Source organism: Pseudomonas sp. RC10 (assembly GCF_038397775.1).
GTDB lineage: Bacteria > Pseudomonadota > Gammaproteobacteria > Pseudomonadales > Pseudomonadaceae > Aquipseudomonas > Aquipseudomonas bambusae.
The window spans coordinates 5957618-6015288 of sequence record NZ_CP151650.1; the positions used below are offsets into that span (position 1 = coordinate 5957618).

Below are 57671 nucleotides of genomic sequence, written 5' to 3' on the forward strand. Positions count from 1 at the left end.
GCTTGCTGGCTTGGGAGTAAATTTACGGACTGGCTGACTTCGGAACAATCCCATAGAATCGAGACTCATTGTTTCCATATCAGGGACACTCATGGATCGCATCGAATGCATGCGCGCGTTTGTCGCCACCGTCGGCGCCAACGGTTTTGCGGCAGCGGCCCGGGCGCTGGATGTACCGCGCTCAAAAGTCAGCAAACAGATTCAGGCCTTGGAGGAAGCGATTGGTGTGCAACTGCTGCAACGCACCACCCGCAGCCTGCACCTGACAGAAGCCGGGGCCGAGTACTACGACGCCTGTCGCGATGTCATCGCCTCGCTGGACGAAGCGGAGCAGCGTGCACGCACGGGAATGGGTGAAATACGCGGGGTGTTGCGGGTCAACGCGCCGATGTCGTTCGGCTTGAGTCGGCTCGGGCCACTGATCCCTCTGTTCAATCAACTGCACCCGAATGTCGAGCTGCAAGTCGTGCTCAGCGACCAGCAGGTCGATCCGGTGAAAGGCGGCTTTGACGTGACCATCCGGATTGCCAGCCTGCCGGACTCTTCGATGGTGGCTCGCTCATTGGCTCCGGCGCCGCGGCTCATGGTGGCCTCGCCTGACTACCTCGCGAAACACGGCGTGCCGCAATCGCCGAAGGATCTGGCGAATCATCAATTCCTCAGTTACGGCTATCTGCAAAGCGGGATCAGCCTGCAACTGTGCAACGGCAAGGAAACGCAGCGCGTCACGGTCAGCGGGCCGTTGCACGCGAACAACGGCGACATTCTTGCGCAGGCGGCGGTGGGGGGAATGGGCATCGCGTTGCTGCCGAATTTCATCGTCGAAAGGGCCGTGGCGGATGGGCGATTGAAGGCGGTGTTGTGCGAGTGGGAAGCCCCGGCGATTTCGGTGAACGCGGTGTACCCGTCAGCGCGCCGCGTGCCGATGAAGACACGGGCGTTCATTGATTTTCTGGTGGCGGAATTGGCGTTGGGCACGGCGGGGTTTTGATTTCAGGCGGGTTCTGTAGCAGTCCGGCTTGCCGGATTGCTACAGGGGGGGACGCAAACTCAGGCGACCGCGCCCACGGGCTCACGGCCTTCCAGCACCGCCGCCAGACTGGCCAACACCATCTCGCCCATCTTCGTGCGGGTCTGCACGGTCGCGCTGGCGCGGTGGGGTTGCAGAATCACGGTTTCCAGGCCGAACAGCACATCGGGCACGTTCGGTTCATCGACGAACACGTCCAGCCCGGCGCCCGCGATTGACCCCGATTGCAATGCGGCGATCAGGTCCGGCTCGTTCACCAGACTGCCCCGCGCGACGTTGATCAAATACCCCTGCGCGCCCAGCGCCTCCAGCACTTGAGCATTGATGATGCCCTTGGCCTTGTCCGCTGCGGCAGCAACAATCAGCGCATCGCTTTGGCGAGCCAGTTCCACCAGATCACTGACGAAGGCGTAAGGCACGTCGCTCATCGGGTTGAGGTCGGTGTAACTGATAGGGCATCCGAACGCCGCAGCCCGGGTGGCGACGGCACGCCCTACCCGGCCCAGGCCGACGATGCCCACGCGCATGCCGCTGAACTGACGGGCCAGAGGCAGCGGCACCAGCGGCGTGGCGGTTCTGGCCCATTCGCCGGAGCGCACGTAGCGGTCGCCAGTGCCCAATCCGCGACAGGCCGAAATCAACAGGCCAATGGCGAGGTCCGCGACGTCCTCGGTCAGCGCACCAATGGTGGCCGTGACCCGAATCCCGCGATCACGGGCATAGGCCAGGTCTACCGCGTCCGTGCCGACGCCATTGACCGCAATCACTTCCACCTTCGGCAACTGCTCCATCACCGCACGGGTGATGCCGGTGTGGCCGCCCGTGACGACGCCGCGAATGTTAGCGCCGTGCTCGGCGAGATAGGCCGCTTTGTCAGTCTGCTGAAAATACGGGCGCACGGTGTACAGCGCGTTGAGCCGCGCATTGATGTCGGGAATCAGGATCGGGCTGAGTTGCAGGATTTCAGGTTTCATCGAAGTCTCGCTCGCAACGGGAGGCAAAAGGATCAACCACGGCCCACGAAAGGCATGTTGGTGGCCATGACGGTCATGTTCAGCACGTTGGCCGACAGCGGCAGCGCGGAGATGTAACGCACGGCATCGGCGATGTGTTTGACGTCGATCATCGGCTCCACCGCGATCGACCCGTTGGCCTGACGCACGCCTTTGGTCATGCGCACTGACAGCTCGGTCAGCGCATTGCCGATGTCGATCTGGCTGCACGCGATGTTGAACTCGCGGCCGTCCAATGCGAGGCTTTTGGTCAGACCCAGAACGGCGTGTTTGCTAGCGGTGTACGGCGCGGTGAACGGGCGCGGAACGTGGGCGGAAATCGAGCCGTTGTTGATAATCCGGCCCCCCTGCGGCGACTGTTTGCGCATCAGGCCGAACGCCCCGCGACTGCACAAGAAAACCCCGGTCACGTTGGTGTCGATCACACTCAGCCACGTCTCGACCGGCAACTCGTCCATCGGCACAGCCGGTGCGTTGACGCCCGCGTTGTTGAATACAACATCGAGTCGGCCATAAACCTCTTCGATGGTCGCGAACAGCGCGTCGACGCTGGCCGGATCGCGCACATCAGTGGACACCGCCAACGCTTCGCCGCCCTGCTCGCGGGCCTGCGCCACAAAGGCTTCCAGGGGTTCGAGGCGGCGTCCGGTCACCACGACCTTGTAGCCATCTTCCAGCAGGCCCAACGCCACAGCGCGACCGATGCCGCTGCCTGCGCCGGTCACCAAGGCAATTTTCGAGGGGGATTGTGCAGTCATTGTTGTTCTCCTGTTGCTCGTCTGGATGCTCGTAGAGCGGGTCAGTCAGCGCGACGGCTGCCGACGCGCATTTCCAACTCGCCGATGCCACTGATGCCCGCGTTGATCACATCACCCGCCTGGAGTGCTGCGACGCCGGGCGGGGTGCCGGTCATGATCAGGTCCCCGGCGCGCAGGCCGACGGAGTGGGAAAGCTGGCTGATGATTTCGCTTACCGACCAGATCTGGCTGTCTAGGTCCGAGCGCTGACGCTCCACGCCATTGACGCTGAGCCAGATCGCGCCCTGCTTCGGGTGGCTGTCAGGGCTCGCCGGGCGAATCGGGGTGATCGGCGCAGATCCGTCGAATGCCTTGGCGGGTTCCCACGGATTGCCCACTGCCTTCGCGGCCATTTGCAGGTCGCGGCGGGTCAGGTCCAGGCCAGCGGCGTAACCCCATACGTGGTCGAGGGCCTGTGCTTCGCCGATCTCGAAACCGTCCTTGCCGATGGCAACCACTAGTTCGATCTCGTGGCAGAACTGCTCGGTCTGGGTCGGAAAATCCAGCTCGCCGGTCGCATCGATGACCGAGGTCGCAGGCTTCATGAAAAACGCCGGAACTTCGCGCACGGCATTGAGCGCGTCGCCCCAGTAATAATTGCGTCCCAGGCAAAACACCCGCGCGACAGGGAAGCGCGCGTCGCTGCCACTGACAGGCAAGCTAGGGGTGCGGGCGGGTTCGAAGACAAAATTGCTCATGGAGATTCCCTTGGGCCCGGAGGGGCGTGATCGTCGGTTTTTATGAGCCCTGTAGGAGTGAGCTTGCTCGCGATGCCCTCTGACGGTGTCATCCGCATCGGCTGATACGCCGCTATCGCGAGCAAGCTCACTCCTACAGGGATAACCGTTTGAACCAGAGACTACGGGATCAGAACGTCCGGAAGTTGGACAAAACCGTGTTGGCGCTGGACTAAAAAACTCAATGTCGCGGGCATAAAAAAGGCGTACTCGCGCACGCCCTTGCCTAGTTCGGCAGAAGGTCACACACACATTCGTAGCGGTTAGCTGGCCTTGAGTTGGATGCGGTAAATCCGGCCCAGCAACAGCGAGTAAGACAGCGTGCCCATGCAGGCGAGCCCGCCGATGAACCAGAATGCCCAGGCGAAACCGCCCGTGACATGCAGAATTTGACCGATGACGATGGGGGTCACGATGCCGCCAATATTCGCCGCCAGGCTAGTGACGCCGCCGGTCAGGCCGATCAGTTCTTTCGGTGCGATTTCCGAGACGGCAGCCCAGGACGCCGATGCGATGCCTTGTGCGAAGAAGGCGATGGTCAGCAACGCGATGCAGACCTCATTGGAGTCAGTGAAGTTGACGAGCATGATCGACATGCCCAGCGCCGAGCCCACCACCAGCGGCAGTTTGCGGGCAAAGGACAACGAAATTCCGCGACGGATGAGCCAGTCGGAAACGAACCCTGCCAGTAACACGCCGACCGTAGCGCCAATGAATGGCAGTACCGCGAAGATCCCGACTTTGACCATGGTCAAATGACGTTCTTCGATCAGGTATGTCGGGAACCAGGTCAGGAAGAAATACAGCACCGACGTGTTGGCGAATTTGCCGATGCAGATCGCCCAGACCTGACGATACTGAAACAGCTCCGCGATCTGCCCCCACTTGAATTTATTTTTGTCCTGACTGCTTTTGACCAGGCCACCACCCGCCTCAATGTAGTCGAGCTCTTGCTGACTGACCTTCTTGCAGCTCAGCGGATCGCGGTACAGGTAGAGCCAGGCAACGCCGAACAGGATGCCGACGATGCCGGTGCTGTAGAACACGTGGCGCCAGTCGTAGGTGGTTGCGAGCCACAGCAGCAAACCGGTGAACAACGCGGTGCCGAGATACTGGCCACACACGTAGATGCTGCTCGCCAGGCCCCGCTCCCGCGCCGGAAACCAGACCGTGACGGCACGACTGTTGGCCGGGAACGCCGGTGCTTCCATGGCGCCGATGGCCAGACGCAATCCGAACAGTGACGCAAATCCGCCCGCCATCCCTTGGCACACTGTGACGGCAGACCAAGAGATGAGCGACGCGCCGTACGTCAAACGCGAACCGAAACGGTCGGCGATGAAACCGGCGGGTACCAGAGCGAAGGCGTAGGTCCAGGCAAACGCGGAGAAGATCAAGCCCATCTGGACTTTATCGAGTCCGAGGTCTTTGGCCATGAACGGGGCGGCGATGGAAATGTTGACCCGGTCCACGTAGTTGATGATCGTCGCGATCAGCAGCAGCGAGAGCATGAACCAGCGGCGGTGGGAGGCGGGACGTGCTGGAGCGGCAGCCATGGGCGCGGCCACGGCAGCATCGATCGCCTGAATATCAGGGTTGCTCGACATGAGAATTCCTCGTTGTTTTTATTGGAATCGAGTGATGAAGCGTGCCTTTAACTTATCGTACGACTGGTTTTAAACAAGACGCTGCTTAGAACGTTTTTGGATTTCAGAGGGTGCCCCTAATTATTTGTCCAAAAAACTTTGAGGAGTCAGACAAGGTAAATTCTGGAAGGTAAGCGTCTGAAACTGCCGATATAGAGCCTTTTTAGTTTTCTGACGGAGTGCGGTCTTTTTGGACAAAAAAACTGGCCAGCGAAAACAGAAAGGTTTTGAATCGTGTCGTAGGACAACTGACAATGCAAACAGATGACTGAGGAACACCCCGATGGACTCTGCCAATCGCGTCCCCACTTTCGGCATGCAGCAACGCAGCGAGCGGCCGGATTTCTATATCCGTGGCAAGACCGAGGGCAAACCGGAAACCGCGCCTCACCGGCATGAGTATTTCCAGATTCAGATCAATCTGGGGGGCGATACGGTGCAGCATATCGGCGGTGTCGTCCGGCCCTTTCCGCGCCACACGCTGGCGTTCATCCTGCCGCACAAATTGCACCTGATCCCACACCCGCCCGAGGGCAATTTCCTGCTGATCAACTTCGCCCAGACCTTTCTGCTGCCGCAATTGCAATGCGACCCGCTGGACCTGGAGGACGTGGCCATTGCGCTGGCGCCTGAACTGTCGCCCTTTCGGTTTCAGGAGCATCTGGATTTCACCCTCGACGCAGAGGACTTCGCAGAGATCCAGCGTCTGCTCGACCGCATGCGCGAGCTGGACCAGAACCGTCAGTTCGGCACGCGGGAGATGCTCAAGGGCTGTTTGCTGCAACTGATCGGGACCGTCTGCGCGCTGTACGCCGAACCGATCAAGCTGCTGGCAGACGACAACGCCGCCGAACGCAGCCGTCGCGATGCGCTGGCGCGGATGTCCGAATACGTGCGCAAAAACCTGAGCGACCCGGACCTGAGCCTGAAAAAAGCGGCCTCAGCGGCGTTCCTGTCACCCAACTACCTGACCCACTGGCTGCGCAAGGAAGTCGGCAAGACCTTCAGCGAACTGGTGCTGGAACGCCGCATGCACCTGGCCCGCACCCTGTTGCTGAACGGCAGCAAGCCTGTGGGCGAAGTGGCCCGGCTGTGCGGGTTTTCAGACGAGGCCTACTTTTCACGGCGGTTTCGTCACGCCCACGGGATGCCGCCGGGGCAGTTCAGGAAGCAGCGGGATTTGTAGGCCAGCGGACTGATGGTCTGAGCGGAATTTATATCCAGTAACAGTCCGGCAGTGGCCATGGACGCCAACTGTGGGGATAAGGGCGCTCCGTTTCCAAAGAATGGACGCCTTGCATCCGGATGACTGAATTTGTAACGCCTACAGGTGCGAAATACTCGCTCTCGCACCTTGCGCCTTCAACCCATTTTTTCGGCGTCACCCTCGACAAGCAGGCGTATGACTTGCCGGTTAGAGTCATGTACCGGGATCACTGCTACACGAGATCTTTTGTTTCAGGGTCCGACGATCCGAAGTTCCTTTTCATCCCCTGCGTGGGTGAGCAGCGCGTCTTTTGTCCCGATCGCTGGGCCTACTCCTGTGGGCTTCCGGGAATCATCGAGAACCTGCTACGGCAAAACGCGCAGTGCTATTGCGCCACTCAAGACGGGCTGTACTTCAAAATCGACAGCAGTACAGTAAATCGAAGCGTTGCGCCTCATGCCGGATGGTACCTGTTCTTCAAGTTTCGCCCTTATCGGAGCGGTCCAGGAGTCGTACTGTCTGTTGAAAGCAATCACGAAAGAACGTCATGGCCATCCAACGCCAGAGGACGAAAGCCTGCAAGGTTTCGAGTCCTGCTCACGGAATACTTGCGCAAGCGTCGGGACCTGCTCAAGGGCCTCTGCGCCAAGGCATAAAAAAACCCTGCGCTGTTTTACAGAGCAGGGTTTTCAGATTCAGGCCGGGCCGCTTGACCTCTCGATCTATCCCACCACCCTGCTGAGCAAGGCTTTTGGCGGGGCCAGGTTTCCCTGGCGGCATGGATACTCTCCCTTTCGGGTACACCGGCATGCGTATTCCACGGGGGGGATCATAAAAAACCGGGCGCGGTATTACAAGCAAAGCCTTGGCAATTGATCCGCAAGTCCACGTTTCGAAGGCCAGGCGCGTCCCCGGCAGCCCCACCGCACACCCTCAACTTTAAGTTCCACAAGACGTTTCAACTTCCCGCCAGAGCGCTAAGCTCTCCCCCATGGACGACTCCGATTACCTCCGTCTACTGACGATCCAGGCCGAGCAGGCCAATGCGTTCCTGTCCAATGCGCGTAAATGGGAGCGTGAGCGCTGGGTGTGCCAGCGTTTGCTGCAAGGTCTGAACATTCCTCACCGCACCGACGATTTCCTGCCCGCCGGGCAAGAACCGCCGGACGTACTGTTTCGCGATGCGTGTTTTGAGGTGTTTTTCGTACTCGATGAGGGGCGGCGGCTCAATGATGAGTGGCGTGAGGAATTGCAGCGGCGGCGCAGTGCGTTTTCCTTGAGCCAACTGGTGCGGCGCGAGGCGAAGCCCAAGCGTATTCCGGCGTCGGAACTGCTGCGACGCCTGGCACCGACCTTGCGCAAGAAAGCCCACAACTACAAGGAACGCGGGCTGGATTTGAGTGAGTTGGACATCATTGCGTTCGCCAGCCTCAAGCGCGAAGTGCTGGACCTCAACAGCCACTTCCCTCCCCCGACCGAATACCTGCGACAAGGGTGGCGCTCGCTCTCGCTGGTGGGTCCGACGTTCGCACGGGTGCTGTTCGCGCACCCTGACGCACCGGACTTCCTGCGCACGAACCTGGGCCGCAGCGTGGTGTTCGACGTGGGCATCAGCCTGTAATAGCGCAATTCCCACGCGAATGTTACAAAGAGCCATTGCTCGTTGATGTCGGCTAGGTGAAGCGCCGTCGACGAAGTTACCGCATGGCAGGCCGTCGTCGCATGACGCCGGTCAACGTTCTGACGAGGCTTTATGACCAGCCGCCTGAACCCCGACGACCAGAAGCGTGTCGAAGAGTACCTTCAAGCGCCTCAGCACCAAGTCGAGCGCCGGCCTTTTCGGCCCTGGCTGCTCCTTGCGGTGGTGCTTGTCGTGGTGATCGGGTTGGGCCTGTTGAGCCGTTTACTGAGCTATCTGACGCTATGAGCTGCCTGGCGCTCGCTCGGATAGAGCCACTAGAGAATTCCTTAAGCCTTATGAGATATCCCCATGACTCATCGTATCGTGATCGTCGGCGGAGGCGCCGGTGGTCTGGAGCTGGCTACCCGTCTGGGTAAAACCCTCGGCAAGAAAGGCACGGCCAGCGTCACGCTGGTGGACGCCAATCTGACCCACATCTGGAAACCGCTGCTGCACGAAGTCGCGGCCGGTTCGCTCAATTCTTACGAGGACGAGCTGAACTACGTGGCGCAGGCCAAGTGGAACCACTTCCAGTTTCAACTGGGTCGGATGATGGGCCTGGACCGCGAGAACAAGCAGATTCATCTGGCGGCCACGCTCGACGAAAACGGCAATGAACTGGTCCCGGCGCGCAGCCTGGATTACGACTCGCTGGTGATTGCTGTCGGCAGCACGACGAATGACTTCGGCACCAAGGGTGCGGCGGAACATTGCCTTTTTCTCGACACCCGCAAGCAGGCCGAACGCTTCCACCAGCAGCTGTTGAACCGCTATCTGCGCGCCCACGCCAACGAACTGGCCGCCACCGAAGAAATCAACGTGGCGATTGTCGGCGCCGGTGCGACCGGGGTTGAACTGGCCGCAGAGCTTCACAACGCCGCTCACGAACTGGCCGCTTATGGCTTGGGTCAGATCAAGCCGGAAAATCTGCGGATCACGGTGATTGAGGCCGGCTCTCGCGTACTGCCTGCGCTGCCGGAACGTATCGGTGGTCCTGTGCACAAGACGCTGGAGAAATTGGGTGTGACCGTGCTGACCAACTCGGCCGTGAGTGAAGTGACGGCGGAAGGTCTGGTGACAGCGACGGGTCAGGTGATTCCGGCGACGTTGAAGGTCTGGGCGGCGGGCATTCGTGCGCCGGCATTTCTGGAAGGCATCGCCGGGCTTGAAACCAATCGCATCAATCAGTTGCAAGTGCGGCCGACCCTGCAAACCACGCGCGATGACAGCATCTTCGCGTTCGGTGACTGCGCGGCCTGTCCGCAGAAAGGCACGGATCGCAACGTCCCGCCACGGGCTCAAGCGGCGCATCAGCAGGCCTCGTTGCTGGTGAAGTCGCTGAAGTTGCGCATCGAAGGCGGTGAGCTTCCGGAGTATCGCTACAAGGACTACGGCTCGCTGATTTCGCTGTCGAAGTTTTCGGCGGTGGGTAATTTGATGGGCAACCTGACCGGCAGCGTGATGCTGGAAGGCTGGCTGGCACGGATGTTTTATGTGTCGCTGTACCGGATGCACCAGATGGCGCTGTACGGGATGTTCCGCACGCTGATGCTGATGCTCGGCAGCCGGATCGGGCGCGGGACCGAGCCGAGGATGAAGTTGCATTGATCTGTATGCCTGCGGGAGACGCCTTCGCTGCCGTCGTGACCTCCGGCGTCTCCCACGAGTATTGAGGTGCCACGAACACCTTCAGCGAACGCGATATTGTAGGAGCCGGCTTGCTGGCGAACGCGGTGTGTCAGAGACGATTCCAGCGACTGGCACGCCGCCTTCGCCAGCAAGCCGGCTCCTACAGCTTCGACCCGTCCGCAGGCCTTACGGCATCACCCGCCCTTTCCCCGAATGTTTGGCCTTGTACATCCAGCGGTCTGCTTCGCGCATCAACTCGTCGGGGGCTTTGCCGGAGCCGGGTTCGTACATGGAGAAACCCACGCTGGCGTTGGTGCGGATCACGCCCCCTTTCAGCAGAATCGGCTCGGCAATCGCGGCAATCAGTTTCTTCGCCACTTCCCTTGCCTCGTCAACGCCCGGCACGATCCCTTCCAGAATCACGATGAATTCGTCACCCGCCAGACGGATCAAACTGTCGGTGCGACGCACGCAGCTTTGCAGGCGTGCCGAAACGGTGCGCAGCAGGTCATCGCCCGCGTCGTGGCCGTAGGTGTCGTTGACGCCTTTGAAGCCATCGAGGTCGATGAACATCAGCGCCAGCTGCAAGCCTGAACGATCTGAGCGCGCTTGGGCGATGGGCAGAATGGCGTCCAGCGCACGGCGGTTGAACAGGCCGGTGAGCGCATCGTGGCGCGCCTCCTGTTCCAGCTCCTTGCGCGCCTGAATGCTCTGGATGATCGAGATGAAATATTCAAGGTGCCCTTTTTCGGACAGCTTTTTGGTGACGCTGAGGTTGATCCAGACGGGCTGGCCGTCCTTGTGCAGATAGCGCTTCTCCAACTGATAGCGATCGATTTTGTTGTCGATCAATTGGGTCAGCAATTCGAGGTCGGTGTTCAAGTCATCAGGGTGGGTAATGTCCTGGAACGTCAGGCGTTTCAGCTCATCCGGGGTGTAGCCGATGATGTCGCACAACGCCGAGTTGACGCTGATCCAGCCGCCGTCGGGCGCCACCAGCGCGATGCCCACCGAGGCCAGTTCGAACATCGAACGATACCCGGCTTCGCTGGCTTTCATCAGCGCGTCCGAACGGGTTTTCTGCAAGCGCGCCATCATCAGGTTTTCCCGCAACTGCACCTCACGGCTGACGATGTCGGCGAGGTCGCGCAGGGTGTCGAGCTCGTCCTGAGTCAACTGCCGGGGGCGTTCGTCGATGGCGCAGAGGGTGCCGACGGCGAACCCCTTGCTGGTGCGAATGGGCACGCCCGCGTAGAAACGGATATGGGGGGCGCCGGTGACCAACTGGTTGTCGCAGAAGCGTTCATCTTGCGCAGCGTCCGGGACCACCAATGGCGTGGATTGCAGAATGGCGTGGGCACAAAAGGCCATTTCCCTAGGGGTTTGCGTGGCGTCGAGGCCTGCGCGGGATTTGAACCACTGCCGATCGGCGTCCACCAGGGACACCAGCGCGATAGGCACATCGAGGACACGCGCCACCAGTCGCGTGATCCGGTCGAGGGAAGCCTCGGCCGGGGTGTCGAGAATTTCCAGCCCCTGCAGCGCCTCAAGGCGCTCTTTTTCATATGGAGGAATTGGCGCTTTCATCAATCGGCCGACCCTGAAAAGACTGTCTGGAGTCTATACCGGGTCGTGGCAATGCGCATCCCGCTTGCGATCTCGGGTTTCAGCAATGCCCTGTCATAAAAATGTGCGGATGACTGTGATCCCATTAAGACATCACACCCCGATGTCGCTCGATCACAGGAAGTCATCCATGTTCCAACTTTCCCGAATGATGCTGGCCGCAGGTCTTGGCATTGCACTGACCCTCTCCATGCCAGGCACCGCTGGCGCGGCCCAGGAAGTCACTGGCGCCGGTTCCACGTTCATCTACCCGGTCCTGTTCAAATGGGCGACCGATTACAACCAGAAGACCGGCGTGAAGGTGAATTATCAAAGCATCGGCTCGGGCGCGGGCATCGCGGAGATCAAGGCAGGCGCGGTGGACTTTGGTGCCACGGACATGCCGATCAACTCGGTCGAACTGGAGAAGTTGGGCCTGCAGCAATTCCCGTCAGTGATCGGCGGTGTGGTGCCGGTGATCAACGTGGCCTCGATCAAGGCTGGCGCACTCAAACTGAGCGGCCCGGTGCTGGCGGACATTTACTTGGGCAAGATCAAGAAGTGGAACGATCCGGCCCTGGCGGCGCTCAACACGGACCTGAAGTTGCCGGACAGCGCCATCAACGTCGTGTACCGCTCGGATGACTCGGGCACCACGTTCAACTGGGCCACCTATTTGTCGACGGTCAGCCCTGAATGGAAAGGCACGATCGGCGCGGGAACGTCGGTCAAATGGCCGGTCGGGATTGGCAGCAAAGGCAGTGAAGGCGTGGCGTCGTACGTGAAGAAAATGCCGAACTCGATTGGCTATGTCGAGTACGCCTACATCAAGCAGCAAGGGATGAATTTCGGCCTGTTGCAGAACGCCGCGGGGAAGTTCATCGCGCCGAGCACCGAGTCGTTCCAGGCAGCCGCTGACACTGCGGACTGGAAGAATGCGAAGGACTTCGACCTGTCGATGATCAACGCGCCGGGTGACAACGCCTACCCCATCACCGCCGCGACATTCATCGTGATGTACAAGCACCCCAAAGACGCCGATCGCCGGATGACCGTAAAAGAGTTCTTTCGCTGGACGCTGGAGAACGGCCAGGAACAGGCGCGCAAGCTGGACTTCGCCCCGATCCCCAACGATCTGAAAGCGCAGATCGAAGCGTCTTGGGGTCAAGGGCAGTAAGTGATCAACGGGTGAGTCATTGGGTACGGATGGCACTGCTCCATCGCTTTCGCGGCCGTCGCACGGCTCCGGCAGCTCCCACAGGTTCTGCGTCCCACCCCGGTTGGGCGTATCCCTGTCTGCCTCTGTAGGAGCCAGCAAGCCGGCGCCTACAGAAATCGCGTTGATCATCTTTGCTGTGCACGACGCAAATCCTGAACTGCCCCCAAGAAGTTGGACACCCATCCAACCCCTGGGGGATCTATGATCAAGTACACCGAGCAGTTCAAGCTCACGGCGGTCACCGCCTACCTGAACGGCACCAACGGCTTCCGAACAGTGGCCAGACATTTTGGCATCGACTTCAGTCTCCTTCGACGCTGGGTCGCCAGTTATCGGACTGGCAACAGCATCAAGCCAATGTCGTATGCGCGGCGGTACAGCGAGGATTTCAAGCGCCAAGTCTTGACCTACATGCATGAGCATCGACTTTCGCTACGCCAGACCGCTGCGCATTTTGACCTTGGGCGGTCCTCCCTGATAGGCATCTGGCAACGCCAGTATTACAGTGACAGTCCTGTCACCCCTACTGCCATCCAGCCAGCCGACACGCCCATGAAAATCAAACCCGCCAAACCCACCGACACCAACGATGCACAAAAGCCACGAGAGCAGTTGATGGCTGAACTTGAGTACATGCGCATGGAGAACGCTGTCCTAAAGGAGCTCAAGGCCCTGCGCGAGGAAAAGGAGCGAACACGGGGGAAAAAGTCCTGATCGTCCGCAAACTCAAGCACCGATTCCCATTGCCCGACCTCCTTGAGCTGGTCGGGCTGGCACGCAGCACCTTCTATTACCAGGTCAAGGCTGAGCAGAAACCGGACCGGCATGCGGCGCTCAAGGAACGGGTGCAGCAGGAATATCACAAGCAGAGAGGGCTGTATGGCTATCGGCGTATTGCGCTTGCGCTCAGAAAGGAAGGAACGCTGGTCAACAAGAAGGTCATCGAACGGCTGATGGCCGAACAGGGTTTGCAATCGGTCGTACGGCCCAAGAAATACCGTTCCTACCGGGGGACTGTTGGCAAAATCGCCGCGAACCTGCTGGAGCGTAATTTTCATGCACCCCGGCCAAAACAGAAGTGGGTAACCGACGTCACCGAGTTCAAAGTGGGTCAGCAGAAGCTCTACTTGTCTCCTGTGATGGATTTGTACAACGGCGAAATCATCGCGTACGAAACAGCCAGTCGGCCTTACTACGAATTGGTGGGGAACATGCTCGACAAGGCGTTGGCTTGCTTGGGAGACGCGCCCAAACTGGTCGTTCATTCGGACCAGGGATGGCACTACCAACAGCCACGCTATCGCCACGCACTCAGCGAAAAAGGTGTGAAACAGAGCATGTCCCGCAAAGGCAATTGCCTGGATAATGCGGCGATGGAGAGTTTTTTCGGCACGCTGAAGTCAGAGTTTTTCTACCTGAAGCGTTTCGAGAGTGTGGAAGAATTGAAGGTCGGCCTGGATGAGTACATTCATTACTACAACCATGACCGCATCAAGCTGAGGCTCAATGGCATGAGTCCTGTTGAATACAGGACTCAGGCTGCGGCGTAAACTGTCCAACTTTTGGGGGGCAGTTCACCCTGTGGGAGACGCCGGAGGCACGACGGCAGCGATGGCGGTGGGTCAGGCAATGTCGATGTGCCTGACTCACCACAGATTCAAAACCCCATGCTGAAGCTGATGGTCATGGCGTGGTCTTTGTTTTCTTTCGAAAGCTGCCCTGAATAGCCAATCCCCAGTTTGCTGTCTTCGCCTACCTGGAAGTCCAGCCCGGCTTCGACCACCGCTGCATCCCGTGCAATCGGCACGCCTTGGGTGCTGAAGGAGGCGCCGCCGTTGATGAAAGTCAGGTCGGCGTCGGGTTTGGTGTCGCCGTACGCATGTCGCCAGCCGATGCTGCCACGAGGGGTGATTTCCGAATCCTTGCCCAACTGAATGCGTTTGCCCGCCCGCACGCCGACGGTGGAGAAGGTCATGTTCTGATCGGAGTCAGCGCTCAGCCGCGCGATGCCGCCCTTCTCTTTCGCCCGGTCGCTGTCGTAATCGACATGGGCCAGGCCCGCGAATGGCTCGAACGACACGCCGCCTGCCTCAAGGGTGTAACCCACTTCACCGAACACCTGAGCCGTGCGCGCATCGTATTTCGCTTTCAGGCGATCGCTGTAATTGCCCACGCTGACGTCGCGTTTGCTTTCGATGTCATGCCAGCTGTAAACCGCGCCGAACCGCGCAGCCAGTGCGTCGAGCTGGTAGTTCATGTAAGCGGCGAGGTGGTAGCTGTCGACGCTCGCGGTGGAGTGGCGATCATGGGCATTCAGGTCGCTGCGGGTGTAACCGGCGGCCGCCCCGACGCGCCATTGATCATCGATCTGTTTGTCGGTGCCGAGCATGAAGCCTGACACGTTGTGATCGAGCTTGGCCGTATTGCTGTCACCCTTCGCCTCGCCCCACGATCCCAACACGCGCATCCAGCCGACCATTTCGTTTTGGCACCCCGCGCTGCTCAGACGATTTTCGCTGGTCACCAGCGCGTTACGCGGATCGTCCTCACGATAGCAGCCGGGTTGGCGCATGCGTTCAGTGAGGGCGTCGCGAACGTAGTGCGAGTCCTCGATCATGGCGCTGGTGGTGCTGGCAAAAATCTCGCCGGACAAATTGTCGAAGGCCGCCCGGGCACCGCTGCTGCTCATGTTGAGGATTTCGTTCTGCAACCCGTTACCCTGAGGCCCGCCCACGGCACCAGCGACACCTTGTTGGTTAGGGGTATCGGCCACGTCAGTGAAAGGGGTCTGATTGCGGGTGACGTCCAGATTCACGGCGTTTGGCGCGTAGCTGACGGAGGTGTCGAGGAACGCGTAGTTCGGCAGGTCCAGTGTGTTGAAGGTGCCGTTGATACCGCCTGCGGAGGTCAGCAGCGTGTAGCGGGTGTTGCCGGTGAACGGTGCCAGCGGCACAACCTGCAACGTGCCGCCCAACGTTGTAACGCCGCCGACCGCCAAGGGACTGAACGACGCAGCGTTGACCAACAGACGCAGGCGGCCGGTCGGACCATTGGTGAAGTTGCCGGTCACACCGAGATTGCCGGTCTCGCCACCCGATTGCACGAGACCGTTGTTGGTCAGGCCCGCCACGCTGCCATTGCCCACTAACGCCGCGCCATCGGCAACGGCCACCTGCCCGCCGAGTGTCGCAGGGCTGTCAGAGACGCCCACTTGCAACGTGCCTTCGTTCACGGCAACCGAGCCGCTGAATGGCTGCGCGCCGGTCAGCAATAAGGTGCCCGCGCCCTGCTTGATCAACTCGCCGGTGCCGCTGAGGGTGCCATTGAATCGGCCATTTGCCACCTGAGCAAACAGCAGCCGCGCGTTGTTGCGGATGGTGCCCTGCAAGCTGCTGGTGTTACCCGCCAGCATCCCGCCGCTGACCGTGGTCCCGCCGCTATACGTGTTGGGCCCCGTCAGCCACAACGTACCGGCGTCGAGTTTTTCGATACCGGCAGCGCCCACCAGCGACGCGGCAATCTGCGTGGTCACGCCCGAATCCACACGCACCGGTGCCGGGCTGCCATCGGTCCCATTGGTCGGCGTGAGCGTGCCGCCGCTCCCTGAGGTGAGGGTGTAGCCATCCTCCAGAAACTGCAGGCCGGTGAAGTTCTGATTGCCCTCGACGGTCACCACGCCGCCCCAACCGCCAAACACGGCGAAGCGCGCATTGGTGGGCAGACTCAGCGTGCCCGTGGCATCGGTCCAGTTGGTGTCGGCACCCCACACGCCGTCGCCGCCACCAATGGCACCGTCCGCGCTGGTTTTGCTGCCGTTCCAGAACTGAAGCTCACTGGCGTCGCTGGCCACCAGCAGGTTCACCTGGTTGGCCATTGACGTTTGCAGGCTAAGGTCCCCGGCAGCCGTGCCCGTTGGCAACGTGCCGTAATTCAGGCCGTTGTTGGTCAGGTTGCCGCCGTAGCGAAACAGCCGATAGACCCCGGTACCGAATCCGCCCGCGTTGCTGATGTTCAGGGTGCCGCCGAGGGTCAGATCGCCGCCCACATTGACTGCAGTGGTCGAGCTGCCGGGCAGACCCAAGGCAAAGTCCAACGTGCTGCCGGACGCCAATGCGAGTGAGCCGAGGGACAACGGCGTCGCGCTGCTGCCTGCCGTCAGTGTCGCGCCCGAATTGACCTGAACGGCGCCGTTGATTTGCCCGCCGCCGCCCAGGGTCGCGCCGCTGGCGACGTTGACACTGGCGCTGTTCAGGCTGCCGTCGACCCGCAGCGCACCGGCTTGCACGTCGGTTGTGCCGGTGAAGGCGCTGTTGCCGGTCAGCAGGAGCTCGCCGGTGCCGCTTTTGATCAGCGAGCCGTTGCCGGACAGGCTGCCCGCGTAGGTGCCATTGGCGTTTTGAGCGAAGGTCAGCGCGGCATTATTGAGGATCGAACCCTGCAGGCTGGTGGTGTCGCCGGTGGTGCTGCCGCCATTGAGCGTCGTACCGCCGCTGTAGGTGTTAGCGCCGGTCAGCAGCAACGCGCCCGTGCCATTTTTGATGAGACTGCCGGTGCCGCTGATCACGCCGTTCAATGCGGTGGCCTGATTGCCTGCAAGTGTCAGCGACCCGCCCAATTGAATCCCGTTGGCCAGATTCAACGCTCCGCTGCTGTCCAGTGTCCCGGCACCGGTGACATTCAGAGCGCCCGAACCCAAAGCGCCGTCGTTGCCCAATAGCAGCGTCCCGGCGTTCAGTTGCGTGCCGCCTTGCCAGCTGTTTGTGCCCGTCAGCATCAGGGTGTTTGCATCATTTTTGACGAGGCTACCCGTGCCACTGATGTTGCCCGCGAGGGTGAACGGGCTGAGCCCTCCGACCGCCAGCGCACCATTGAGCACGATACCGTTCCCCAGCGTGACTGCAGCGTTGTTGCTCAACGCAGTGCCGTCCGCCGCCGTCAGTACGCCTGAACCCAACGCAGTGTCATTGCCTACGACCAACGCGCCACCGTCGAGAGAAGTGCCACCGGTGTAGCCATTGGCGCCGTTCAACACCAACGTGCCGCTGTCGAGCTTGTTCAGCGTGCCGTTGCCATTGATCACGGTGTTGAGGGTCGCCGTGACGTTCGGATCGACACGCACCGCTGTCGTGCCAGTGCTGCCATTCACGGCGTTCAACTCGCCTCCCGCCCCTTGATCGAGGACGTAGCCGTCGGTCACGAACTGCAAACCGGTGATGGATTGGCTGCCTTCGACGGTCACGGTGCCGGGTGCGCCCATGAACACCGCAAAGCTGTTTTTCCAGGTGTTGTTATCCAGACCGTCCACGGACGTCCAGTTGCTCGACCCGGCATTCCAAACGCCGCTGCCACCATCCACCGTGCCATTGGGCGTGGTCTGGCCGCCGTCCCAGAATTGCACCGTGGTGCCGGACGTCGCTACCAGCAGATTGACTTGATTGGCCACGGCCGTTTGCACTTGCAGGTCGTTCTGGCTCACACCGCTGGGCAGCGTGCCGATCGCCAGACCGTTGTTGATCAGCGCGCCGTTGTAGCGCATCAGACGGTAGACACCGCTGCCGAACCCGCCGATGTCCGTCACGTTCAGGGTGCCGTCCAGCGTCAGGTTGCCATTGATGTTGACCAGTGCATTGCCGCCACCGGCGACCGGTGCGCCGAGGCTCACATCGAAAAGCGCGTTCGGCGCCAAGGCCAGCGAACCCAGCGTGAGCGTATCGGGGGTACTCGCTGCCAGGTGCCCGCCGTCTTCGACAGTGACGTCGCCGAGGACGGACCCGGTGCCGCTCAGCGTGCCGCCGTTCTTCACCGCGACGGTGCGGCTGGCCAGCAGATTACGAATGTTGAGGGTGCCACCTTTGATCACGGCATCGCCGCTGTGGGTGTTGGCGCCGGTCAGGCTGAGGGTGCCAGCGCCGTCCTTGACGAAGGTGCCCGGGCCACTCAGCACGCCGTCGAACACACTGCTGGCGTTGCCACCGCCGACGGTCAGCGTGTTGCCGCTGGCCACATCGACGCTGCCATCGCCGCTCAGCCCGCCGAGGTTGGCGGAGCCGCTCAAGTTCAGCGCCGCGCCGCTCGCCAGATTGATTCCCGCGTTATTGCCGAGGGCGCCAGCACCCACGGTGGTCAGGCTGCCCGACAGGATATTGATGAGGCCGGTGAAGGTGTTGTTGCCGCTGAGGGTCAGGTCGGCGAGACCGGTCTTGATCAACGAACCGGCGCCGCTGACGACACCGGCGAGGGTCAGGTTCTGGCTCCCGCCGACGGTCAGGTTGTCGGCCAGGGCGACGTCATTGGCGAGGCTCAGCGGTGTCGTGTTGTCCAGCGTGGAGGCCGCGCCCACAGTGAGCGCCCCGCTTCCCAATGCGCCTGCGTTGCCCAATACGAGCGTGCCACCGTTCAACCGGGTGCCACCGGTGTACGTGTTGAGGCGATTGAGGACAAGCCGGGAAACGCCGTTTTTGATCAGCCTGCCGTTGCCCCCCACGACACCCGACAACGTCAGGTCAGAGGTGCCCGCGACGATCAACCCGCCGCCCAGGTTCACGTCGTTGGCCAGAGTGACGGCCTTCGAGCTGTCCAGCGTCGTGCCGTCAGCGGTATTCAATGGGCCGCTGCCCAACGCGGAGTCACTGCCTACGATCAATGAACCTGCTTTTAGCGTGGTCGCGCCCTGATACAGATTGTCGCCGTTAAGGGTCAACGCGGCAGAGCCGCTTTTGATCAGGCCGCCCGTGCCGGAAATCGCGCCGTTGAGGGTCAGGTCGTTGCTGCCGCCGAGGTTCAGGCCGCCGTTGAGCGTGATCCCGTTGCCGAGCGCCGCAGCGGTGTTGTTGTCCAGCGTGGTGCCGTTGGCGGCGGTCAACACGCCACTGCCCAGTGCGCTGTCGTTGCCCACGACCAACGTGCCGCCCTGCAGCGAGGTGCCACCGCTGTAGGTGTTGACGCCGTTGAGAACGAGGGTGCCGGTGTCGAGTTTGGCGATGGGACTGGTGCCGTCGATCAGGGTGTCGATGATCGCGGTCACGCCCGGATCGACGCGAATGGACGTGTTGCCATTCAGTGCCGCAACGGCTGTCAGACTGTCGCCCTGCCCGCCGAGCAGGTGATAACCGTCCGTGGAAAACTGCATGCCGTTGAAGGTCTGATTGCCCTGCACGGTGACATCGCCCGCGGTGCCCTGGAACACGGCGAACTCACCAGCCCACGGGCCATTTTGGCTGCCATCAGCGGTCGTCCAGTTGGTGTTCCCTGCGCCCCAGATGCCCGCCCCGCCATCGACACTGTTGTTGGGAGCGGTCTGCGTGCCGTCCCAGAAATTGATGTTGGCGGTGGCGTTGCCGTACACCAGGTTCACCTGATTGCCGACCGAGGTTTGCACTTGCAGATCGGCCAGGCTCACGCCCGCGGGAATACGGGCGATGTCCAGACCGAGGTCTGTCAGGCTGCCGGTGTAATCGATCAAACGGTACACACCCACGCCGAAGCCGCCGACGTCCGTCACGTTGAGGTTGCCGTCCAGCGTCAGGTTGCCGCCGACGCTCACCAACCCGGTGGGGGATGGCGCGCCGAGCCCGACATCGAAATTCGAATTCGCGCCCATGACCAGCGAACCGACTGACAAGGTGCCGCCCTGCGCTGCTTCGAGATGCCCGCCATCGCCAATGTTGACCGCACCGGCCAACGAGCCAGTGCCCGCCAGCGCTGCGCCGTTGCTGACTTGCACGTTGCCACTGGCCAGCGAACCGCTGACGTTGAGCGTGCCACCGTTGACGAGGGTGTCGCCGGTCAGGCTGTTGATGCCGGTCAGTGTCAGGGTGTCGAGACCGGATTTGGTGAACTGACCTGCACCGTTCAGGCTGCCATCGAACACGCTGGCGAGGTTGGTGTTGCCCACCGTCAACGTCGCGCCGTTGCCAAGGGTGACATCGCCCGCACCGGCAAGCCCCCCGACGCTGGCATCGCCCCCGAGATTCAGCCCTGCGCCTGCCGCCACATTCACGCCGGACGTGTTGCCGAGTGCGCTGTTGCCCACCGTGAAAACATTGCCCGCGACGACACTCAGCGGACCAGTGAAAGTGTTGGTGCCGCTCAGGGTCAGGTCGTTGAGGCTTTCTTTGATCAACCCGCCCACGCCGGAAATCACCCCGGACAATGCCAGGTCGTTGACCCCGTCCACCGTGAGATTGGCGCCCAGGTTGAGGTTGTTGGCCAAAGCAGTGGCAGGCGCACTTGCGTTGTTAATGAGGGTCGACACGCCGCCGACAGTGAGCGCGCCCGTGCCCAGGGCCTGAGCGTTGTTCACGATCAAGCGGCCCGCGTTCAGGTCGGTGCCGCCAGTCCAGGTGTTGTTGCCTCCGAGGCTCAGATCAGAAGTGCCGTTCTTGATGAGTGTGCCAGCGCCGTCGACGGTCCCGCTCAAGGTCAGGTTGCCGGTGCCCGCGATCATCAAGTCCGCCAGCAGCGAGACGTTGTTGGCGAGGTTCACACCGCCGATGTTGCTGAGGGTCGAAGCGCCCGCCACCGTCAGCGCGCCGAGGCCCAGCGCACTGTCACTACCGGCCACCAAGGTCCCGACGTTGAGGGTGGTGCCGCCCTGATAGGCGTTATTGCCATTGAGCAAGAGCGACCCGGCGCCGTTTTTGATCAGGCTGCCCGTGCCGCTGATATCGCCGTTGAGTACAAAGGTGTTAGTCGCGTCCACGCTCAGCGCGCCGTTCGACACGACGTCGTTGCCCAGCGTTACGTTGCCGTTATTGCCCAGTGTGGTGCCGTCAGCTGCCGTGAGCGTGCCAGTGCCTAATGCCCCGTTGTTGCCCACCACCAGCGTGCCGCCGTCAAGCGACGTGCCGCCGCTGTAGGTGTTGGCGCCGTTGAGGATCAGCGTACCTGCATCCAGTTTGTTCAAGGTCGCTGCGCCGTCGATGCCGAGCCCAAGGGTCGCGGTCACGTTCGGATCGACTCGAACAGCGAATGTGCCGCTGCCCGCATTGAGCTGGCCGTTGGTGCCCGAGACCAGCTCGTAGCCGTTGGTGAGAAATTGCAGCCCGGTCACGTTCTGCGTGCCGTTCACCGTGACGGTGCCAGCGGTGCCCTGGAACACGGCGAAACCGCCACCCCAGCCAGCATTCACCCCGCCATTAGCGTCTGTCCAGTTGAGGTTCGTGGCATCCCAAGTGCCCGCGCCGCCGTCGACGGTGCCGTTAGGGAGCACTTGGCTGCCGTCCCAGAATTGCAGGTTGCCGCCAGCGCCGGAGACGACCAGATTGACCTGGCCATTCACGCCGGTCTGCACCAGCAAGTCGGACGCATTGACGTTGCCGGGGATGCTGCCAATGTTCAGGCCCGCGCCGCTGAAGACACCGCTGTAATCGATCAAGCGATAGACGCCCAGCCCGAACCCGCCGATGTCGGCAACGTTCAAGTTGCCGTTCAGGTTGACGTCGCCATTGACGTTGATCAGCCGTGTGCCACCCGTGGAAGGCGCGGCCAGGCCGACATCCAGATTCGACCCCGAGTCGAGCACCAACGAACCGACAGTCAGGGTCTGGTTGCTTTGCGCGGTCAGGTGACCGCCGCTGGCAATGTTCACCCCGCCCAACAGGGTGCCGGTGCCTGTGAGCGTCGCACCGCTGCCGACGGCCACGTTGCTGCTGTCCAGCGAGCCGGTGACGTTCAGTGTCCCGCCGGTGATTTGGGTGTCACCGGTGAGGCCGTTGGTGCCCGCGAGGGTCAGAGTGCTGCTGCCATTCTTGATCAGATTGCCGGTGGCGTTCAGGCCGTTGTTGATCGGCCCAGAGAGGGTCAGGTTATGGCTGCCGAGGACCGTCAGATCGGCGCCGAGATTGATCCCGTTGCCGACGCTTATGGCGCTGCTGTTGTCGAGGGTCGAAGCACCCGCGACGTTCAGCGCACCCGTGCCCAATGCGGCCCCATTGCCCAGGTTCAGCGCTCCGCTGTTGAGAGTGGTGCCACCCGTGTAAGTGTTGATGCCGTTCAGTGTCAGTTGCGCGGCGCCGTTTTTGGTCAGACCGCCCGCGCCACTGACGATGCCGCCGAGCGCCAGATCTGCCGTGCCGCCGATGTTGAGGTTACCGGCCAGCGTCACATCGTTGGCTGCGATGACGCTGGTGCTCGCATCCAGCGTGGTGTTTGCCGCCGCATTCAACGGGCCGCCGCTCAGGGCCGTGTTGGAGGCCAGAATCAGCCCACCGGCATTCAGCGCGGTCGGGCCGAGGTAGCTGTTGTTGCCGCCGAGGGTCAGGTTTGCCAGGCCGTTTTTGATCAGGCTTCCAGCGCCGCTGACGATGCCGTTGAGGGTCAACCCGTTGCTGCCACCAATGGCCAGGTCGCCGTTCAGGTTCACCGCATTGCCGAGCGTGACAGGCGCGTTGCTGTCCAGCGTGGTGCCAGTGACCGCCGTTAGCCCGCCGCTGCCAAGGGCGCTGTCGCTGCCAACGACCAACGTGCCGCCGTTGAGTAATGTGCCACCGCTGTGGCTGTTGTTGCCGCTGAGGACTAGGGTGCCGCTGTCGAGTTTGTTCAGCGCGACGTTGCCCGCGAGGTTCACGCCCAAAGTGGCGGTAACGTTGGGATCGACCCGCACCGCCGCGTAGCCGTTTCCGGTATCGGCGGTGGTCAGTTGCCCGTTCGTGCCGTTGATCAGGCTGTAGTTGGAGGAGAACTGCAAACCGCCGAAATTTTGATTGCCGTCTACCGTGACCGTACCCGCCGCGCCCTGGAACACCGCGAAATCATTACCCCACGCCTGATTGACCGTGCCGTTGGCCGAGGTCCAGTTGGTATTGGTCGCGCTCCAGGTGCCATTGCCGCCATCCACGGCGTTGTTCGCAACCGTGTTGCTGCCATCCCAGAACAGCAGGTTGCTGGACTGCGAGGACAGCACGAGGTTGACCTGCCCGTTCACGCCGGTCTGCACCGACAGGTCCGCCAGGTTGACGCCCGCAGGGAGGGTCGCGATGTTCAGCCCCAGATCGCTGAGACTGCCGGTGTAGTCGATCAACCGGTACACGCCGACGCCGAACCCGCCTGCATCGGTGACGTTGAGGTCACCGTCCAGCACCAGATTGCCGCCGACGCGGAACAGCTCCGGGCCGCCCGTTGCGGTCGGTGCGCCCAGTGCGACGTCCATTTGCGAACCGCTGGCGAGGGTCAATGCGCCCATCGACAAGGTGTTGCCGGTCGACCCCGCAAGATGCCCGCCGTTGGCCACCGACACCGCACCCGCCAGCGAGCCGACGCCGGTGAGCGTGGCGCCGTTATTGACCGACACGTTTGTGCTGGCCAGCGAACCACTGACATTCAGCGTGCCGCCGTTGACTTGCGCGTCGCCACTGAGGCCATTCGCGCCGGTCAGATCGAGGCTGCCGCTGCCCGCTTTGATAAGGTTGCCGCCGCCGTTGATCACGCCATCGAAGGTCGAGCTGGCATTGTTCCCGCCAAGACTGAGGGTGTCGCCGCTGCCCAGTTGCACGCCACCTGCGCCTGACAGGCTGTTGAGGCTGAGGCTGCTGCCGAGGTCCAACAACGCGCCGGACCCGACGTTGGCGCCAGAAGTGTTGCCCAGACTGGCCGCGTTGGTGGTGCTGAGTGTGCCCGACTGAATGTCCAGCGGGCCGCTGAAGGTGTTGGTGCTGCTGAGGGTCAGCGTGTTGTTGCCGGACTTGGTCAGCCCGCCCGCGCCACTGACGACACCTGCCAGATTCAGGTCATTGCTGCCGACCAGCAGGAGATCGCCGTTAAGGCCGACGGCGTTGTTCACCGTCATTGCGGCGAGGGTATCCAGCGTGGAGGTCCCGCCGACGGTCAACGCACCGGTGCCCAGGGCGGCCCCATTGCCAAGGAGCAGGCCCCCGGCATTCAGGATCGTGCCGCCGCTGTAAGTGTTGCTACGGTCGAGGATCAACTGCGCCGCGCCATTCTTCGTCAGACTGCCGGAGCCGCTGACCACACCGTTGAGCGTGAGGTCCGAGGTGCCGCCAATGCCGAGATTGCCTGCCAGCGTGATCGCATTATTCGCGGTGATCGCCGTGGTCGGGTTGGCCGTGTCCAGCGTTGCGTTGCCGGACACGTTCAGGGCACCGCTGCCCAGTGCCGTGTTCGAGGCGAGAATCAGGCCACCGGCATTCAGCGCGATGGGCCCGAGATAGCTGTTATTGCCGCCCAGCGTCAGGTTGGCCAGACCGTTTTTGATCAGGCCGCCCGCGCCGCTGATGTCGCCGTTCAAGGCCAGCGCCTGGCTGCCTGCGACGGTGAGATTGCCCGATGCCGTGATCGCATTGCCCAGCGCCACCGAGGTGTTGCTGTCCAGCGTGGTGCCGTCCGCAGCGGTCAATCGGCTGAGGCCCAGCGCGGTGTTGCTGCCGACGACAAGCGTGCCGCCATTCAGTTGTGTGCCGCCGCTGTAGCTGTTGGCGCCGTTGAGGACCAACGTGCCGCTGTCGAGTTTGTTCAGCGTGCCTGCGCCACCGATACCGACACCGAGGGTCGCCGTGACGTTGGGATCGACCCGGATCGCCGTGTTGCCGTTCGCGCCGTTGAGCGCGGTCAACTGGCCATTGGTGCCAGAGACCAGGTTGTACCCATCGGTGACGAATTGCAGGCCGGTGAAGCTCTGATTGCCCTCAACGGTGACGGTGCCCGCTGTGCCCTGAAACACACCGAAGTCGCTCGACCAGGTTTGATTGAGCAAGCCGTTGGCTGACGTCCAGTTGGTGCCCGAACCCCACACGCCACTGCCGCCGTCCACCGCCGCGTTGGCCACGGTCTGGCTGCCGTCCCAGAAGCGAATGGTGCCGGTGTCACCGTTCACTACCAGATTCACCTGGCCGTTTACACCGGTCTGCACGGCGAGGTCTGCCAGGTTCACGTTCGCCGGGATGCTGCTGATGTCGATCCCCAGGTCGGTGAGGCTGCCGCTGTAGTCGATCAGCCGATAGACGCCCACGCCGAAGCCGCCAACGTCGGTGACGTTGAGTTTGCCGTCGAGGGTCAGGTTGCCGTTGACGTTGATCAGCCGGGTGCCGCCGGTGGAAGGCGCGCCCAGGCCGACGTCCAGATTGGAATTGCCGTTCAAGAGCAACGAACCAACCGACAAAGTGTTGCCGCTGCTGGCGCTCAGATGACCGCCGTCCGCGATGTTCACCGCGCCCAGCAATGAACCGTTGCCGGTCAGGGTCGCGCCGGTCGCGACGCCGACGTTGGCGCTGGCCAGCGAGCCCGCTACGTCGAGCGTGCCTGCGTTGACTTGCGCGTTGCCGGTCAGGCCATTGGTGCCCGTCAAACGCAACAGACTGCCGCCGTTTTTGATCAGGCTGCCGGTGCCATTGAGGGTGCCGCCGAGGGTCAGGTCGTTGCTGCCAGCCACGGTCAGGTTAGCGCCGAGGTTCATGGCGTTGCCGAGGGCCAGGGCTGCGCTGTTGTCCAGTGTCGCGTTGCCGACCACCGACAGCGCACCCGTTCCCAGCGCCGTGCCGTTGCCCACCACCAGCGTGCCGCTGTTCAGGGTGGTGCCGCCGCTGAAGGTGTTCAAGCCGTTGAGGTTCAGCACGCCGGTGTCATTTTTTGTCAGGCCGCCTGCGCCGCCGATCAGGCCATTGAGCGTCAGGCTGGAGGGCGTGCCGATGCCCAGATTGCCATTCAGGTTGACGGCGTTGTTCAGGGTGACGGCGTTGGTGCTGTTGAGGTTCGTGCCCGCCTCGGCCGTCAGCGCACCGACGCCGAGTGCGCCGTCGTCGCCGACCACCAGTGTGCCGCCCGTGAGTTGCGTGCCGCCCGCGTAGGTGCTGAGACCGTTGAGCACCAAGGTGCCGCTGTCGAGTTTATTGAGCGTGGCGGCGCCGGTGATGCCGACATTGAGGGTCGCTGTCACATTGGGATCGACGCGCACAGCGGTGTAGCCGCCGCTGCCGTTTACCGCCGCCAGTTCGCCGAGGGCGCCAGCGTTCAGGACATAGCCGTCGGTTAAAAATTGCAGGCCGTTGAAGGTCTGGGGGCCTGCAACCGTGACCGTGCCCGCCGTGCCTTGAAACACCGCAAAGTCGTTGGCCCAAAGCTGGTTGAGTGCACCATTGGCGGAGGTCCAGTTATTGCCCGCACTGCTCCATGTGCCACTGCCGCCGTCCACCGAACCGTTGCCAGTGGTGTTGCTGCCGTCCCAAAACCGGATCGTGCCTGGCGTGGTGCCTGTCGAGACCACCAGATTGATCTGGCCATTGACGCCCGTCTGCACCGCCAGATCGCCCAGGTTGACACCGGCCGGCAAGCTGCCGATGTCCAGGCCGAGGTTGGTCAGGCTGCCGGTGTAATCGATCAACCGATACACGCCGACGCCAAAACCACCGATGTCCGTGACGTTGAGTTTGCCGTCCAGGGTCAGATTGCCGCCGACATTGAACAGCCGAGTGCCGCCGCCATTGACGGGTGCAGCGAGACCAACGTCGAGGTTGGCATTGTTGCTCAGCACCAGAGAGCCAAGGGACAACGTGCTGCCGGTCGAGCCTTTCAAATGCCCGCCGTCGGCAACGTTGACCGCTCCCGCCACCGAACCGGTGCCACCCAGCGTCGCGCCGTTGGCCACCGCGACGGTGCTGTTCGCCAACGAGCCGTTGACGTTCAAGGTCCCGGCGTTAACCTGCGCCGCCCCGCTCATCGTGTTGCTGCCGGAGAGTGCCAGCGTGCCGGTGCCTGCCTTGATCAACGTGCCCGCGCCCGTGAGTACGCCGCTGAAAACGCTGTCCAGATTGGTGGCGCCGAGGGTCAACGCGTTGCCCGCGCCCATTTGCACCGAACCCGCGCCGCTGATGCCGTTGAGGCTGGTGCTATTGCCCAGATTCAATTGAGCGCCGGAGGCGACGTTCGCGCCTGACACATTCGCCAGGGCGTTCGCGCTTTGGGTCGTCACGCTCCCGGCCTGCACGTCGAGCAAGCCGCTGAAGGTGTTGTTGCCTGCCAGCGTCAGGTTGGCCAGGCCGTTTTTGATCAGGCCACCGGCGCCGCTGATGACGCCGCTCAGGTTGAGATTGTTGGTGCCGCCGACTGCCAGATTACCGGCCAGATTGATCGCGTTGCCGAGGCTGGTCGCGGTGTTGCTGTCCAGCGTCGTTCCGGTGGTGGCTGTCAGTTGTCCTGTGCCGAGCGCGGTTGTGTTGCCGACCACCAGTTTGCCGCCGTTGAGCAGGGTGCCACCGCTGTAGGTATTGGCGCCATTGAGCACCAGTGTCCCGGCGTCCTGTTTGTTCAGCGTGCCCGCCCCATCGATGCCGACGCGCACTGTGGCCGTGACATTCGGATCGACCCGAATCGAGGTATTGCCAGTGCTGCCGTTGACCGCCGTGAGCCGCCCGCCCGTGCCCGCATTGAGGCTGTAGCCATCGGTGACGAATTGCAGACCGTTGAAGCTCTGATTCCCCACCACCGAGACCGCGCCCGCCGTGCCCTGAAACACACCGAAATCGCTCGCCCACACCTGATTCTGAGTACCGTTGACGCTCGTCCAGTTGGTAGTGCCCGCCGCCCATGTTCCGGCGCCGCCATCGACGATGCCGTTGGCGGTGATTTGCGCGCCGTCCCAGAATCGGACGCTACTGTTGGAACCCGCGACGACCAGGTTGACCTGTCCGTTCGCCCCGATCTGTACCGTCAGGTCTGCCAGATTGACGTTAGCCGGGATGGAATTGATGTTCAGCCCCAGATCGCTCAACGAGCCGGTGTAATCGATCAGTCGATACACCCCGGTGCCGAACCCGCCGACGTCGGTCACGTTGAGGTTGCCGTCGAGGGTCAGGCTGCCGTTGACCTTGATCAGCCCGGTGCTGGAAGGCGCGCCTAATCCGGCATCCAGATTCGCCGAACTGCCCAGCACCAGCGAACCCACGTTCAAGATGTTGCCCGAGGTCGCGGCAAGGTGCGCACCATTGGCGATGTTCACGGCCCCGGTCAACAAACCTGTACCGGCGAGGGTCGCGCCGCTGTTCACGTTGACGTTGTCGCTGGCCAGACTGCCGCCCACGTTCAGGGTGCCGCCGCTCACCAGCGTGGTGCCGGTGAGGGTGTTTGCACCGGTCAGGCCCAGGACGCCGGAGCCGGATTTGGTCAGCCCACCCGCGCCGCTGATGACACCGCCGAACGTGCTGCTCGCGCTGGTTCCGCCGAGTGTCAACGTATTGCCTGTGCCAATGTTCACGCCTCCGGTACCGGTCAGCGAACCGAGGCTGGCGTTATTGCCGAGGTTGAGCGCCGCGCCCGTCGCGATGTTCGCCCCGGAGCTATTGCCCAAGGCGCCTGCACTGGCGGTGGTGACGGTCCCGGCGAGAATACTCAGCGGCCCGGTGAAGCCCGCATTGTTGCCACTGAGGGTCAGGTTGGCCGCGCCGTTTTTGATCAGCGCACCGGTGCCGTCGATCACCCCGCCCAAGGTCAGCGCTTGAAGGCCTGCGATGCTCAGGTCTGCGCCCAGATGCACGGCGTTGTTCAAGGTGTAGGCAGCCGCGTTATCCAGGGTCGCTGCGCCGCCGACCGTCAATGCGCCCGTTCCCAAGGCTGAGGCGTTGCCTAGCTTCAGGCTTCCGCCGTTGAGCTGCGTGCCGCCCTGCCACGTATTTACACCATTGAGCGTGAGGTTCGCGGCGCCGTTCTTGGTGAGTTGGCCAGTGCCCGAGAGGATGCCGCCCAGCGCCAGCGCATTGGTGCCTGCAACGGACAAATTGGCCCCGAGACTGATGTTGTTGCCGACGGTCAGTGCCGTGCTGCTGTCGAGGCTGCTGGCGCCCGTCACCGTTAACAGTCCGGTGCCCAACGCGGCGCCATTGCCAAGCGACAACCCACCGCCGCCCAACGAAGTCCCGCCGGTGTAGGTGTTGGTGCCGTTCAGGCTCAACGTCCCGGTGCCGGATTTGATCAAAGGACCGGTCCCGCCAACCACGCCGCCCAGCGTGAGGTTGTTGGCGCCCTGCACCGTCAGACCGCCCGTTCCAAGGCTGACTTGATTGCCCAGCGTCAAACCGTTGTTTAGCGCCAGTATCGACCCGCCATTGGACGTCAGCAGCCCGGTGCCGAATGCCGCCGCGTTGTCGAACTGAGCGAGGCCGCCGTTGAGAATGGAAGTGTTGCTGACCACCGGCCCTTGCAAGGTCCATGTGCCGCTGTTGAGGGTCAATTTGTTGAAGTTGATGTAATTCGCGCTGCTGATCGTGCCGGTGCCGCTGCTGCCAGTATTCGTCGGGTTATTCAACGCCAGCGTGTTGTTGCCCCCGGCGCCGCCGTCGATGATGCCGGTCGCCGCGAACCCCAGGTTCACGCCCACCAGGCCCGCCAAATTCAGCCCGACACCGCCACCTGAGCTGACGCTGGACCCCGTCACGGCGGTGAATAGGTTGGTGCTGTTTTGCCCCATTGATACGCTGCCGACGATCTCGCCCGCGTTGTAGAACGTATTGCCGCCCGTCGTCGGTTTTTCGAAGGCGACTCGGCCGATGATTTTCCCCGTGGCAGCGTTGGTCATGTTGATTTGCGCGCCACCCCAGGCCGCCACGACCGGCGCGTCACCGCCCAGTAACGTCACGCCCAACAACCCACTTGAGCTGATGGTGCCCGCGTTGTTGATAGTGGTCGTGCCCGCGCCGTTCTGCACGTTCAGCGCCATGCCATCGAGGGAGAGCAAACTGACGCCCAGCAAACCGGTCGTGCCCCTCAATACCCCGCCAGTGGCGTTCGAGATATTGATGGTGTTGGTGCCCGAGTTGCCGATTTTCACCCCTGAACTCAGCACCGACAGCAGTCCGAGCAATGATGGGTCGACCGTGCCAGCGTTATTGAAGGTGACGTTGTTGCCGGAGAGTTGGAGCGCCGTGCCGATGCCCAGCAGCGGACTGTTGACCGAGCCGCCGGCATTGATCACGAAGGTGATGTTGTTCAGAGATGAGGAGTAGCCGCCATTGGCGCCGGTGCAGGTGATCGTTGCACCTGCCGAAGGAAAGACCGGGGTGCATGCCGCCATGACCGGGCTTGAAATAAGCCCCAGCGCCAGCCCTACCGCACTCAATCCCCCAATAACCCAAAGGCCGGACCGATTCCCTACTGCAGAAACATACCGATTATTCACGTCAACATCCTTTTATATGGGAACTGCCTTTCCCATAACAACAAAATCGAATCCTCACCGCGTCCGCAGTTAGATTTAGTTGACCAGCAAGTTCATGTCAAAGCGCGACAGTATCTAAATAGCATTAATACTTTCGTGTGCAGTGTTTCACGCGCATTACAAACATGAATAAAAAATATATAAATCCCTATATAAATCAGATAGATAAGCGAAGATGAATTTTGGCTTACGTATTTAAAAAACATTGAGCCACTTTGTATGCTACGCCCTCTCATACAGACTCAAGAGCAGCTTATTGCCACTCATCGCCCGGGGCGTAATTAATCTGAACTTATATGATGGACTGCAAGAGCGATCGACTTTATGTCGAACCTGGCCTGACATTGCGCCGGGCCTGCGGTAGACAGCGATCAGCGTCCGGACATCTTATCGAGCAGCGCGCTCTTTTCTTCCAGCACGGCAGCCCGACGAGCAATTTCTGCGCGGGCCGTGTCAATACGAGCACGTCCCGCTTCCACCGCCGCCTCGTGAGACTCAAAAAGTGTGTCTGGGGCATACCACTTGCCCTTGATCGTTCGCTCGTATTGACCGTCAGCCGTCGAACCCGCGAGCTCGACTTCAAGCACAGCAAAGCTCCGGGTTAGCACCCAGGCGGTGTAAGGGTAAATGCGCTCGTTAGGGTTCGGCCTCATGGCTCAGTCTCTCTATGAGGTGTGTGCAGGGCGCAGACGATCCACGTCGCACTTTTCAACATGAGCGAGGGCCTTGATCACCCAACGTCACACGGGTGCCCATGATACCGATCGCTGTATATATTTTCATATAGCGTAAACGTACAAGCGCTAAGATCGGCCATTTCCAGCAGTCGTCATCAGAGATGCTTCGTCGTCAAGAAGGGAAAGGGAAACAGGAATGCCAGAAACGAAAAAAGCGCCCCGAAGGACGCTTTTTTGTTGGCTCGACGTGGATGACGTCAGAGCCTGATTTTCTGCCCGGGTACTGCTGGGGCGAAAATGGTCGGGGTAAGGGGATTCGAACTCCTGACATCCTGCTCCCAAAGCAGGCGCGCTACCGGACTGCGCTATACCCCGATGAAACAGAGGAACACCCCGTAAGGTGTTCCTGAAGCGGGTGACGTAACTGACGTCACTCCCTAAGATTCAACCCGATGAAGCCAGGCCGAAAATGGTGGGTCGTGTGGGATTCGAACCTACGACCAATTGGTTAAAAGCCAACTGCTCTACCAACTGAGCTAACGACCCAAAAAATGGTCGGGGTAAGGGGATTCGAACTCCTGACATCCTGCTCCCAAAGCAGGCGCGCTACCGGACTGCGCTATACCCCGACGGTACTACCTCTGGAAATTGGCTCCGTGACCAGGACTCGAACCTGGGACCCAATGATTAACAGTCATTTGCTCTACCGACTGAGCTATCACGGAATTTCAATTTCAGATGCAGCGTTTGACGCGCTTCGACACAACAAATTCAGTACTTCTTTGCGAAACGAATCTCGCATCTACAACCCTGAATCTACTGCATTTTCAGCCTCTTCGACCTGTCTGCATCGCTGCGTTCACGTCTCTGAGGCGCGCTATTCTACATTCCCAGAAACAGGTGTCAACCCTCTAAATTGCTTTTAAGACAAGGATTTGCGACTTTTTTTCGAGAACGCCTTCGAGGGCCGAAAATCGCGGGATCGAGCCTGTTTCCGAGCGCGCATGAAAAAGGGCGCACCCCTCGGCGCGCCCTCCCATCCCCTTCTATATAGAAGCAGGCGATCAGACGAATGCGATTTCGTCGTTCTCCACCGTGCCCTTGATGCTGGTGCCTGGCATGAAACCTCCGGACAGGATCAACTGAGCCAGCGGGTTTTCGATCCAGCGCTGAATCGCACGCTTCAGTGGCCGCGCGCCATACACCGGGTCGTAACCCACCGCGATCAGTTTCTCCAGCGCTTCCGGCGTCAACTCCAGGCTCAGGTCGCGCTCTGCCAGGCGCTGACGCAGGCGACCAAGCTGAATGTCTGTGATACCGGCAATCTGGTCATGGCCCAACGGCTCGAAAATCACCACTTCGTCGACCCGGTTGATGAACTCCGGACGGAAGTGCGTGCTGATGGCGTCCATCACTGCCGCACGTTGCGCCTCGCGGTCACCCACCAACTCCTGAATGCGCGCCGACCCCAGGTTGGAGGTCATGACGATCACCGTGTTGCGGAAATCGACAGTGCGACCGTGGCTGTCGGTCAGGCGTCCATCTTCCAGCACTTGCAGCAGGATGTTGAAGACATCCGGGTGCGCCTTCTCGACTTCGTCCAGCAGGATCACCGAGTACGGCTTGCGGCGTACGGCCTCGGTCAAATAACCGCCCTCCTCGTAACCGACATAGCCCGGTGGCGCACCAATGAGGCGAGCCACGGAATGTTTCTCCATGAACTCGGACATGTCGATGCGGACCATAGCCTCTTCGGTGTCGAACAGGAATTCGGCCAACGCCTTGCACAGCTCGGTCTTACCCACGCCGGTCGGGCCGAGGAACATGAACGAGCCGCTCGGGCGATTCGGGTCAGACAACCCGGCGCGCGACCGCCGCACGGCATTGGCCACGGCCACCACCGCTTCGTTCTGCCCGATCACGCGCTGGTGCAGCAGGCTTTCCATTTTCAGCAGCTTGTCGCGCTCGCCTTCGAGCATTTTCGACACGGGAATCCCGGTCCACTTCGACACGACCTCGGCGATTTCTTCCTCGGTCACTTTGCTGCGCAGCAACTGGTTTTCCGGCTTGCCGTGCTGATCGACCATTTGCAGGCTGCGTTCCAGATCGGGAATCACGCCGTATTGCAATTCGGCCATGCGATTGAGATCGCCACGACGACGCGCGGCCTCCAGTTCCTGACGCGACTGCTCAATCTTCTGCTGAATCTGCGCAGAACCGGTGACCTCGGCTTTTTCGGAGGTCCAGATTTCTTCCAGATCAGCGTACTCGCGCTCCAGTCGGACGATCTCTTCCTGAAGCTTTTCCAGACGCTTGATCGCGGCGTCATCGTCTTCCTTCTTCAGTGCCTGAGACTCAACCTTCAGCTGAATCAGGCGGCGCTCAAGACGATCCAGCACTTCAGGCTTGGAGTCGATTTCCATGCGAATGCGGCTGGCGGCTTCGTCGATCAGGTCAATGGCTTTGTCGGGCAACTGACGATCCGTGATGTAACGGTGACTGAGCTTGGCCGCCGCGATGATCGCGCCGTCGGTGATCGCCACTTTATGGTGAACCTCGTAGCGCTCTTTCAGGCCACGCAGGATCGCGATGGTGTCTTCTTCGCTCGGCTCATCCACCAACACTTTCTGGAAGCGCCGTTCGAGTGCCGCATCCTTCTCTATATATTGGCGGTATTCGTTGAGGGTCGTCGCGCCCACGCAGTGCAGCTCGCCTCGCGCCAACGCTGGCTTGAGCATGTTGCCGGCGTCCATCGAGCCCTCGGCCTTGCCCGCACCGACCATGGTGTGCAGCTCGTCGATGAACAGAATGATCTGGCCTTCCTGCTTGGACAGCTCGTTCAGCACAGCTTTCAGGCGCTCTTCGAACTCGCCGCGAAATTTGGCACCGGCAATCAGCGCGCCCATGTCGAGGGACAGCAAACGCTTGCCACGCAGGCCATCCGGCACCTCGCCGTTGATGATGCGCTGGGCGAGACCTTCGGCAATCGCGGTTTTACCCACGCCTGGCTCGCCGATCAGCACCGGGTTATTCTTGGTGCGGCGTTGCAGGACCTGAATAGTCCGGCGAATTTCGTCGTCACGGCCAATGACAGGATCGAGCTTGCCTTCCTCGGCGCGCTTGGTCAGATCGACGGTGAATTTGTCCAGCGCCTGACGCGACTCTTCGGCATTCGGGTCGTTGACCGCATCACCGCCGCGCAGGTTGCTGATGGCGTTTTCCAACGCTTTTTTGCTCACGCCCTGGCCAAGCAGCAACTTGCCGAGCTTGCTGTTTTCGTCCATTGCGGCGAGCAGCACCAGTTCGCTGGAAATGAACTGATCACCTTTCTGTTGGGCCAGACGGTCCGCTTGGTTGAGCAGGCGCGCCAAGTCCTGCGACATGTTCACGTCGCCCGTCGGGTTTTGAATTTTCGGCAGTTGGTCGAGTTCTTTGCTCAACGCCTTGCGCAGGCTGTTGATGTCGAAGCCGACTTGCAGCAGCAGGGGTTTGATCGAACCACCCTGCTGTTCGAGCAGCGCTTGCATCAAATGCGCGGGCTCGATGGCGGGATGGTCCATGCCCACCGCCAAAGATTGAGAATCTGATAAAGCGAGCTGAAGTTTGCTGGTTAAACGGTCAATACGCATTGGTCACCTTCCTAATGGGCAGGCCGGAGCAATGAACACACCTTAATAAAGAAAACCTGCCAGATAGCCCTTAGATGTGGCCGATTTAACAGGATTCAAGCGGCGGGCGCTTGACACAGGACAACATTAGCTGGCGAGAAGGGTTTAGGAGAGGAAATCGAGGATGGTCGGACTGGAATACAAAACCTGTGGGAGCGAATTTATTCGCGAAGGTCGGTCAGGCAACGGAGATACGTAGGCATACAACCCTATCGCGAATAAATTCGCTCACACAGAATGAATCAGAGGTGAGTCAGGCAGACGGCAGAGATTCGATCCACACCAACGACGCAAACCGACCTGTGCGTGCGCCGCGACGATAGGAGAAAAAACGCTCGTCGTTGTAGGTCGACAACCCGCCGCCATACACCGCCGTCACACCATGGGCCGCCAAACGCATGCGCGCCAGTTGGTAAATATCGGCCATGAATTTGCCGTCGTTGACGCTCGGCACGAAGGCTTCGGCCGTTTCGGGGTGCGACGCCATGAAGGCTTCGCGCACTTCCGGGCCGACTTCGAACGCTTGAGGACCGATGGCCGGTCCCAGCCAGACAAGGATGTCAGCAGGCGCATCGGCGAAGCTCTCGACCGCTGCCTCCAGCACACCCGCCGCCAAACCGCGCCAACCCGCATGGGCGGCCGCGACTTGGGTGCCCTGTCGATTACAAAACAGCGCGGGCAGGCAGTCAGCCGTCATGATCGTGCAAGCGACACCCGGCGTCTTGCTCCAACTGGCATCCGCTTGAATCACATGAGCAGCCGATGCCTCGACCACGTTGATGCCATGCACTTGCTTGAGCCATGCGGGCTGGATGTTCAAAGCGGTCGTGAGTGTCGAACGATTCTGAGCAACGGCATCAGGCTCGTCATCGACATGATCGCCAAGGTTGAAACTGTCGAACGGCGCCACGCTGACGCCGCCCGATCGAGTGGTGACGCACGCCTTTATCCCCAACGGCGCAGGCCAGTCGGGAGTCAGCCAGTCCGCCACGAACTCACTCATCCGATGAACGCCTCACGATCCTGCTTCAACAGCGACAGCAGCCAGTTGAAGTCCTCTGGCAGTGGCGATTCCCAGCCCATGCGCTGACCGGTCGTCGGATGATCCAGCTCCAGGAATCGCGCGTGCAGGGCCTGACGCGGGAAATGCTTCAACGACTCAACCATGGTCTGGCTGGCCGCTGGCGGAATGCGGAAGCGACCGCCGTAGGCCGGATCGCCCACCAACGGGAAGTTGATGTGCGCCATGTGCACGCGAATCTGGTGAGTACGGCCGGTTTCCAGCTTGACCCGCACGTGGGTGTGGGACCGGAAACGCTCCAGCACGCGGTAATGACTGACCGCGGGCTTGCCGCCTTCCATCACGGCCATGCGCTGACGTTGTTGGCCGTGGCGCCCGATCGGGGCGTTGATCTTGCCACCAGCGGTGACCACGCCGATCACGATGCACTCGTAGATCCGGCTGACCGAGCGCTTCTGCAACTGGGTGACCAGTTGGGTCTGTGCCTGAATGGTCTTGGCCACCACCATCAAACCGGTGGTGTCCTTGTCCAGACGGTGCACGATGCCCGCACGCGGGACATTGATGATGTCCGGCACATGATGCAGCAGCGCGTTGAGCAGGGTGCCGTCGGCATGGCCTGCCGCCGGGTGCACGACCAGCCCGGCCGGTTTGTTGATCACCAGAATCTGGTCGTCTTCATAGACGATATCCAGTTCGATGTCCTGGGCCACCCATTCACCTTGGGCCTCTTGCTCGGCCTTGAGGACCAGTTCGGCGCCGCCATGCACGATGTCACGCGGGCGCAGTACGCCTCCGTCCACAGTCAGGCGGCCGTCTTTGATCCAGGCGGAAAGGCGCGAGCGCGAATGCTCGGCGAAGAGTTGGGCGGCGACTTGGTCGAGGCGTTGACCGCCCAATTCGGACGGCACCTCTGCGCGAAGTTCAATGATCTCAGACATGCTCAAACTAGGAGGTGGCACTGGCCTTTGGTTTCGGCTGTGCGCTTGTGGTTAAATACGGCGTCTTTTGTCCCGGGGGTTCCACGGGGCGCCCATCATAACAGGACGGTCCTGCGCAAGACAGCAGGCCGTTATAGGGACGCAAGCCGCCATGCAAGTGAAACACCTGCTGCTGATAGCCATCCTCGGACTTACCGCTGCCTGTTCTTCGAAGAAAGAAGTCATCGACGAAAACCTCAGCGAAGTCGAGCTGTACCAGCAGGCGCAGGCCGATCTGGACAACAACAGCTACAACAGCGCGAGCGAAAAACTCAAGGCGCTGGAATCCCGCTACCCGTTTGGTCGTTATGCCGACCAGGCCCAGCTGGAACTGATCTACGCCAACTATAAGAATGGTGAGCCCGAGGCTGCGAAATCCGCCGCCGAGCGCTTCATCCGTCTACATCCGCAGCACCCGAACGTCGATTACGCCTACTACCTGAAAGGCCTGACCTCGTTCGACCAGGACGTGGGCATCATTGCGCGCTTCCTGCCGCTGGACCAGACCAAGCGCGATCCTGGCGCCGCTCGCGACTCTTACAACGAGTTCGCCCAGCTGACCAGCCGCTACCCGAACAGCCGCTACGCACCGGACGCCAAGCAGCGCATGATTTATCTGCGCAACCTGCTGGCCGCCTATGAAATCCATGTGGCCGACTACTACCTGACCCGTCAGGCGTATGTCGCTGCCGTGAACCGTGGCCGCTACGTGGTGGAAAACTTCCAGGAAACCCCATCGGTCGGTGACGGCCTGGCGGTAATGGTCGAAGGCTACCAGCGCCTGCACCTGGATGACCTGGCCGACACCAGCCTGCAAGTCCTGAAAGCCAACTATCCGGACCACCCACAGCTGGCCGATGGCAAATTCAGCGCTCGCACCCCCGATCCGGACAACCGTTCGTGGCTGTCGAAAGCAACGCTGGGCCTGATCGAAAGCCGTCCGCCGCTGCCACCGGGAGAAACCCGCGCCAACCAGGACGTGATCAAGCAGTACCAGGACGCGAAGGACGCCATTCCGCCAGAGCTGTTGCCTGAGAACCAGAGCGAAGAGAAGAAAAACACTGACGATGACGGCACCCCGAAAAGCCGCTCGATCTTCAGTTACATGACCTTTGGCTTGTTCGACTGATTCAGTCACACCGTTTGCGTCACACAAAGAGAGGTCCTACGGGACCTCTTTTTCATTTCCGACACTCTGGAACGGCTTTGCTCACTGTGCGCCCGCCAGCGCCTTGGCTACACTGCGACATCTTCACTGACTAAGCTGGTAAACATGATTCGCTTGATTATGTGGGTCGCCCTGATCATGGCGGCGATCTGGTTCTTCAAACGCTTGACCAAAGGTCCGGCCCCTCGCCCGAAACCCGCCGCGCCTGAAATCGACGCGGCGCCGATGGTGCGTTGCGCGCAATGTGGCGTTCACGTTCCTCGCGATCGCGCGTTGAGCCAAGGTCAGCAATGGTATTGCACCGAAGCCCATCGGCTTCAGGGCCCTGCCGCCCGTGACCGCTGAAACCCTTTCGCTGGCCACCCCTCAGGCCCAGCGCATCCTGCGGTTGTATCACCTCTATCGCCTGAGCATTGGCATCCTGCTGGTGCTGCTGATTTCCAGCAGCCTGGACGCCGAACTGCTGGAGCTGGCGGATATCGAGCTGTTTCGCACCGGCTGCTGGCTGTATCTGGTGTTCAACATCCTGGTGGTCGTGCTGCTTGAACGACCGACCCGTCAAGGGCAACTGTTCACCCTGGCCACGACCGACGCGATCATGCTCTGCGCGCTGTTCTACGCGGGCGGTGGCGCGCCGAGTGGAATTGGCAACCTGATCGTCGCGTCGGTCGCGATCAGCAATGTCTTGCTGCGCAAGCGCACAGGCCTGCTGATCGCCGCCATTTCCGCGATTGGCATCATTTACCTGACCTTCTACATCAGCTATCACAAGCCTGCTGCCGCCAATCACTTCGTTCAGGCCGGCTCCCTGGGTGCGCTGTGTTTCGCGGCAGCCCTGTTGGTGCAGACCCTGGCCAGACGCTTGCAGGTGAGCGAAGACATCGCCGAACAACGTGCCGCCGATGTCGACAACCTTGAAGAGCTCAACGCGCTCATCCTTGAACGCATGCGCACGGGCATTCTGGTGCTGGACGCCGATCACAAGGTGTTGCTGGCCAATCACAGCGCGCTCACGTTGTTGGGTCACGAGCGCCTACTGGGGGAAGCCATTGATCTGTACTCGCCCCAACTGGTGGAGCGGCTGCGGCAATGGCAGATCAACTCGTCGATGATTCCGCGCAGCATGACCACGTCGGCGATCGGCCCCGTGTTGCGCCCCGGCTTCATCGCGCTGACTCGCGGGCACCAGCGGCACACCCTGGTGTTTCTCGACGACCTTTCGCAAATCTCCCAACAGGCCCAGCAACTCAAGCTCGCCGCGTTAGGTCGGCTGACGGCTGGCATTGCCCATGAAATTCGCAACCCCCTGGGCGCGATCAGCCACGCAGCCCAGCTGCTGCATGAATCCGAGGAACTGGCGGCGCCGGACCGGCGTCTCAGTCAGATCATTCAAGATCAATCGCGACGGATGAATCTGGTGATCGAGAACGTCTTGCAGCTGTCCCGCCGACGTCAGACCGAACCGCACCTGCTCGACCTCCGGCAGTGGCTCGAACACTTCGTCGCCGACTTCCGCAGTCGACTGCCGACCGATCAGTCCCTGCATGTCGAGATCGGTTTCGGCACCCTCACTACCCGCATGGACGCCGAACAACTCCAGCAGGTCATGACCAACCTCGTGCAGAACGGCCTGCGCTACAGCGGCCAATTGCATGAGCGTGCGCAGGTCTGGCTGAGGCTGTTTCATGATGCCCACAGCGACCTGCCAAGCCTTGAAGTGCTGGACGATGGCCCCGGCGTCGCGGCCGAGCACCTGTCGAAAATCTTCGAGCCGTTTTTCACCACGGAAAGCAAAGGCACGGGGCTGGGGCTGTACCTTTCGCGAGAATTGTGCGAAAGCAATCAGGCGAACCTGGATTACACACCACGGGAAGGTGGCGGCAGTTGTATGCGGGTCACCTTCGCCCATCCGTTCAAATTGAGTTGAACATGAGCCCACGGCAAAAAATCCTGATCGTCGATGACGAGCCCGACATTCGTGAACTGCTGGAAATCACGCTGGGCCGGATGAAACTGGACACCCGCAGCGCGCGGAACGTCAAGGAAGCACAAGACTGGCTGGCCCGCGAGCCCTTCGACCTGTGCCTGACCGACATGCGCCTGCCCGACGGCAACGGCCTGGAACTCGTGCAACACATTCAGAAACGTCACGCGCAGGTTCCCGTGGCGATGATCACCGCTTTCGGCAGTCTCGACACCGCGATTCATGCCCTCAAGGCCGGTGCCTTCGACTTCCTCACCAAACCCGTGGATTTGGGACGACTGCGCGAACTGGTGGGCAGCGCGTTGCGTCTGCACAAATCGCCACTCAATGAAAACAGCATCGACAACCGACTGCTTGGCACTTCCCCGCCGATGCAGGCGCTGCGCAAACAGATCGGCAAGCTGGCACGCAGTCAGGCGCCGATCTACATCAGCGGCGAATCCGGCAGCGGTAAAGAACTGGTGGCGCGCCTGATCCACGAACAAGGCCCGCGCATCGACAAGCCGTTCGTGCCGGTCAACTGCGGCGCGATCCCAAGCGAATTGATGGAAAGCGAATTCTTCGGCCACCGCAAAGGCAGCTTCACCGGCGCCCACGAAGACAAGCCGGGACTGTTTCAGGTCGCCAACGGCGGCACCTTGTTTCTGGACGAAGTGGCTGACTTGCCACTGGCCATGCAGGTCAAACTGCTGCGCGCGATCCAGGAAAAATCCGTACGCCCGGTCGGGGGCCAGCAGGAACAAGTGGTGGATGTTCGCGTCCTGTGCGCCACCCACAAAGACCTCAGCGTCGAAGTGGCGGCCCAGCGTTTCCGCCAGGACCTCTACTACCGCCTCAACGTCATCGAACTGCGCGTCCCCCCACTGCGCGAACGCCGCGAAGACATTGAAGACATTGCCAATAACGTCCTTCGTCGTCTCGCTGAAAACGCCACCCTGCCCCCTGCCCGCCTGGCGCCTCAGGCGTTGAGCGCGCTGAGGAGCTACCGCTTTCCCGGCAACGTCCGCGAACTGGAAAACATGCTCGAACGGGCTTACACCCTTTGCGAAAACGACCAGATCAACGCCGACGACCTGCGCCTCGCCGAGCCGGTCAGCACCTCGGAACAAGACGGCCCGAGCCTCGCCGACATCGACAATCTGGAAGACTACCTGGAAAGCATCGAACGCAAGCTCATCCTGCAGGCGCTGGAAGAGACGCGCTGGAACAGAACGGCAGCGGCGCAGCGGTTGAACCTGACGTTCCGGTCGATGCGGTATCGGTTGAAGAAGCTGGGGTTGGAGTAAGCCCCCTTTCACGATTGATAGTTCCCAAAAAGGGAACTATCGTACCCTTTTTGGGAATTATCTCGTCTAACCACTATGTCTATCGCCGACGCACTTTTCACCACGACTCAGCAACGGTTACTTAGCCTTCTTTACGGCCATCCTGAAAAAAGCTTTTACACCAATGAAATCAGGCGTTGGGCAAAAGTGGGAACGGGCAGCATGACGCGAGAGCTCGAGCGACTCCGCTCCGCAGGGATACTGACTGCCACCCGTCTAGGCAATCAAATTCATTATCAAGCCAACGCTGAATGCACTGTCTATCAGGAGCTGATCGCCATCGTGCGCAAGACCTTTGGCATTGCGGATCACCTCAGGCTGGAACTGTCGCCTCTCGCCGATCGTATCCAGAGGGCTTTCATTTATGGGTCTATCGCCAAAGGAAGCGCGAACACATCGAGTGACATTGACCTCATGCTGATTGGCGACGGAATCAGCTACAGCGATGTGATGGAGCGTATGATCCCGCTCGAAGAGTTGCTGGGCAGAACGATCAATCCAACGCTGTACACACCTGCTGATTGGCAGGCCAAACTCGACGCTGGCAACAGCTTTGTAGTGCGGGTATCACAGCAGGAAAAAATCGACATCATTGGAAGTGGCTAGAAGAGAGGATCCCACGGAATGGGCAGTCTTGAGAGTTTGGAAAATCTCGTACGCACCGGCGGGTTAAAACCTGAACCCGCTGACCGGGCCGAATGCATCGGTTTGATTCGTTCCGCATTGGACCGGCTTCAGGACGCGCACAATTCGACGCTTTCATACGCCAGCCGTTTCGACCTTGCCTATAACTCTGCACACGCGCTGGCGCTTGCAGCCTTACGTCTGAAAGGCTATCGATCAGACCGCCGCTATCTGGTGTTTCAGTGCCTCCCCCACACGATCAATCTGGACAAGGTGCAAGTTCGCCTCTTTGCGCTCTGTCACGAGCGCAGAAATCTCGCCGAATACGAAGGCTACATGGATATCGACGAAGCATTACTTGAGGAACTGCTAACAAGCACCGAGAGGCTTCGTCAGTTGGTTGAGAATGAGATGAAAGTCTAAGCCTTTAATCTTCCCTCAGGCGCATATGGCGCAGGATCAATGATCGGCGCATTGCCCGTCAGCAAGTCGGCCAGCAATTGACACGATGCAGGCGCCAGCACCAGGCCGTTGCGAAAATGCCCGCAGTTCAGCCACAGCCCTTCATGGTTCGGCACTCGCCCAATGAACGGAATGCCCTCAGGCGAGCCCGGTCGCAGGCCCGCCCAATGCCCCACTACTTCAGCGTCGGCCAAAGCCGGGATCAACTCCACCGCCGAGGCTTTCAGACTTTCGAGCGCGGTGTTGGTCGGCGTCTTGTCATAGCCCTCGTATTCCAGCGTGCTGCCGATCAGGATGTGCCCGTCGCGACGAGGGATCGCGTAGCGGCCTTTGGCGAGGATCATGCTCGGCAGAAAATCCGCGTCGCATTTGTACAAAATCATCTGGCCCTTCACAGGTTCAACAGGCAGCTCCAGATCGAGTTTGCCCAGTAGATCGCCGCTCCAGGCGCCTGCCGCCAGAACCACGCTATCACCCAGGATATCGCCTGCAGAGGTGCTCACGCCGATGATCCGGTCGGCATCGCGCACGAAATCGCTGACTTCGCATTGCTCATGGATCGTCACGTTAGGCAGGGCCTGCAAAGCGGCTTTGAGCGACTTCACCAGCCGAGGATTGCGCACGTTGGCGATGTCGGCCATGTGAATGGCCCGTGAGTATCCACCGCCCATCACCGGCACCGCATCGTAGACCGCCGAGATGTCCACCGGGCGCAGAGGCCGGTTCAAGCGTTGCGCCCACTCAAGCGCTTGTGGCTCATCGTCCAGATCCAACCAGTACAGGCCGGTCATGTGGACTTCCGGGTCGATGCCGGTGGCCGCCAACAGGCGCTCTGCCAGACGTGGATAAAAATCCTGAGACCAATGCGCCAGCGCCGTCACTGCCGGACTGTAGCGCCAGGGATAAAGCGGCGAAACGATGCCGCCACCCGCCCACGAAGACTCCTGCCCAACCCCAGCCCGCTCCAGCACCACGACGCTTTGCGCCTTGGCGGCGAGATTGAAGGCAGTCAATAGACCAATGACACCGCCACCGACGATTACCACGTGTTGCCCGGACATGCAGAACCCGATCATCAAGAGAAAATAAACGCCGATCTCCGCCTGCCGCGATGCAGACAAACCGACTCCACAAAGGCTCGAAAACACCACCGTGCCACTGGTCCGCCGAATATCTCCGACCATCCACTACATAGCGACTTCGAACCTGAGTAGTATCACCATATTTCAAACGAAAAATGGAATTTCCTCGATGGATTTCAGCTCTGGCATTACGCGCCCGAATTCGCGTCGCAGCTGGCAAGATCCTCTTGGGGGCAAGAGCGGCGGGTTTACCTTGATCGAATTGATGGTGGTCGTTGTGATCATGGGGATATTTGCGGCGATTGCGATGCCGAGTTTTTCGGGGTTGCTGCATCGGATGAATGTCAGAGCGGCCGCAGATGAGTTCTATGACCTGATGCAATACGCGCGGGCCGAGGCAGTGACCCGCGGTACGACGGTGAACATTAGCGCTGCGGTCAATACGACCAACATTATCGTAAAACTGGGGCCTGGTACGGGATCGGGCTCGGTACTGAGACAGATCGGTGCCAGTGGTTTACAAGCCGGTGTCTCCATCAACTCCGGAACGACCAGCGTCGACTTTTCGTCCACCGGCACTGCCTCGACAGCCGCCTGTTTCCAGGTTCTTTATCCGACCGATACCTCGGTTGCTTCTCAGTACGTTGCGTTACAAACCAGCGGCCGCATTACCGCTCCTTCCACCACCAAGCCGAGTGGCTGCTGATGAGCTTGTCTGCGCGTCGCCTCAGCGCTGGCTTCAGCATGATCGAAGTGCTGGTGAGCTTGCTCATCACAGCCATCGGCGTTCTCGGCATGGTCGCTTTGCAAAGCAAGGCGATTCCTTATACCCAGGACTCGGTGCAGCGTAATACGGCAATGATGCTGGCCGATGATCTGCTCGACATCATTCGCACGGCTGGCAGCTGTACCACGGCCAATGGCTGCATCACGCCGCCGGGATCGGATTTCCCGTCCCCTCCGGACAGCTGTAATCCGACCCCTACAACGCTGTCGGCGCAGATTGGCTGCTGGGCGGCCCAAGCGGGGCGCGCGCTACCGAACGGAAAGGCCCTGCTCAACAGTGCCTTTTACATCTGCCGAAGTGTCATCCCGGGAGACGTGACAGGCTCCGGTTGCGGCACCAGCAGCGCTACCAATACCGAGGTCGAAATTCAGCTCGCCTGGACGGTTAAATATGCGGCGGAATGCATGGATCCGAACGTCACTGGCACAAACACCACCTGCACCTACCGCATCAGGACTCGCCTGTAATGAATCACCCAGCGACGCTTGCCGGATTACGACGGCATCAACGAGGACTGTCTTTGATCGAGCTGATGATCGCTATGCTCATCGGCCTGTTTTTGATACTCGGCGTCACTCAGATCTTCATCAACAACCAGAAAAGCTATTTGTTTCAACAAGGCCAATCGGGCAATCAGGAGAACGCACGGTTCTCGCTCGCCGTGTTGAATCAGGAACTCTCCAAGGCGGGCTACCGAAGCAAGCCGACCACATCGTTTCCACTTGGCGCGGGTCAAGGGTGCACCTTCCCTGATGGAACATCGGTCATCGCCGTATCGGCGACCTCGCTGTGCATTCGCTACCAGGCAGCCAACAAGAGCGATGTGAATTGCCAGGGCGCGGCACTGAGCAATGGTGATCAGGACACCATCCTCAATCCTTATCAGCAAGCCAACCCGATCGTGGTCGAAAAAATCTGGTTCGACGGAGGTACCAACTCGATCAGTTGCACGTCCGGATCGACGACTCAGCAACTGGTCACCGGCGTGGCGGCAGTGAACTTCGAATACGGCTTCGGACAGAAAGAAAAGAAAGCCGTCACCGGCTATGCCACGAACCCGACCGACACCGTTTTTGCCGTGCGCTATTCGGTGTTGATGCAAAGCCCGGGTACCGCATCGTTACGCGACTCAGCCACAGCCACATCGAAAGCATTGGCTGAATGGAACGCACGATTCAATACCAACCTTGCTGAGGGTAATCAGATCTACCAGCTCGTTCAGGGCACCACCATGTTGAGGAATCAGATGCAATGAGCCTCGATATGATGAGCCAATCGATGAGTCGTCATCGACAGACCGGCGCAACGTTACTGGTCGCAATCATGATGCTGTTGATCATCACGCTGCTGGCCCTGTCGAGCATGCGGGGCGTGTCGCTGGAATCACGCATCACCGGCAACCTGAAAAACCAAAAGACCCTGTTCAACGCCGCCGAAGGGGCATTGCGAATAGGCGAGAACAGTGTCAGCTACACCAAAGCGCCATCACTGGACAGCGTATGCACGGCCGCTTCTTGCGTGCGCTGGGGGCTTAAAGACCTCACCGCGACCGCTGGCAAAGACACGCCCCCGCGCTTCACGACAGGTGACCTCAATAACGTGACCAGCGTGACGACTAACTACGCCGTCAAGGTCCAGTGGTACGTAGTGGACCTCGGCAATTTGGTCGGTTCCAGCCAGGGAAATGATTTCGCGACTGGCAAAGGCCCGCACCACTATGAAGTCAATGCCTGTGCCTCAACGGTACTGTGCACCAGCGATACGACCACCCCGCGCGTTATCCTGCGCACTGTCATTGCCCGGTATTACTAATGAACAAACGCCAGTACTGGACCGCCTTGCGCACGTCCAAAGCAGTGAAGCTGGTCGCAGCGCTCATGGCCGCCTGCGCGATGACACACCCTACGGCGCAGGCCGCCGTGAGCCAAGTGCCCGCGCAAGTGCCGTTATTCGTCAATAACTCAGTGCCACCCTTGAATATGTTGGTGGTTGGCCGGGACCATAAATTGTTCTTCCCGGCCTATAACGACGCTTCCGATCTGGACGGCGATGGCACGATCGATATCCGCTACAAGCCCTCGATCGATTACCTCGGCTATTTTGACTCGTTCACCTGCTACACCTACTCGAACGGATATTTCACCGCCTCGTCGAACACCACCAAGGCCAGTCTGAAAACCTGCCCCGGAACATGGAGTGGCGATTACCTCAACTACCTGACCACTTCTCGGGCGGACGCCCTGCGCAAGGTGCTGTACGGCGGCTATCGCAGCACCGATACCGCCACTCAGACGATTTTGGAGCGCGCTTATATTCCGACGGATGCGCACACGTGGGGCAAGGAATACAACAGCCCGACCATCGACGGGTACAACCTCTCCGACTACACGCCTATCGCTAATCCCTCCGGCGGCAACCGCGCGCTGTTCGCTAACAACACTCAAGTATCTGCACCGCTGCTACGGGTAATTCCGAGCATCGCCAACGTGCGTATCTTCGGCTGGGTTTCCCGCGAAACCACACAAGGCGGCGTCAGAGCGACTGACACGACCACCACCCCTTTTACCGACGTAACCGTCTCTCCGACGGATTACAACGTGCGGGTGGAAGTGTGCAAAAAAGATCCGGTCATCCCCCTTGAAAGCAACTGCAAGGTGTACCCCAACGGCAATGCCAAGCCCACCGGCATCCTTCACGACTATGGTGAAGGCAACCAGATGTACTTCGGATTGATGACCGGCACCTATCAAAACAACCTTCAAGGTGGGGCGATCCGTAAGGCCATCAGTAGCTTTGCCAACGAAGTGGATACCTCCACCGGTATTTTCGGCACCCCCAATGCGGCAGGTACTGCCTACACCAAAGGGGGGATCATCAGCACCCTGGATAACCTGAGAATTTCGAAAGGCGCGTGCACGACGCAGGGCAACTCTATCGACAACGGCACCTGTCAGGACTGGGGCAACCCGTTGGCAGAAATGATGTTCGAGACCCTGCGCTACTTCAGTGGCGTCAACGGCACTGCACAGGCCACGCCTACCGCCGGCTACCAGTCGGGTGCGAGCGATACATTGCTCGGACTCTCAGGCCTCAGTACATGGTCCAACCCCTACTCTGCCAACCCGAATCCGGACGCAAACCCGCCGACCTATCCCAGTTGCTCAAAACCCTTCCAGACGCTGTTCAGCGACATCAGCCCGACGTATGACTCCGATTTACCAGGTAGTGCATACACCACGTCCAATCCGCCGGCCACCACCACGGCGCTGGCGAATTTCAGTGCCTCGTCGCTGGGCCAGACGATCTGGAACAACGACGTCGGCACTGGCAGTAAAAACATCAACATCGGCCAGACGCCCACCTTGAACGACTTGGCCCCCACTGCCAAAAGCGCGTCGAGTCTGGGCAATATTCGCGGCTTGCCGGAAGAGCCTGCCAAACAGGGGACGTTCAACGCCGGGGCCGTGGCTTACTTTGGCAACACCAATCCTATCAGTTCGGTGGGTAGCCAGAAGGTGCAGACCTTCTCTATCGCGCTGTCTTCGACATTGCCTCGCATTCAAATGCCTGTGGGGACGGGGACTATCACGCTGCTGCCTTTCGGCAAGGTCGTGAACACCAACGGCGTGACTGAACAGATCACCGGGTTCTATATCGACTCGCTGTACAACATGCCGGGCCAGCCTACCAACCCCAACATCAACGGCGGTCGGGCTCAGGCTGTGTTCCGCGTTGTGTTCGACGACAGCGGGCAGGGTGGCGACTATGACATGGACGCCATCGTGCTCTACACCGTTTCGGTGATTGGCTCGGGCTCGACCGCAACCCTCGATGTGCGTCTTGAAACCCAGTATTCCCAAGCGGGCTATGAGTCCCATATGGGCTACACGATTTCCGGCACAACGCAGGATGGTATCTATCTGGAAGTGACCGGCGGCGGTAACGGCAACCAGCACTATTCGCTGGATACACCCGGCACCCAGTTGCCCGGATCATGCGCCACAGGTTGCACGACCTCCGCCACGCTGCTGCCCGGAATGAGGTCAGGTAGCACGGTGGTCAATGGCGCGACATTCAAAACCCGTAACTTCACGCCGTCGTCCGCGCGCTCGGTTACCAATCTCATGGACCCGCTTTGGTATGCCGCGAAATGGGGTGGATTTGGTGATTCGAGTAACACCTCCACAAGCTTGCCAGCGGCTGGGCAATGGGACTCTAACAAGCCTGGAACACCTGACAACTATTTCCTGGTCAGCAGCGCATCGACGCTCAAGGCCCAGTTGCAGGCGGCGTTCAGTCAGATACTGCAAAAAAACACCTCGGTAGCGCCGCCTGCAGCAGTCCCGCCGCCAAACTCCGCATCCACGTCGACGTCAACGTACACCGACAGTTTTAATGTCACGCTTTGGAGTGGCGATCTGACGAAAAGCACCGAAACGTACGACACCACAGGCACCAGCAAAACCGCAACGGTGAACTGGAACGCCTCGGAAAAGCTCCCGGCGCCGGATCGCAGGACGATCAAGATCGCCAATGCGGCGGGGAACGGGCTGGTGGACTTCACGTACAGCAACCTTGCCAACCGCAGCTTTGCGGGGACCAACTGGCAGTACTCCTCATCGAATCAGACAGGTCTTACCTCCGATCAGGTCTCATTTCTGCGAGGCGTGCGCACGCTCGAAGGTTCCGGGAACTGGCGTCGGCGTCTGACGCCGTTAGGCGATATCGTCAACTCGCAACCGGTGGTCGTGGACTCGGCGACATTTCTCACATCTATGGGCGACTTCCTCAGCGGGGCAACGAAGTACGCAGCGTTCCAGACCAAGGCCAGCGGACGCCGCTCGCAGGTTTACGTTGGCGCCAACGACGGCATGCTGCATGGCTTCAATACCTCGACGGGCGCGGAGACATTCGCGTTCATTCCGTCTGCGGTCGTCTCAGGTTTGAGCGTTCTGACGAACAAGACTTACAACACCGACTCTTCCTTGCACCGTTTCTACGTTGACGGTACGCCGATCGTTTCCGACGTGTATTTCAGCAGCGACAACGAATGGCATACGGTACTGGTGGGCACATTGGGCGGCGGAGGCAAGGAAGTGTTTGCGCTGGATGTGACCGATCCCGACAACGTCAAACTGTTGTGGGAATTCACGTCACAGACCGACACAGATCTGGGCTACACCTATTCCACGCCCTATATTTCCAAACTGCACACCGGTGACTGGGGCGTCATTTTCGGCAGCGGCTACAACGGCAACAACGGCAATGCCAGCCTGTTCATCCTTAACGCCGAAACAGGTGCAAGCATTGCCAAGCTGACCACGCCGGCCAGCAACCCCAAAGTGGATAACGGGTTGTCCAGCCCGGTCATCCTGGATGCCAACTCCGATGGCATCGCCGACTATGCTTATGCCGGCGACTTGCTGGGCAACCTGTGGCGCTTTGACTTGATCAAACCTGGCTCGTTGACCGATCCCGCCGTGGCAAGCAATTACAAAGTCTCTTTCGCAAGTAAACCTTTATTCACCGCATCGGCACCGACTGCAGGGGCCGCGGCGCAGTCGATCACGGCGCCTCCCGTGGTGTGGCCGCACCCATCAGGGACCGGTACGCTGATCATTTTCGGCACGGGACGCTACTTCACTTCGGCGGACAAGACGAGTACCGATCTCCAGTCCCTTTACGGTATATGGGACCCTCTGACGGCAGGACAAACGGCAACTGCGCCTGCAGGGACCACTGCACAAGCCGCTTTGAGTCGCAGCAATCTGCAGGCACAAACGATGTCCACAGCCAATGGTTCGATTGGAAGCGTCACTGGACTCAGGACGGTTTCCACCAATGGTGTCGACTGGTCCACCAAATACGGCTGGTACCTGGATCTGAGGAGCGGAACCACGGCGACCGGTGAACGAATGGTCGACTTGCTCGATATTCAGGGAAGCGTCCTGTTCGTCGCCACCCGTACGCCCATTACCGGCGTGTGCGATGCGGGGGTCCAAGGCAAACGTCTGGGACTTGATCCGAACACCGGGGGAGCAACGGCATTTTCAATCTTTGACTTTTCCCGCAATGGCATCATTGGCGTCGAAGACACGCTGTCGGGCGCCATCATCAGTGGGTTTGATTCGGCCGCCGGTGGCTTTGCGGTCGTTGCAGGTAACGGACCTTCAGGATTGTCGACCGTCTATAACGGCGATGGACTCAACAGTGCCATGCTTGCGTTTACCGGCTTTCAGTACAGTGGTCGTCAATCCTGGCGCGTGATCCCATCACCTTGAGCAACGTTGAAAATGACTATCAGACTTTCCAAAGAACGCGGTTTTACCCTTATTGAGCTGATGATTACGGTGGCGATCGTTGCGATTCTGGCAGCGATTGCCTATCCGTCGTATACCAACTATGTGAAACGGGGATACCGGTCAGAAGGGACAGCATTGCTAAGCGAAGCTACAGCACGCATCGAGCGTTATTACGCGCAGAACAATAGCTATGACATAGGCGCGGATATCAGCAAAATCGGCCTCACGGCGGCATCAGCTACCGGTAAATACAGCCTTTCGGTCGTTAGCACGCCGACCTCATACACGTTTTCCGTTGCACCGCAGGGGACCCAACAGACCGATAGCTGCGGGACCTTGACGATCAATCAGGCGGGAACCAAAACCCCAACCACCGCTGAATGCTGGAAATAACATCACCGCCCCCAACACCCCTGCACACTGGCATCCCCCGACACCCCCACATTGTCGCGTTTGCCAGTGTTCTCCAGCACAAACCCGCCACACTTATCCCCCGCCATCAGCGTCTCGGCCATCGGGGTCGCCACCAATTTGAACCCCTGCTCCGAACGCTCAGCCTCAATCGCATAAAACCCATTTCCCACCGACACCTCATGCTCCCGCACCGGAGGGCCTTGGGTGTTGGTGTATTGCCCTGCTCGTGAATAAAACCGTTCCAGCGCATGGGCTTCTTCTATCAACAAGGCGGCGATTTCGGCGCGACGGGTTTTGCGCAGGTGTTCGGTGTAGGACGGGTAGGCGATGGCGGCTAGTATCGCGATCAGGGCGACGGCGATCAGCAGTTCGATCAGGGTGAAGCCTCGTTCGGTCATTCGTGCGCCCTTCATTGCCGTTGGCGCCACAGGATGCGGCGCTGGTGGGTGTGGACGCTTTCCAGTACGGTTCGTGAGGTGCCGTGCAAACCGATGGCCGTGACACGGTAGAGTTTTTGGGGTTGATCGGGGGGCGGCATGCCGATGGGGTCTTCGGTTTCGCCGAGATGCTGGATGCCGAAGAAGCCACCTTGGCTAGCAATCCATCTCACCCCGGATGCCCCCCCTTCACCGGCGGCCAACAGCGTCAATGCTTCCGGGGGTGGTAGACAGCCGGCGGGCGTAGGGCATTCGGGCTGCGAGAATCCGGGCGCCAGCACGCTCGCCTCGGCTGTTCGCAACACCGCCTCTGCCGCTTGAAATGAGGCATCGCGCAATGCCAGGCCACCTGCGACTTTTTCCTGCAGCGTGGCGTTCTGCATGGACGACGTCCCCAACAATGTCAGCAGGAGCAGGAAGACCAGGCTGACGATTAACACCACTCCGCGCTGTGTGTTCATGGCCCGTTCCTTAGCCGAGGCGGTTGCGAATAGCAGCCACCAGATTGAAGGTCTGCTCCTGCGTCCGGTCAGCGGGATCGAACAGGGTTAACGTCAGGCGCACGCTGCGAATGCGTGCGGGGTCAGGCTGATGGGTATAGCGAGCGATACCCGGCTCACTCACCGAGTCCGCCACGCCGAACAGCACGCTGAACGCTCGAATGTTGCTCAGCAATGGTTGACCATCAAGGGTCAGCTCGTGGCGCTGTTCGTTGAGTCGATACACATGCCGCTGAACCGGCAACGCGATTTCCCCTGCCTGAAGCGACGGGCCATGGCCGCGGGACCATGCCGTGGCCGAGGTGAGGCAGTCGGTGTGCACGATCCACTCATGCCACGGGCTATCCGCGCCCACGGGAGCGGTCATCACCGTAAGGGATTTCTGCCGGGCGTCCCACTGAACGGGGGCGTTGAAAGCGTTGGAAAACCCGCCGCCGACACTGGAATCCTGCACGCGACCTAAACAGCCGAACATCCCCGCCAAGCGAATCTCCCGGACCATTTTGGCGAGAACGAAACGGGCGTCTTCCTGCAGGCTGGCGGACGCGTTCTGACTGAGGTTCGTGCTTTTGGCGGTGGTGAATATTTGCGCCAACGCCAAGGACATCACCAGACTGATCAACAGCGCCAGCATGATTTCGACCAGCCCAAATCCTTTGGAGTGGGTGATCATGGTCCTACGCTCCGAGCGGGTCGGATCAAACTGTCCAGACTCAAGGTGCGTCGCACTGCGCCTTCGCCTTGGGCTCGCGAATCATTCCAGTCCACCGCGACCCTTAGTCGGGCGCCGGCGTGGACGACAGTTGCCTCGACATCGTCTCCCAGCATGCGGCGCAACTGATCGGCAAAATCAAACAAATCCTGATCACGGGGGTTATTGAGGTTGCCCGAACCGGGGGCTTGGCTGAGTGAACCCAGACCGTAATCAACATCGGAATTGGCGCGGACCCGCTCGAACAGGTCGTTGACGACAAAGCTGGCCTGGCTGCTGCGCATCGCGCTGTCAGTCTGCTTCAGCGCGTTGAGTTGCACGATCGCCGCGCCGAGAATACCAATGGACAGCACCAACAGCGCGACCAGCACCTCAATCAACGTCATACCCGTTTGCCTCGAAACGCGACTCATCGAACACCCCCATCACTCGTGCGCAGCCACCAGTGAAGCCGATCATTTGAAGGCTGCCCGACGGGTGTGTAACGCCTGTTTGCCGACACAGCAACTGACAATCGATGAACTTGCCAGGCATCCGGAATGGGGGTTTTCTAGGGCGCGATGGGGTCAGGGAGAGACGACGATGCGGCAGGCAGGACTGACGTTGATTGAGCTGCTGATTGGGCTGGTGTTGATCGGCATCGCGGCGGCGCTGGCCGCTCCCTCGTTTAGCGCCCTGGTGGACTCACAGCGTCGTCACGACACTGCCCAACAGTTGGTCAGCGGCCTGCGTCTGGCCAGGGTCGAGGCGATTCTACGAAGTCAGCCGGTGATCATGCAGGCGCAGCAACGCTCGTGGGGTGAAGGCTGGCAGGTGTTCGTGGACACTAACCGTAACCAGCTCCGGGATGACGATGAGGTGATATTGGCCGAACGCAGCGGGCATCGGAACGTAACGGTGGTGGGCAACGGACGGGTGTCCCGACGCGTAGGATTCGACAGCTCGGGAAGGCTGCTCAACAACGCCAATGGCACACTGGGGGTGTGCCTGAAAGAGACCGCCGCCAGTCACTACCAGATCGCGATTGCCGTCACCGGGCGCGTGACGCTCCGCAGCAGCGGGTTCACCACCGAACCCTGCGCTTGACCCGTTTTACTGAATCTGTTTGACCCGCAGTTCCTTGGGCATCGAGAACGTAATGTTTTCTTCGCGCCCCGAGAGTTCATCCGCGCCTACCGCCCCCCAGGCCTGCAACTGCTGAATCACGCCGCGCACCAGCACCTCGGGTGCGGACGCCCCGGCCGTAATACCAATGCGCTCAACGCCATCGAACCAGCTGCGTTGCATGTCTTCGGCACCGTCAATCAGGTAAGCCGGGGTCGCCATGCGCTCGGCCAACTCGCGCAGACGGTTGGAGTTGGAGCTGTTCGGGCTGCCCACCACCAACACCACGTCGCATTCGTCAGCCAGTTGCTTGACCGCATCCTGACGGTTTTGCGTGGCGTAACAGATATCGTCTTTGCGCGGACCGCCAATGGCCGGAAAGCGCGCGCGCAGGGCGTCGATCACCCGGCTGGTGTCATCCATGGACAACGTTGTCTGGGTCACGAATGCCAGTTTCTCCGGGTTGACCACCTGCAGATTGGCAACGTCTTCTTCGTCCTCGACCAGATAAATCGCCCCACCATTGCTGGCGTCGTATTGGCCCATGGTGCCTTCGACTTCCGGGTGGCCTTCGTGGCCGATCAGGATGCACTCGCGGCCGTCACGGCTGTAACGAGCGACTTCGATGTGCACCTTGGTCACCAGTGGGCAAGTGGCGTCGAAGACTTTCAAGCCACGGCCCGCCGCTTCGCTGCGCACGGCTTGGGAAACCCCGTGGGCACTGAAGATGACGATCACGTCGTCCGGCACTTGATCCAGCTCTTCGACGAAGATCGCGCCACGGCTGCGCAGGTCTTCGACGACAAATTTGTTATGAACCACTTCATGGCGCACGTAAATCGGCGGGCCAAACACTTCCAGCGCGCGATTGACGATTTCGATCGCACGGTCCACTCCGGCACAGAAGCCACGTGGGTTGGCGAGTTTGATTTGCATGATGTGCCTCGTGTCTACGCGCAATGAAACATAAAAACGAAAAGGCCCCGAACGGGGTCGGGGCCGGACGCTCTGGCAATGCTCAGAGCGCCTTCACCTCAAGGATTTCGACTTCGAACGTCAACGTCTTGCCCGACAACGGATGGTTGAAGTCGACGGTTACCTGATCGTCGTCAAATGTCTTCACCACACCCGGCAATTCAGTATTGGCCGCATCATTGAAGATCACCAGCAAACCCTCGGAGAGCTCCATGTTCTGGAACTGCGAGCGCGGCATGATCTGCACGTTCTGCGGGTTGGGCTGACCGAAAGCGTTTTCCGGCGGCACTTCGACCTTGCGCTTGTCACCCGCCTTGAAGCCGAAAATCAGCGCCTCGAAACCTGGCAGCAGGTTACCGTCGCCGACCTTGAAGGTTGCCGGGGCTTTGTCGAAGGTGCTGTCGACGGTGTTTCCGTCTTCCAGATGCAGAGCGAAATGCAGCGTAACTTCCGTGTTCTGACCGATGCGTGTTTCTTGAATGGCGTGTTCAGTCATGAACGGGTTCTCCGGTTTTCTTGCTCTTGAACATGTCCAGAGCAAGCATGATCGCGCCGACAGTGATCGCGCTGTCAGCAAAGTTGAAGGCCGGGAAGTACCAGCGGGTATCCCAGTGCACCAACACGAAGTCGATGACGTGACCGATCGCGATACGGTCATACAGGTTGCCCAGTGCACCACCCAGCACCAATGCCAGCGCAATCGCGAGCCAGGTCTCGTGGCGACCCAACCGCTTCAGCCAGACCACCAGCACGGCACTGACCACCACCGCGATCAGGGCGAACAGCCAGCGCTGCCAGCCGGAGCTGTCGGCCAGAAAGCTGAACGCCGCGCCGGTGTTGTAGGCCAGGGTCCAGCTGAAATAGCTGGGGATGACCACGATCTGTTGATAAAGGGTAAGCGCGTTCTCGAAGTAGAACTTGCTGGCCTGGTCAATGACCACCACCAACACGCTCAACCACAGCCAGCTCAAGCGGCCCAGACGGCCAGCCGACGCATTAGGCATAGTGACGAACCTCACCCGCGCCGCTGATGTTGTCCACACAACGACCGCAGATTTCCGGATGCTCGGCGTGCACGCCAACGTCTTCACGGAAGTGCCAGCAACGGGCGCACTTGGTGTAGCCGGATTTGACCACTTTGAGCTTCAAGCCCGCGACTTCAGTCACGACGGCATCAGCAGGTGCGCTGGCAAACGGCGCTACGCTGGCCTTGGACGTGATCAGCACGAAGCGCAACTCGTCGCCCAGTTTGTTCAGGTCTGCTGTCAGGTCATCTTCGGCGTACAGCGTCACTTCGGCCTGAAGGTTGCCACCGATGGCTTTTGCCGCACGCTGGTTCTCCAGTTCTTTGTTGACGGCTGTCTTGACCGCCATGACCCGCTCCCAGTAGGCGCGGTCCAGCTCGAAGCCTTCCGGCAACTCGCTCAGGCCTTCGTACCAGGTGTTGAGCATGACCGACTCGTTACGCTCGCCCGGCATGTATTGCCACAGCTCGTCAGCGGTAAACGCCAGGATCGGCGCGATCCAGCGCACCAGCGCTTCGGAGATGTGGAACAGGGCAGTCTGGCATGAACGACGGGCCTTGCTGTTGGCGCCGGTGGTGTACTGGCGATCCTTGATGATGTCCAGATAGAAACCGCCCAGCTCCTGCACGCAGAAGTTGTGCACTTTCGAGTAGACATTCCAGAAACGGTATTCGCCGTAATGCTCTTCGAGCTCGCGTTGCAGCAGCAATGCGCGGTCCACGGCCCAACGGTCCAGCGCGAGCATTTCATCGGCCGGCAGGATGTCAGTGGCCGGGTTGAAACCGCTCAGGTTGGAGAGGAGGAAACGCGCCGTGTTACGGATACGACGGTACGCGTCAGCGCTGCGTTGCAGGATGGTTTCAGAAACGGCCATCTCGCCCGAGTAGTCGGTGGCCGACACCCACAGACGCATGATGTCGGCGCCCAGCGTGTCATTCACTTTCTGCGGCGCGATCACGTTGCCCAGGGATTTGGACATCTTGCGACCGTTCTCGTCCACGGTGAAGCCGTGGGTCAGCAGCTCGCGATACGGAGCATGGCCATCGATGGCGCTGCCGGTCAGCAGGGACGAATGGAACCAGCCGCGATGCTGGTCGGAACCTTCCAGGTACAGGTCGGCGCGTGGACCCTGGTCGTGGCCCATCGGATGCGAGCCGCGCAGGACGTGCCAGTGCGTGGTGCCCGAATCGAACCAGACGTCCAGCGTGTCCGAAATTTTGTCGTACTGCGGCGCTTCGTCACCCAGCAATTCAGCCGCGTCCATCTTGAACCAGGCTTCGATGCCTTCGTTTTCGACGCGTTTGGCCACTTCTTCCATCAGTTCGACGGTGCGTGGATGCAGTTCGCCGCTTTCCTTGTTCAGGAAGAACGGGATCGGCACGCCCCAGTTGCGCTGACGAGAAATGCACCAGTCAGGACGATTGGCGATCATCGAGTGCAGACGAGCCTGCCCCCATGTCGGTACGAACTTGGTCTCTTCGATGGCTTTGACGGCGCGATTACGCAGGGTATCGCCCGACACAGTCTGCTTGTCCATTCCGACGAACCACTGCGCGGTGGCGCGGTAGATCAGCGGAGTCTTGTGGCGCCAGCAGTGCATGTAGCTGTGGGTGATGGTTTCGGTGTGCAGCAGCGCGCCGACTTCCTGAAGCTTTTCGACGACGGCCGGGTTGGCCTTCCAGATGAACTGGCCGCCAAAGAAC

40 protein-coding genes and 4 tRNA genes (1 of these 44 cut by a window edge) are annotated in these 57671 nt (G+C 60.5%); 21 read left to right on the forward strand and 23 right to left on the reverse strand.

Annotation, left to right across the window (positions count from 1 at the left end):
- Positions 1-91 precede the first annotated feature (91 nt).
- A complete protein-coding gene (locus tag AAEO81_RS26850; protein WP_166597111.1) occupies positions 92-991 on the forward strand; it encodes a LysR family transcriptional regulator in 900 nt (299 codons plus the stop codon).
- A gap of 59 nt (positions 992-1050) precedes the next feature.
- Here AAEO81_RS26850 and AAEO81_RS26855 read toward each other — a convergent pair whose 3' ends face one another.
- From AAEO81_RS26855 to AAEO81_RS26870, 4 genes are all read right to left on the reverse strand, one after another.
- Positions 1051-2004: a 2-hydroxyacid dehydrogenase gene (locus AAEO81_RS26855; RefSeq protein WP_341960035.1), complete on the reverse strand. Its 954-nt coding sequence runs from the start codon at positions 2002-2004 to the stop codon at positions 1051-1053.
- Positions 2005-2036: 32 nt separating this feature from the next.
- Entirely contained in the window at positions 2037-2801 is a 765-nt protein-coding gene (locus AAEO81_RS26860; protein WP_166597113.1) for an SDR family oxidoreductase, read from the reverse strand.
- A 41-nt stretch (positions 2802-2842) separates the two neighbouring features.
- Entirely contained in the window at positions 2843-3544 is a 702-nt protein-coding gene (locus AAEO81_RS26865; RefSeq protein ID WP_341964630.1) for a fumarylacetoacetate hydrolase family protein, read from the reverse strand.
- 296 nt (positions 3545-3840) lie between these two features.
- Positions 3841-5184, reverse strand: coding sequence for an MFS transporter (locus AAEO81_RS26870; RefSeq protein ID WP_341960037.1), 1344 nt, complete (start codon positions 5182-5184; stop codon positions 3841-3843).
- A gap of 322 nt (positions 5185-5506) precedes the next feature.
- On the opposite strand from AAEO81_RS26870, the gene AAEO81_RS26875 reads away from it, so the two are divergent.
- From AAEO81_RS26875 to AAEO81_RS26895, 5 genes are all read left to right on the forward strand, one after another.
- On the forward strand, positions 5507-6409 hold the full coding sequence (locus tag AAEO81_RS26875; protein WP_341960039.1) for an AraC family transcriptional regulator: 903 nt from the start codon (positions 5507-5509) through the stop codon (positions 6407-6409).
- A 119-nt stretch (positions 6410-6528) separates the two neighbouring features.
- A complete protein-coding gene (locus AAEO81_RS26880; RefSeq protein WP_341960041.1) occupies positions 6529-7086 on the forward strand; it encodes a hypothetical protein in 558 nt (185 codons plus the stop codon).
- 335 nt (positions 7087-7421) lie between these two features.
- Positions 7422-8051 carry a DUF1780 domain-containing protein gene (locus AAEO81_RS26885; protein ID WP_081566644.1) on the forward strand — a complete coding sequence of 210 codons (630 nt, stop codon included), beginning with the start codon at positions 7422-7424 and terminating at the stop codon, positions 8049-8051.
- A gap of 132 nt (positions 8052-8183) precedes the next feature.
- A complete protein-coding gene (locus AAEO81_RS26890) occupies positions 8184-8357 on the forward strand; it encodes a DUF3094 family protein (RefSeq protein WP_341960045.1) in 174 nt (57 codons plus the stop codon).
- A gap of 63 nt (positions 8358-8420) precedes the next feature.
- Positions 8421-9719, forward strand: coding sequence for an NAD(P)/FAD-dependent oxidoreductase (locus AAEO81_RS26895; RefSeq protein WP_341960046.1), 1299 nt, complete (start codon positions 8421-8423; stop codon positions 9717-9719).
- A 207-nt stretch (positions 9720-9926) separates the two neighbouring features.
- Here the strand turns inward: AAEO81_RS26895 and AAEO81_RS26900 are convergent, their stop codons facing one another.
- Entirely contained in the window at positions 9927-11327 is a 1401-nt protein-coding gene (locus AAEO81_RS26900; protein WP_341960048.1) for a diguanylate cyclase, read from the reverse strand.
- Positions 11328-11496: 169 nt separating this feature from the next.
- Between AAEO81_RS26900 and pstS the strand changes: the two genes are divergently transcribed.
- Both pstS and AAEO81_RS26910 read left to right on the forward strand, forming a co-directional pair.
- Entirely contained in the window at positions 11497-12522 is a 1026-nt protein-coding gene (pstS, locus tag AAEO81_RS26905) for a phosphate ABC transporter substrate-binding protein PstS (RefSeq protein ID WP_341960050.1), read from the forward strand.
- A gap of 243 nt (positions 12523-12765) precedes the next feature.
- Positions 12766-14114 (forward strand): IS3 family transposase gene (locus tag AAEO81_RS26910; protein ID WP_341958632.1). Its coding sequence is split into 2 segments (ribosomal slippage): positions 12766-13230 and positions 13233-14114, totalling 1347 coding nucleotides; the frame shifts between segments, so codons are not numbered across the junction.
- Positions 14115-14221: 107 nt separating this feature from the next.
- Here the strand turns inward: AAEO81_RS26910 and AAEO81_RS26915 are convergent.
- The 9 genes from AAEO81_RS26915 to rluD all read right to left on the reverse strand — a co-directional run bounded on the left by AAEO81_RS26915 (position 14222) and on the right by rluD (position 37028).
- Positions 14222-30682 carry an autotransporter-associated beta strand repeat-containing protein gene (locus tag AAEO81_RS26915; protein ID WP_341960052.1) on the reverse strand — a complete coding sequence of 5487 codons (16461 nt, stop codon included), beginning with the start codon at positions 30680-30682 and terminating at the stop codon, positions 14222-14224.
- 410 nt (positions 30683-31092) lie between these two features.
- On the reverse strand, positions 31093-31308 hold the full coding sequence (locus AAEO81_RS26920) for a hypothetical protein (protein ID WP_341960054.1): 216 nt from the start codon (positions 31306-31308) through the stop codon (positions 31093-31095).
- Between the two features lie 388 nt (positions 31309-31696).
- Positions 31697-31773 (reverse strand) — tRNA-Pro (locus tag AAEO81_RS26925).
- Between the two features lie 95 nt (positions 31774-31868).
- Positions 31869-31944 (reverse strand) — tRNA-Lys (locus AAEO81_RS26930).
- A 6-nt stretch (positions 31945-31950) separates the two neighbouring features.
- Positions 31951-32027: transfer RNA gene (locus AAEO81_RS26935), tRNA-Pro, on the reverse strand.
- Between the two features lie 20 nt (positions 32028-32047).
- A tRNA-Asn gene (locus tag AAEO81_RS26940) sits at positions 32048-32123 on the reverse strand.
- 339 nt (positions 32124-32462) lie between these two features.
- A complete protein-coding gene (clpB, locus tag AAEO81_RS26945) occupies positions 32463-35027 on the reverse strand; it encodes an ATP-dependent chaperone ClpB (RefSeq protein WP_166597122.1) in 2565 nt (854 codons plus the stop codon).
- A 292-nt stretch (positions 35028-35319) separates the two neighbouring features.
- Entirely contained in the window at positions 35320-36057 is a 738-nt protein-coding gene (gene pgeF / locus AAEO81_RS26950; protein ID WP_341964631.1) for a peptidoglycan editing factor PgeF, read from the reverse strand.
- Between the two features lie 8 nt (positions 36058-36065).
- On the reverse strand, positions 36066-37028 hold the full coding sequence (rluD, locus tag AAEO81_RS26955) for a 23S rRNA pseudouridine(1911/1915/1917) synthase RluD (protein WP_166597123.1): 963 nt from the start codon (positions 37026-37028) through the stop codon (positions 36066-36068).
- 151 nt (positions 37029-37179) lie between these two features.
- Here rluD and AAEO81_RS26960 point away from each other — a divergent pair, with 151 nt between their 5' ends.
- The 6 genes from AAEO81_RS26960 to AAEO81_RS26985 all read left to right on the forward strand — a co-directional run bounded on the left by AAEO81_RS26960 (position 37180) and on the right by AAEO81_RS26985 (position 42591).
- Positions 37180-38196: an outer membrane protein assembly factor BamD gene (locus AAEO81_RS26960; RefSeq protein WP_166597124.1), complete on the forward strand. Its 1017-nt coding sequence runs from the start codon at positions 37180-37182 to the stop codon at positions 38194-38196.
- A gap of 144 nt (positions 38197-38340) precedes the next feature.
- Positions 38341-38580, forward strand: coding sequence for a PP0621 family protein (locus tag AAEO81_RS26965; RefSeq protein WP_256665328.1), 240 nt, complete (start codon positions 38341-38343; stop codon positions 38578-38580).
- Positions 38570-40162, forward strand: coding sequence for an ATP-binding protein (locus AAEO81_RS26970; RefSeq protein ID WP_166597125.1), 1593 nt, complete (start codon positions 38570-38572; stop codon positions 40160-40162). The genes AAEO81_RS26965 and AAEO81_RS26970 overlap by 11 nt, the downstream gene beginning before the upstream one ends.
- A gap of 2 nt (positions 40163-40164) precedes the next feature.
- Positions 40165-41505: a sigma-54 dependent transcriptional regulator gene (locus AAEO81_RS26975; RefSeq protein ID WP_341960060.1), complete on the forward strand. Its 1341-nt coding sequence runs from the start codon at positions 40165-40167 to the stop codon at positions 41503-41505.
- 75 nt (positions 41506-41580) lie between these two features.
- Positions 41581-42150, forward strand: coding sequence for a nucleotidyltransferase domain-containing protein (locus tag AAEO81_RS26980; protein ID WP_341960062.1), 570 nt, complete (start codon positions 41581-41583; stop codon positions 42148-42150).
- A gap of 18 nt (positions 42151-42168) precedes the next feature.
- Positions 42169-42591: a hypothetical protein gene (locus AAEO81_RS26985; protein WP_341960064.1), complete on the forward strand. Its 423-nt coding sequence runs from the start codon at positions 42169-42171 to the stop codon at positions 42589-42591.
- Here AAEO81_RS26985 and thiO read toward each other — a convergent pair.
- Positions 42588-43691 carry a glycine oxidase ThiO gene (gene thiO, locus AAEO81_RS26990; protein WP_341964632.1) on the reverse strand — a complete coding sequence of 368 codons (1104 nt, stop codon included), beginning with the start codon at positions 43689-43691 and terminating at the stop codon, positions 42588-42590. The genes AAEO81_RS26985 and thiO overlap by 4 nt on opposite strands.
- A gap of 190 nt (positions 43692-43881) precedes the next feature.
- Between thiO and AAEO81_RS26995 the strand changes: the two genes are divergently transcribed.
- Genes AAEO81_RS26995 through AAEO81_RS27020 form a run of 6 tightly spaced genes read left to right on the forward strand, consistent with a single transcriptional unit; the run spans position 43882 to position 51194 of the window.
- Complete coding sequence (locus AAEO81_RS26995; RefSeq protein WP_341960066.1) at positions 43882-44418, forward strand: GspH/FimT family pseudopilin; 537 nt, start codon at positions 43882-43884, stop codon at positions 44416-44418.
- Positions 44418-44966 (forward strand): type IV pilus modification protein PilV, encoded by a 549-nt coding sequence (gene pilV, locus AAEO81_RS27000; RefSeq protein ID WP_341960068.1) that lies wholly within the window; start codon positions 44418-44420, stop codon positions 44964-44966. Before AAEO81_RS26995 ends, pilV (AAEO81_RS27000) begins: the two co-directional genes overlap by 1 nt.
- The gene (locus AAEO81_RS27005) at positions 44966-45754 is read left to right on the forward strand and encodes a prepilin-type N-terminal cleavage/methylation domain-containing protein (RefSeq protein WP_341960070.1); all 789 of its coding nucleotides are present in this window, start codon (positions 44966-44968) and stop codon (positions 45752-45754) included. Before pilV (AAEO81_RS27000) ends, AAEO81_RS27005 begins: the two co-directional genes overlap by 1 nt.
- Positions 45751-46311 (forward strand): PilX N-terminal domain-containing pilus assembly protein, encoded by a 561-nt coding sequence (locus AAEO81_RS27010; RefSeq protein WP_341960072.1) that lies wholly within the window; start codon positions 45751-45753, stop codon positions 46309-46311. The genes AAEO81_RS27005 and AAEO81_RS27010 overlap by 4 nt, the downstream gene beginning before the upstream one ends.
- Positions 46311-50780 (forward strand): PilC/PilY family type IV pilus protein, encoded by a 4470-nt coding sequence (locus AAEO81_RS27015; protein WP_341960075.1) that lies wholly within the window; start codon positions 46311-46313, stop codon positions 50778-50780. Before AAEO81_RS27010 ends, AAEO81_RS27015 begins: the two co-directional genes overlap by 1 nt.
- Before the next feature lie 12 nt (positions 50781-50792).
- A complete protein-coding gene (locus AAEO81_RS27020; protein ID WP_341964633.1) occupies positions 50793-51194 on the forward strand; it encodes a type IV pilin protein in 402 nt (133 codons plus the stop codon).
- Between the two features lie 2 nt (positions 51195-51196).
- On the opposite strand, the gene AAEO81_RS27025 is transcribed toward AAEO81_RS27020, so the two are convergent.
- From AAEO81_RS27025 to pilV (AAEO81_RS27040), 4 genes are read right to left on the reverse strand one after another with little or no spacing between them, the layout of a single operon-like run.
- Entirely contained in the window at positions 51197-51613 is a 417-nt protein-coding gene (locus AAEO81_RS27025) for a type IV pilin protein (RefSeq protein ID WP_341960077.1), read from the reverse strand.
- An 11-nt stretch (positions 51614-51624) separates the two neighbouring features.
- A complete protein-coding gene (locus AAEO81_RS27030; protein WP_341960079.1) occupies positions 51625-52113 on the reverse strand; it encodes a PilX N-terminal domain-containing pilus assembly protein in 489 nt (162 codons plus the stop codon).
- Between the two features lie 10 nt (positions 52114-52123).
- Positions 52124-52825, reverse strand: a complete 702-nt coding sequence (locus AAEO81_RS27035) for a pilus assembly protein PilW (protein WP_341960081.1) — start codon at positions 52823-52825, stop codon at positions 52124-52126.
- Positions 52822-53250, reverse strand: a complete 429-nt coding sequence (gene pilV, locus AAEO81_RS27040; RefSeq protein WP_341960083.1) for a type IV pilus modification protein PilV — start codon at positions 53248-53250, stop codon at positions 52822-52824. The genes AAEO81_RS27035 and pilV (AAEO81_RS27040) overlap by 4 nt, the downstream gene beginning before the upstream one ends.
- Positions 53251-53446: 196 nt before the next feature.
- Here pilV (AAEO81_RS27040) and AAEO81_RS27045 point away from each other — a divergent pair, with 196 nt between their 5' ends.
- Positions 53447-53950 (forward strand): GspH/FimT family pseudopilin, encoded by a 504-nt coding sequence (locus AAEO81_RS27045; RefSeq protein WP_341960085.1) that lies wholly within the window; start codon positions 53447-53449, stop codon positions 53948-53950.
- A gap of 6 nt (positions 53951-53956) precedes the next feature.
- Here the strand turns inward: AAEO81_RS27045 and ispH are convergent, their stop codons facing one another.
- The 4 genes from ispH to ileS all read right to left on the reverse strand — a co-directional run.
- Positions 53957-54904: a 4-hydroxy-3-methylbut-2-enyl diphosphate reductase gene (gene ispH / locus AAEO81_RS27050; protein ID WP_341960087.1), complete on the reverse strand. Its 948-nt coding sequence runs from the start codon at positions 54902-54904 to the stop codon at positions 53957-53959.
- Positions 54905-54986: 82 nt separating this feature from the next.
- A complete protein-coding gene (fkpB, locus tag AAEO81_RS27055; protein ID WP_341960089.1) occupies positions 54987-55439 on the reverse strand; it encodes an FKBP-type peptidyl-prolyl cis-trans isomerase in 453 nt (150 codons plus the stop codon).
- Positions 55432-55947, reverse strand: a complete 516-nt coding sequence (gene lspA / locus AAEO81_RS27060; RefSeq protein ID WP_341960091.1) for a signal peptidase II — start codon at positions 55945-55947, stop codon at positions 55432-55434. Before lspA ends, fkpB begins: the two co-directional genes overlap by 8 nt.
- Positions 55940-57671, reverse strand: the 3' portion of a protein-coding gene (gene ileS, locus AAEO81_RS27065) for an isoleucine--tRNA ligase (protein ID WP_341960093.1). It continues 1100 nt past the right edge of the window; only the last 1732 of its 2832 coding nucleotides appear in the window; its start codon lies off the right edge, out of view; it ends in the stop codon at positions 55940-55942. Before ileS ends, lspA begins: the two co-directional genes overlap by 8 nt.

What these genes read in the sequence shown, in the direction of transcription:
- AAEO81_RS26850 (WP_166597111.1), top strand. Translation starts at nt 92, where the DNA reads ATGGATCGCATCGAATGCATGCGCGCGTTTGTCGCCACCGTCGGCGCC.
- AAEO81_RS26855 (WP_341960035.1), bottom strand. Translation starts at nt 2,004, where the DNA reads ATGAAACCTGAAATCCTGCAACTCAGCCCGATCCTGATTCCCGACATC.
- AAEO81_RS26860 (WP_166597113.1), bottom strand. Translation starts at nt 2,801, where the DNA reads ATGACTGCACAATCCCCCTCGAAAATTGCCTTGGTGACCGGCGCAGGC.
- AAEO81_RS26870 (WP_341960037.1), bottom strand. Translation starts at nt 5,184, where the DNA reads ATGTCGAGCAACCCTGATATTCAGGCGATCGATGCTGCCGTGGCCGCG.
- AAEO81_RS26875 (WP_341960039.1), top strand. Translation starts at nt 5,507, where the DNA reads ATGGACTCTGCCAATCGCGTCCCCACTTTCGGCATGCAGCAACGCAGC.
- AAEO81_RS26880 (WP_341960041.1), top strand. Translation starts at nt 6,529, where the DNA reads ATGACTGAATTTGTAACGCCTACAGGTGCGAAATACTCGCTCTCGCAC.
- AAEO81_RS26885 (WP_081566644.1), top strand. Translation starts at nt 7,422, where the DNA reads ATGGACGACTCCGATTACCTCCGTCTACTGACGATCCAGGCCGAGCAG.
- AAEO81_RS26890 (WP_341960045.1), top strand. Translation starts at nt 8,184, where the DNA reads ATGACCAGCCGCCTGAACCCCGACGACCAGAAGCGTGTCGAAGAGTAC.
- AAEO81_RS26895 (WP_341960046.1), top strand. Translation starts at nt 8,421, where the DNA reads ATGACTCATCGTATCGTGATCGTCGGCGGAGGCGCCGGTGGTCTGGAG.
- AAEO81_RS26900 (WP_341960048.1), bottom strand. Translation starts at nt 11,327, where the DNA reads ATGAAAGCGCCAATTCCTCCATATGAAAAAGAGCGCCTTGAGGCGCTG.
- pstS (WP_341960050.1), top strand. Translation starts at nt 11,497, where the DNA reads ATGTTCCAACTTTCCCGAATGATGCTGGCCGCAGGTCTTGGCATTGCA.
- clpB (WP_166597122.1), bottom strand. Translation starts at nt 35,027, where the DNA reads ATGCGTATTGACCGTTTAACCAGCAAACTTCAGCTCGCTTTATCAGAT.
- rluD (WP_166597123.1), bottom strand. Translation starts at nt 37,028, where the DNA reads ATGTCTGAGATCATTGAACTTCGCGCAGAGGTGCCGTCCGAATTGGGC.
- AAEO81_RS26960 (WP_166597124.1), top strand. Translation starts at nt 37,180, where the DNA reads ATGCAAGTGAAACACCTGCTGCTGATAGCCATCCTCGGACTTACCGCT.
- AAEO81_RS26965 (WP_256665328.1), top strand. Translation starts at nt 38,341, where the DNA reads ATGATTCGCTTGATTATGTGGGTCGCCCTGATCATGGCGGCGATCTGG.
- AAEO81_RS26975 (WP_341960060.1), top strand. Translation starts at nt 40,165, where the DNA reads ATGAGCCCACGGCAAAAAATCCTGATCGTCGATGACGAGCCCGACATT.
- AAEO81_RS26980 (WP_341960062.1), top strand. Translation starts at nt 41,581, where the DNA reads ATGTCTATCGCCGACGCACTTTTCACCACGACTCAGCAACGGTTACTT.
- AAEO81_RS26985 (WP_341960064.1), top strand. Translation starts at nt 42,169, where the DNA reads ATGGGCAGTCTTGAGAGTTTGGAAAATCTCGTACGCACCGGCGGGTTA.
- thiO (WP_341964632.1), bottom strand. Translation starts at nt 43,691, where the DNA reads ATGTCCGGGCAACACGTGGTAATCGTCGGTGGCGGTGTCATTGGTCTA.
- AAEO81_RS26995 (WP_341960066.1), top strand. Translation starts at nt 43,882, where the DNA reads ATGGATTTCAGCTCTGGCATTACGCGCCCGAATTCGCGTCGCAGCTGG.
- pilV (WP_341960068.1), top strand. Translation starts at nt 44,418, where the DNA reads ATGAGCTTGTCTGCGCGTCGCCTCAGCGCTGGCTTCAGCATGATCGAA.
- AAEO81_RS27005 (WP_341960070.1), top strand. Translation starts at nt 44,966, where the DNA reads ATGAATCACCCAGCGACGCTTGCCGGATTACGACGGCATCAACGAGGA.
- AAEO81_RS27010 (WP_341960072.1), top strand. Translation starts at nt 45,751, where the DNA reads ATGAGCCTCGATATGATGAGCCAATCGATGAGTCGTCATCGACAGACC.
- AAEO81_RS27015 (WP_341960075.1), top strand. Translation starts at nt 46,311, where the DNA reads ATGAACAAACGCCAGTACTGGACCGCCTTGCGCACGTCCAAAGCAGTG.
- AAEO81_RS27020 (WP_341964633.1), top strand. Translation starts at nt 50,793, where the DNA reads ATGACTATCAGACTTTCCAAAGAACGCGGTTTTACCCTTATTGAGCTG.
- AAEO81_RS27025 (WP_341960077.1), bottom strand. Translation starts at nt 51,613, where the DNA reads ATGACCGAACGAGGCTTCACCCTGATCGAACTGCTGATCGCCGTCGCC.
- AAEO81_RS27030 (WP_341960079.1), bottom strand. Translation starts at nt 52,113, where the DNA reads ATGAACACACAGCGCGGAGTGGTGTTAATCGTCAGCCTGGTCTTCCTG.
- AAEO81_RS27035 (WP_341960081.1), bottom strand. Translation starts at nt 52,825, where the DNA reads ATGATCACCCACTCCAAAGGATTTGGGCTGGTCGAAATCATGCTGGCG.
- pilV (WP_341960083.1), bottom strand. Translation starts at nt 53,250, where the DNA reads ATGACGTTGATTGAGGTGCTGGTCGCGCTGTTGGTGCTGTCCATTGGT.
- AAEO81_RS27045 (WP_341960085.1), top strand. Translation starts at nt 53,447, where the DNA reads ATGCGGCAGGCAGGACTGACGTTGATTGAGCTGCTGATTGGGCTGGTG.
- ispH (WP_341960087.1), bottom strand. Translation starts at nt 54,904, where the DNA reads ATGCAAATCAAACTCGCCAACCCACGTGGCTTCTGTGCCGGAGTGGAC.
- fkpB (WP_341960089.1), bottom strand. Translation starts at nt 55,439, where the DNA reads ATGACTGAACACGCCATTCAAGAAACACGCATCGGTCAGAACACGGAA.
- lspA (WP_341960091.1), bottom strand. Translation starts at nt 55,947, where the DNA reads ATGCCTAATGCGTCGGCTGGCCGTCTGGGCCGCTTGAGCTGGCTGTGG.